Source organism: Paucibacter sp. M5-1 (assembly GCF_027498415.2).
Taxonomy (GTDB): Bacteria; Pseudomonadota; Gammaproteobacteria; order Burkholderiales; family Burkholderiaceae_C; genus Roseateles_E.
Map to the genome: position 1 here is coordinate 3,426,935 of NZ_JAPZLM020000001.1, position 55,015 is coordinate 3,481,949.

The 55,015-nt window shown below is 68.4% G+C and carries 51 protein-coding genes, 1 other RNA gene and 1 pseudogene (2 of these 53 cut by a window edge); 25 read left to right on the plus strand and 28 right to left on the minus strand.

The features are described from left to right. From dnaA to O5M90_RS16030, 6 genes and pseudogenes are all read left to right on the plus strand, one after another. Positions 1-660, plus strand: the final stretch of a protein-coding gene (gene dnaA, locus O5M90_RS16005; protein WP_269839524.1) for a chromosomal replication initiator protein DnaA. It extends 819 nt beyond the left edge of the window; 660 of the gene's 1,479 nt are visible here — the last part of the coding sequence; its start codon lies off the left edge, out of view; it ends in the stop codon at positions 658-660. A gap of 100 nt (positions 661-760) precedes the next feature. Then, on the plus strand, positions 761-1,885 hold the full coding sequence (gene dnaN / locus O5M90_RS16010) for a DNA polymerase III subunit beta (RefSeq protein WP_137944914.1): 1,125 nt from the start codon (positions 761-763) through the stop codon (positions 1,883-1,885). Between the two features lie 188 nt (positions 1,886-2,073). Next, positions 2,074-4,533 (plus strand): annotated as a pseudogene (gene gyrB, locus O5M90_RS16015) (DNA topoisomerase (ATP-hydrolyzing) subunit B); the annotation flags it as partial. A gap of 25 nt (positions 4,534-4,558) precedes the next feature. Next, complete coding sequence (locus O5M90_RS16020) at positions 4,559-5,719, plus strand: DUF3883 domain-containing protein (protein WP_269839525.1); 1,161 nt, start codon at positions 4,559-4,561, stop codon at positions 5,717-5,719. A 263-nt stretch (positions 5,720-5,982) separates the two neighbouring features. After that, positions 5,983-6,621, plus strand: coding sequence for a transcriptional regulator (locus tag O5M90_RS16025; protein WP_269839526.1), 639 nt, complete (start codon positions 5,983-5,985; stop codon positions 6,619-6,621). A 25-nt stretch (positions 6,622-6,646) separates the two neighbouring features. Further along, the gene (locus O5M90_RS16030; RefSeq protein WP_269839527.1) at positions 6,647-7,030 is read left to right on the plus strand and encodes a hypothetical protein; all 384 of its coding nucleotides are present in this window, start codon (positions 6,647-6,649) and stop codon (positions 7,028-7,030) included. Between the two features lie 48 nt (positions 7,031-7,078). Here the strand turns inward: O5M90_RS16030 and O5M90_RS16035 are convergent, their stop codons facing one another. Genes O5M90_RS16035 through O5M90_RS16045 form a run of 3 tightly spaced genes read right to left on the minus strand, consistent with a single transcriptional unit; the run spans position 7,079 to position 10,166 of the window. Further along, positions 7,079-8,245 (minus strand): M23 family metallopeptidase, encoded by a 1,167-nt coding sequence (locus tag O5M90_RS16035; protein ID WP_440402166.1) that lies wholly within the window; start codon positions 8,243-8,245, stop codon positions 7,079-7,081. Between the two features lie 5 nt (positions 8,246-8,250). Next, positions 8,251-9,435 carry a hypothetical protein gene (locus O5M90_RS16040; protein WP_269839529.1) on the minus strand — a complete coding sequence of 395 codons (1,185 nt, stop codon included), beginning with the start codon at positions 9,433-9,435 and terminating at the stop codon, positions 8,251-8,253. Further along, a complete protein-coding gene (locus tag O5M90_RS16045) occupies positions 9,432-10,166 on the minus strand; it encodes an AraC family transcriptional regulator (protein WP_269839530.1) in 735 nt (244 codons plus the stop codon). Before O5M90_RS16045 ends, O5M90_RS16040 begins: the two co-directional genes overlap by 4 nt. 239 nt (positions 10,167-10,405) lie before the next feature. On the opposite strand from O5M90_RS16045, the gene O5M90_RS16050 reads away from it, so the two are divergent. Then, complete coding sequence (locus O5M90_RS16050) at positions 10,406-11,416, plus strand: cyclase family protein (protein ID WP_269839531.1); 1,011 nt, start codon at positions 10,406-10,408, stop codon at positions 11,414-11,416. 42 nt (positions 11,417-11,458) lie between these two features. Further along, entirely contained in the window at positions 11,459-12,364 is a 906-nt protein-coding gene (locus O5M90_RS16055) for a LysR family transcriptional regulator (protein WP_269839532.1), read from the plus strand. Positions 12,365-12,416: 52 nt separating this feature from the next. Here O5M90_RS16055 and O5M90_RS16060 read toward each other — a convergent pair whose 3' ends face one another. Then, on the minus strand, positions 12,417-12,695 hold the full coding sequence (locus O5M90_RS16060) for a hypothetical protein (protein ID WP_262972287.1): 279 nt from the start codon (positions 12,693-12,695) through the stop codon (positions 12,417-12,419). A 251-nt stretch (positions 12,696-12,946) separates the two neighbouring features. Next, on the minus strand, positions 12,947-13,327 hold the full coding sequence (locus tag O5M90_RS16065) for a DUF4148 domain-containing protein (RefSeq protein ID WP_269839533.1): 381 nt from the start codon (positions 13,325-13,327) through the stop codon (positions 12,947-12,949). Positions 13,328-14,122: 795 nt separating this feature from the next. On the opposite strand from O5M90_RS16065, the gene O5M90_RS16070 reads away from it, so the two are divergent. Further along, the gene (locus tag O5M90_RS16070; RefSeq protein ID WP_269839534.1) at positions 14,123-14,503 is read left to right on the plus strand and encodes a hypothetical protein; all 381 of its coding nucleotides are present in this window, start codon (positions 14,123-14,125) and stop codon (positions 14,501-14,503) included. A gap of 71 nt (positions 14,504-14,574) precedes the next feature. On the opposite strand, the gene O5M90_RS16075 is transcribed toward O5M90_RS16070, so the two are convergent. The 3 genes from O5M90_RS16075 to O5M90_RS16085 form a co-directional block, all read right to left on the minus strand. Further along, positions 14,575-14,823 carry a hypothetical protein gene (locus tag O5M90_RS16075; protein ID WP_269839535.1) on the minus strand — a complete coding sequence of 83 codons (249 nt, stop codon included), beginning with the start codon at positions 14,821-14,823 and terminating at the stop codon, positions 14,575-14,577. A 298-nt stretch (positions 14,824-15,121) separates the two neighbouring features. Beyond that, positions 15,122-15,511, minus strand: a complete 390-nt coding sequence (locus O5M90_RS16080) for a DUF4148 domain-containing protein (protein WP_269839536.1) — start codon at positions 15,509-15,511, stop codon at positions 15,122-15,124. A gap of 136 nt (positions 15,512-15,647) precedes the next feature. Next, positions 15,648-16,493 (minus strand): LysR substrate-binding domain-containing protein, encoded by an 846-nt coding sequence (locus O5M90_RS16085; RefSeq protein ID WP_269839537.1) that lies wholly within the window; start codon positions 16,491-16,493, stop codon positions 15,648-15,650. Between the two features lie 104 nt (positions 16,494-16,597). Between O5M90_RS16085 and O5M90_RS16090 the strand changes: the two genes are divergently transcribed. Further along, entirely contained in the window at positions 16,598-17,302 is a 705-nt protein-coding gene (locus O5M90_RS16090; protein WP_269839538.1) for a haloacid dehalogenase type II, read from the plus strand. Positions 17,303-17,319: 17 nt separating this feature from the next. Next, on the plus strand, positions 17,320-18,105 hold the full coding sequence (locus O5M90_RS16095) for an aldolase (protein WP_269839539.1): 786 nt from the start codon (positions 17,320-17,322) through the stop codon (positions 18,103-18,105). A 53-nt stretch (positions 18,106-18,158) separates the two neighbouring features. On the opposite strand, the gene O5M90_RS16100 is transcribed toward O5M90_RS16095, so the two are convergent. Together O5M90_RS16100 and O5M90_RS16105 are read right to left on the minus strand one after the other, a co-directional pair. After that, positions 18,159-18,407, minus strand: a complete 249-nt coding sequence (locus O5M90_RS16100) for a hypothetical protein (protein WP_262972277.1) — start codon at positions 18,405-18,407, stop codon at positions 18,159-18,161. 154 nt (positions 18,408-18,561) lie between these two features. After that, positions 18,562-19,014 (minus strand): DUF4148 domain-containing protein, encoded by a 453-nt coding sequence (locus O5M90_RS16105; protein WP_171018414.1) that lies wholly within the window; start codon positions 19,012-19,014, stop codon positions 18,562-18,564. Between the two features lie 165 nt (positions 19,015-19,179). Here O5M90_RS16105 and O5M90_RS16110 point away from each other — a divergent pair, with 165 nt between their 5' ends. After that, a complete protein-coding gene (locus tag O5M90_RS16110; RefSeq protein ID WP_269839540.1) occupies positions 19,180-20,013 on the plus strand; it encodes a phosphatase PAP2 family protein in 834 nt (277 codons plus the stop codon). On the opposite strand, the gene O5M90_RS16115 is transcribed toward O5M90_RS16110, so the two are convergent. Continuing rightward, the gene (locus O5M90_RS16115) at positions 20,007-21,257 is read right to left on the minus strand and encodes a Gfo/Idh/MocA family protein (protein WP_269839541.1); all 1,251 of its coding nucleotides are present in this window, start codon (positions 21,255-21,257) and stop codon (positions 20,007-20,009) included. The two genes, O5M90_RS16110 and O5M90_RS16115, sit on opposite strands and share 7 nt — an antisense overlap. Before the next feature lie 159 nt (positions 21,258-21,416). Continuing rightward, positions 21,417-22,310, minus strand: a complete 894-nt coding sequence (locus tag O5M90_RS16120) for an NmrA family NAD(P)-binding protein (RefSeq protein WP_269839542.1) — start codon at positions 22,308-22,310, stop codon at positions 21,417-21,419. A 104-nt stretch (positions 22,311-22,414) separates the two neighbouring features. Here O5M90_RS16120 and O5M90_RS16125 point away from each other — a divergent pair, with 104 nt between their 5' ends. Further along, positions 22,415-23,455: an AraC family transcriptional regulator gene (locus O5M90_RS16125; RefSeq protein WP_269839543.1), complete on the plus strand. Its 1,041-nt coding sequence runs from the start codon at positions 22,415-22,417 to the stop codon at positions 23,453-23,455. Next, a complete protein-coding gene (locus tag O5M90_RS16130) occupies positions 23,400-24,350 on the plus strand; it encodes an NAD(P)-dependent oxidoreductase (protein ID WP_269839544.1) in 951 nt (316 codons plus the stop codon). The genes O5M90_RS16125 and O5M90_RS16130 overlap by 56 nt, the downstream gene beginning before the upstream one ends. A 15-nt stretch (positions 24,351-24,365) precedes the next feature. Here the strand turns inward: O5M90_RS16130 and O5M90_RS16135 are convergent. Then, positions 24,366-24,440, minus strand: a non-coding RNA gene (locus O5M90_RS16135) — sX9 sRNA. A gap of 62 nt (positions 24,441-24,502) precedes the next feature. Continuing rightward, positions 24,503-25,663 (minus strand): ABC transporter substrate-binding protein, encoded by a 1,161-nt coding sequence (locus O5M90_RS16140; RefSeq protein WP_440402167.1) that lies wholly within the window; start codon positions 25,661-25,663, stop codon positions 24,503-24,505. Positions 25,664-25,937: 274 nt separating this feature from the next. Here O5M90_RS16140 and gltS point away from each other — a divergent pair, with 274 nt between their 5' ends. Then, on the plus strand, positions 25,938-27,131 hold the full coding sequence (gene gltS, locus O5M90_RS16145) for a sodium/glutamate symporter (RefSeq protein WP_269839546.1): 1,194 nt from the start codon (positions 25,938-25,940) through the stop codon (positions 27,129-27,131). 113 nt (positions 27,132-27,244) lie between these two features. Continuing rightward, complete coding sequence (locus O5M90_RS16150; RefSeq protein WP_269839547.1) at positions 27,245-28,732, plus strand: TAXI family TRAP transporter solute-binding subunit; 1,488 nt, start codon at positions 27,245-27,247, stop codon at positions 28,730-28,732. Between the two features lie 21 nt (positions 28,733-28,753). Here O5M90_RS16150 and O5M90_RS16155 read toward each other — a convergent pair whose 3' ends face one another. Genes O5M90_RS16155 through O5M90_RS16170 form a run of 4 tightly spaced genes read right to left on the minus strand, consistent with a single transcriptional unit; the run spans position 28,754 to position 33,902 of the window. Next, positions 28,754-29,191, minus strand: a complete 438-nt coding sequence (locus O5M90_RS16155) for a VOC family protein (RefSeq protein ID WP_269839548.1) — start codon at positions 29,189-29,191, stop codon at positions 28,754-28,756. 30 nt (positions 29,192-29,221) lie between these two features. Continuing rightward, positions 29,222-30,274: a 2-oxoacid:ferredoxin oxidoreductase subunit beta gene (locus O5M90_RS16160; RefSeq protein WP_269839549.1), complete on the minus strand. Its 1,053-nt coding sequence runs from the start codon at positions 30,272-30,274 to the stop codon at positions 29,222-29,224. Continuing rightward, positions 30,271-32,121 carry a 2-oxoacid:acceptor oxidoreductase subunit alpha gene (locus O5M90_RS16165; protein ID WP_269839550.1) on the minus strand — a complete coding sequence of 617 codons (1,851 nt, stop codon included), beginning with the start codon at positions 32,119-32,121 and terminating at the stop codon, positions 30,271-30,273. Before O5M90_RS16165 ends, O5M90_RS16160 begins: the two co-directional genes overlap by 4 nt. Beyond that, on the minus strand, positions 32,118-33,902 hold the full coding sequence (locus O5M90_RS16170; protein ID WP_269840087.1) for an FAD-dependent oxidoreductase: 1,785 nt from the start codon (positions 33,900-33,902) through the stop codon (positions 32,118-32,120). The genes O5M90_RS16165 and O5M90_RS16170 overlap by 4 nt, the downstream gene beginning before the upstream one ends. Before the next feature lie 262 nt (positions 33,903-34,164). Between O5M90_RS16170 and O5M90_RS16175 the strand changes: the two genes are divergently transcribed. From O5M90_RS16175 to O5M90_RS16195, 5 genes are all read left to right on the plus strand, one after another. Then, positions 34,165-36,555, plus strand: a complete 2,391-nt coding sequence (locus O5M90_RS16175; RefSeq protein WP_269839551.1) for an excinuclease ABC subunit UvrA — start codon at positions 34,165-34,167, stop codon at positions 36,553-36,555. A gap of 120 nt (positions 36,556-36,675) precedes the next feature. After that, a complete protein-coding gene (locus tag O5M90_RS16180) occupies positions 36,676-38,181 on the plus strand; it encodes a hypothetical protein (protein WP_440402169.1) in 1,506 nt (501 codons plus the stop codon). Next, positions 38,178-39,581, plus strand: coding sequence for a cell wall hydrolase (locus tag O5M90_RS16185; RefSeq protein ID WP_440402170.1), 1,404 nt, complete (start codon positions 38,178-38,180; stop codon positions 39,579-39,581). The genes O5M90_RS16180 and O5M90_RS16185 overlap by 4 nt, the downstream gene beginning before the upstream one ends. A 17-nt stretch (positions 39,582-39,598) precedes the next feature. Then, a complete protein-coding gene (locus tag O5M90_RS16190; RefSeq protein WP_440402171.1) occupies positions 39,599-41,377 on the plus strand; it encodes a hypothetical protein in 1,779 nt (592 codons plus the stop codon). A gap of 24 nt (positions 41,378-41,401) precedes the next feature. Next, a complete protein-coding gene (locus O5M90_RS16195; RefSeq protein ID WP_269839557.1) occupies positions 41,402-42,214 on the plus strand; it encodes a M15 family metallopeptidase in 813 nt (270 codons plus the stop codon). A 30-nt stretch (positions 42,215-42,244) separates the two neighbouring features. Here the strand turns inward: O5M90_RS16195 and O5M90_RS16200 are convergent, their stop codons facing one another. Continuing rightward, positions 42,245-43,348 (minus strand): rhodanese-like domain-containing protein, encoded by a 1,104-nt coding sequence (locus tag O5M90_RS16200; RefSeq protein ID WP_269839558.1) that lies wholly within the window; start codon positions 43,346-43,348, stop codon positions 42,245-42,247. Between the two features lie 66 nt (positions 43,349-43,414). Then, a complete protein-coding gene (locus O5M90_RS16205) occupies positions 43,415-45,499 on the minus strand; it encodes an esterase-like activity of phytase family protein (protein WP_440402173.1) in 2,085 nt (694 codons plus the stop codon). A gap of 98 nt (positions 45,500-45,597) precedes the next feature. Between O5M90_RS16205 and O5M90_RS16210 the strand changes: the two genes are divergently transcribed. Then, the gene (locus O5M90_RS16210) at positions 45,598-46,206 is read left to right on the plus strand and encodes a DUF2242 domain-containing protein (RefSeq protein WP_269839560.1); all 609 of its coding nucleotides are present in this window, start codon (positions 45,598-45,600) and stop codon (positions 46,204-46,206) included. Here the strand turns inward: O5M90_RS16210 and O5M90_RS16215 are convergent. From O5M90_RS16215 to O5M90_RS16225, 3 genes are read right to left on the minus strand one after another with little or no spacing between them, the layout of a single operon-like run. Next, positions 46,181-48,724: a cation-translocating P-type ATPase gene (locus O5M90_RS16215; protein ID WP_440402175.1), complete on the minus strand. Its 2,544-nt coding sequence runs from the start codon at positions 48,722-48,724 to the stop codon at positions 46,181-46,183. The two genes, O5M90_RS16210 and O5M90_RS16215, sit on opposite strands and share 26 nt — an antisense overlap. Before the next feature lie 23 nt (positions 48,725-48,747). Next, positions 48,748-49,257 (minus strand): c-type cytochrome, encoded by a 510-nt coding sequence (locus tag O5M90_RS16220; protein WP_269839562.1) that lies wholly within the window; start codon positions 49,255-49,257, stop codon positions 48,748-48,750. A gap of 36 nt (positions 49,258-49,293) precedes the next feature. Further along, positions 49,294-49,461, minus strand: a complete 168-nt coding sequence (locus O5M90_RS16225) for a hypothetical protein (protein ID WP_171018410.1) — start codon at positions 49,459-49,461, stop codon at positions 49,294-49,296. A gap of 135 nt (positions 49,462-49,596) precedes the next feature. Between O5M90_RS16225 and O5M90_RS16230 the strand changes: the two genes are divergently transcribed. Continuing rightward, on the plus strand, positions 49,597-49,854 hold the full coding sequence (locus O5M90_RS16230) for a DUF3297 family protein (RefSeq protein WP_137944865.1): 258 nt from the start codon (positions 49,597-49,599) through the stop codon (positions 49,852-49,854). 130 nt (positions 49,855-49,984) lie between these two features. Here the strand turns inward: O5M90_RS16230 and O5M90_RS16235 are convergent, their stop codons facing one another. Continuing rightward, positions 49,985-51,334 carry an esterase-like activity of phytase family protein gene (locus tag O5M90_RS16235; protein WP_269839563.1) on the minus strand — a complete coding sequence of 450 codons (1,350 nt, stop codon included), beginning with the start codon at positions 51,332-51,334 and terminating at the stop codon, positions 49,985-49,987. 116 nt (positions 51,335-51,450) lie between these two features. On the opposite strand from O5M90_RS16235, the gene O5M90_RS16240 reads away from it, so the two are divergent. Further along, positions 51,451-52,848: a C13 family peptidase gene (locus O5M90_RS16240; RefSeq protein ID WP_269839564.1), complete on the plus strand. Its 1,398-nt coding sequence runs from the start codon at positions 51,451-51,453 to the stop codon at positions 52,846-52,848. On the opposite strand, the gene O5M90_RS16245 is transcribed toward O5M90_RS16240, so the two are convergent. From O5M90_RS16245 to O5M90_RS16255, 3 genes are read right to left on the minus strand one after another with little or no spacing between them, the layout of a single operon-like run. Beyond that, complete coding sequence (locus O5M90_RS16245; protein WP_269839565.1) at positions 52,849-53,349, minus strand: rod shape-determining protein; 501 nt, start codon at positions 53,347-53,349, stop codon at positions 52,849-52,851. Then, positions 53,346-53,870, minus strand: coding sequence for a GNAT family N-acetyltransferase (locus tag O5M90_RS16250; RefSeq protein WP_269839566.1), 525 nt, complete (start codon positions 53,868-53,870; stop codon positions 53,346-53,348). Before O5M90_RS16250 ends, O5M90_RS16245 begins: the two co-directional genes overlap by 4 nt. A gap of 8 nt (positions 53,871-53,878) precedes the next feature. After that, a complete protein-coding gene (locus O5M90_RS16255; RefSeq protein ID WP_269839567.1) occupies positions 53,879-54,184 on the minus strand; it encodes an NIPSNAP family protein in 306 nt (101 codons plus the stop codon). 82 nt (positions 54,185-54,266) lie between these two features. Here O5M90_RS16255 and O5M90_RS16260 point away from each other — a divergent pair, with 82 nt between their 5' ends. Beyond that, positions 54,267-54,890 (plus strand): ABC transporter ATP-binding protein, encoded by a 624-nt coding sequence (locus O5M90_RS16260; RefSeq protein WP_269839568.1) that lies wholly within the window; start codon positions 54,267-54,269, stop codon positions 54,888-54,890. Here the strand turns inward: O5M90_RS16260 and O5M90_RS16265 are convergent. Next, on the minus strand, positions 54,827-55,015 hold the final stretch of the coding sequence (locus tag O5M90_RS16265) for a GTPase/DUF3482 domain-containing protein (RefSeq protein ID WP_440402178.1). It continues 1,275 nt past the right edge of the window; the window shows 189 of its 1,464 coding nt (coding positions 1,276-1,464); its start codon lies beyond the right edge, outside the window; its stop codon occupies positions 54,827-54,829. The two genes, O5M90_RS16260 and O5M90_RS16265, sit on opposite strands and share 64 nt — an antisense overlap.

Below are 55,015 nucleotides of genomic sequence, written 5' to 3' on the forward strand. Positions count from 1 at the left end.
GAGTTCTTCAACGCCTTCGAGGCCCTCTTGGCCAAGCGCGCCCACATCATCATGACCTCGGACACCTATCCCAAGGGCCTGGTGGACATCGATGAGCGCCTGACCAGCCGCTTCGACGCCGGCCTGACGGTGGCCATCGAGCCGCCCGAGCTGGAGATGCGGGTGGCCATCCTGATCAAGAAGGCCGAGGCCGAGCAGACACCGATGCCCGAGGATGTGGCCTTCTTCATCGCGAAGAACGTCAGAGCGAACGTGCGCGAGCTCGAAGGCGCGCTGCGCAAGGTGCTGGCCTACAGCCGCTTCTCGCACAAGGACATCAATATCCAGCTGGCCCGCGAGGCGCTGAAGGACCTGCTGTCGATCCAGAACCGGCAGATCTCGGTCGAGAACATCCAGAAGACGGTGGCCGACTTCTACAAGATCAAGGTCGCCGATATGTACAGCAAGAAGCGCCCGGCCAGCATCGCCCGCCCGCGCCAGATCGCGATGTACCTGGCCAAGGAGCTGACACAGAAGAGCCTGCCCGAGATCGGCGAGCTGTTCGGCGGCCGCGACCACACGACGGTGCTGCACGCGGTGCGCAAGATCGGCGGCGAGCGGCAGAAGAACACCGAGCTGAACCAGCAGCTCCACGTGCTGGAGCAAACCTTGAAGGGCTAGCGCTTTCCTCAGCGGAATTTGCCCTATAAGTAGGTGAAAATACGCGCTGTTGCCCGACGGGCCCGGCGCCAAAGCCAAAACAGAGCGGAGAGAGGTTTCCATGATTGTGTTGAAAGCCACCCAGGACAAGGTCTTGAGCGCGCTGCAGGCCGTGGCCGGCATCGTCGAGCGGCGCCATACCCTGCCCATCCTGGCCAATGTGCTGATACGCAAGCAAGGCCCGCAGCTCGAGCTGACCACCTCCGACCTGGAAATCCAGGTCCGCACCACGGCCGAGCTGGACGGCGACGCCGGCAACTTCAGCACCACGGTGGGCGCGCGCAAGCTGATCGACATCCTGCGCTCGATGCCCGCCGACCAGACCGTCAGCCTGACCGCCAATGCCAGCAAGCTGACGCTGCAGGGCGGCAAGAGCCGCTTCACCTTGCAGACCCTGCCGGCCGATGACTTCCCGCTGGTGCAGGAGGCCGCCGACTTCGGCCCGGCCTTCGCTGTGCCGCAGAAAACGCTGAAGAGCCTGATCAACCAGGTGCACTTCGCGATGGCGGTGCACGACATCCGCTACTACCTGAACGGCATCCTCTTCGTTGCCGAAGGCAAGACCCTGACCCTGGTCGCCACCGACGGCCACCGCCTGGCGCTGGCCCAGGCCACCTTGGAGGCCGACATGCCTAAGCAGGAAGTCATCCTGCCGCGCAAGACGGTGCTGGAGCTGATGCGCCTGCTGAAGGACGGCGGCAAGGATGGCTCCGACGACCAGCCGATCGAGATGCGCTTCGCCGGCAACCAGGCCAAGTTCACCTTCAGCGGCATGGAGTTCGTCACCAAGCTGGTCGAGGGCAAGTTCCCCGACTACAACCGCGTGATCCCGAAGAACCACAAGTTCAATGTGACGCTGGGCCGCCAGCCGCTGCTGGCCAGCCTGCAGCGCGCCGCGATCCTGACCAGCGAGAAGTTCAAGGCCGTGCGCCTGAGTTTCGAGCCGGGCCTCTTGAGCATCGCCTCCAGCAATGCCGAGCAGGAAGAGGCCAAGGAAGAGATCGAGATCGACTACGGCGGCGACCTGATCGAGACCGGCTTCAACGTGACCTATCTGATGGACGCGCTGCAGAACATGAGCCAGGACATGGTGTCCATCGATCTGAACGACAGCGCCGCCAGCGCGCTGATCACGATCCCCGAGCAGACCGGCTTCAAGTACGTCGTGATGCCGATGCGGATCTGAGGCGAGAACTGACTTGACGACAGCGGGCCTCGGCCCGCTTCAGTGCTTTTAAAGGGGCGGCGAAGTGGCTGCCCGACAGTGAGAGAGAGTCCCCGATGAGTGATGTGCCGAGCAACGAACAGAACCCCGATGGCCTGACCGATAAGCAGAAGGACGCGGTCTCCGCAGAAGCGTCTTCGGGCGCGGTCTACGGCGCGGATTCGATCCAGATCCTCGAGGGCCTGGAAGCCGTGCGCAAGCGCCCCGGCATGTATATCGGCGACACCTCGGACGGCACCGGCCTGCACCACCTGGTGTTCGAGGTGGTGGACAACTCCATCGATGAGTCGCTGGCCGGCCATTGCGACGACATCATCGTCACCATCCACACCGACAACAGCATCTCCGTCATCGACAACGGCCGCGGCATCCCCACCGGCGTCAAGATGGACGACAAGCACGAGCCCAAGCGCAGCGCCGCCGAGATCGCGCTGACCGAGCTGCACGCCGGCGGCAAGTTCAACCAGAACTCCTACAAGGTCTCCGGCGGTCTGCACGGCGTGGGCGTGTCCTGCGTCAACGGCCTGTCCAAGACCCTGCGCCTGACCGTGCGCCGCGACGGCAAGATCCACCAGCTCGAGTTCAAGCAAGGCATCCCGCAGGACCGCCTGATCGAGATCGTCGACGGCGTCGAGACCAGCCCGATGCGCATCGTCGGCGAGACCGACAAGCGCGGCACCGAGGTCCATTTCCTGCCCGACACCGAGATCTTCCAGACCAATAACGATTTCCACTACGACATCCTCGCCAAGCGCCTGCGCGAGCTCTCGTTCCTGAACAACGGCGTCAAGATCCGCCTGGTCGACGAGCGCAACAACAAGGAAGACAACTTCGCCTACGCCGGCGGCGTGCAGGGCTTTGTCGAGTTCATCAACAAGGGCAAGAACACCCTGCACCCGAAGATCTTCCACGCCCAGGGCGACAAGATCAGCGAGCAGGGCACCAATGTCGGCGTCGAAGTGGCGATGCAGTGGAACGACGGCTTCAACGAGAACGTCCTCTGCTTCACCAACAACATCCCGCAGCGCGACGGCGGCACCCATCTGACCGGCCTGCGCGCCGCGATGACACGCGTGCTGAACAAATACATCGTCGACAACGAGCTGGCCAAGAAGGCCAAGGTCGAGGTGGCCGGCGACGATATGCGCGAAGGCCTGGCCTGCGTGGTGTCGGTGAAGGTGCCCGAGCCCAAATTCAGCTCGCAGACCAAGGACAAGCTGGTCAGCTCGGAAGTGCGCGCGCCGGTCGAGGACATCGTCAGCCGCCTGCTGACCGACTGGCTGCTCGAGAACCCGATCGACGCCAAGATCATCTGCGGCAAAATCCTCGACGCCGCCCGCGCCCGCGAGGCCGCGCGCAAGGCCCGCGAGATGACGCGCCGCAAGGGCGTGCTCGACGGCCTGGGCCTGCCCGGCAAGCTGGCCGATTGCCAGGAGAAGGATCCTTCGCTGTGCGAGATCTACATCGTCGAGGGTGACTCCGCCGGCGGCTCCGCCAAGCAGGGCCGCGACCGGAAGTTCCAGGCCATCCTGCCGCTGCGCGGCAAGATCCTGAACGTCGAGAAGGCGCGCTATGAGAAGCTGCTGACCAGCAACGAGATCATCACGCTGATCACCGCTTTAGGCACCGGCATCGGCCGCGGCGCCGGCAGCGACGACTTCAACCCCGACAAGCTGCGCTACCACCGCATCATCATCATGACCGACGCGGACGTGGACGGCGCCCACATCCGCACCTTGCTGCTGACCTTCTTCTACCGCCAGATGCCCGAGCTCTGCGAGCGCGGCCACATCTACATCGCCCAGCCGCCGCTCTACAAGGTCAAGGTCGGCAAGCACGAGCAATACCTGAAGGACGGCACCGAGCTCGACGCCTTCCTGCTGAAGGTGGCGCTGCAGGACGCCCATCTGCACACCGGCATCGGCGGCGCGGTGCTCTCCGGCGAAGCGCTGGAGCAGCTGGCGCGCAAGTACGTCCTGTCCGAAAGCGTGATCACCCGCCTGGCCAACTGGATGGACTTCGAGGCGCTGCGCGTGCTGTCCAGCGGCCTGGCCATCAACCTCGACACCAAGGAAGCCGCCGAGGAAGCCGCTGCCGCCATGCAGGCCGCGCTGCACCAGGCAGAAGTCAGCAGCGAGTACGACGCCCGTACCGACAAGCTGCTGCTGCGCATCAGCCGCCGCCAGCACGGCAATGTGCGCTCCAGCGTCATCAATGCCGACTTCATGCACGGCGCCGACTACGAAGTGCTGGCCGACGCCGGCCGCACCTTCAAGGGCCTGATCGGCGAGGAAGCCATCGTCCGCAAGGGCGAAGGCGAGAAGGCCAAGGAAAGCAAGGTCAGCGACTTCCGCGGTGCGATGGCCTGGCTGATGCAGCAAGCCGAAAACAGCGTCGGCCGCCAGCGCTACAAGGGCCTGGGCGAGATGAACCCCGAGCAGCTCTGGGAAACCACGATGGACCCCAACGTCCGCCGCCTGCTGCGCGTGCAGATCGACGACGCCATCGAGGCAGACCGGGTGTTCACGATGCTGATGGGCGACGAAGTCGAGCCGCGCCGCGATTTCATTGAGACGAATGCGCTGAGGGCGGCGAATATCGACGTGTGAGTTCGATACGACGGCCTTGGTATACGTGTCTCCCAAGCTGTCGCAACTGACCAGCGAGGCCGTGCATGCGGCCTTCACCGAGTTTCATCGGCTCGGCCGCGATGCCTTCCTGGCGAAATACGGCTTCAAGCCGGCGCGCGACTACTTCGTTCGCGACCCGCTGACCGGTGATCTCTGTGACTCGAAGGCAATCGTCGGTGCCGCATTTCAACATCTGCCCGCCGCCAAGCCACTGACTCCGGACCTGTTCTCCGGTGGTGCCAAGACCGTCGAGGCGCAGCTGCGAAAACTCGGCTTCGAGATCGTGCGTATGAGCGCCGAGGACGGCGATGTTGCCATGCCCGGCAGACCGCAGCCGTGGGCAGCGCAAGAGCTTCAGCTCGTTGTCGCCGACTATCTGGACATGCTGGTGCTCGATTTGAATGGCCAGCGATTCAACAAGGCGGAGCGCCGGCGGCGCCTGTTGCCGCTGTTGAACCAACGCACCGAAGCCTCGATCGAATTCAAACGCCGCAACATCAGCGCCGTGCTGCAGGGTCTCGGGGTGCCTCCTCTGCAAGGCTACCTGCCGGCCAGCAATATTCAGCGCGAACTGGTCGAGGAAATTGAACGACAGATGAGGGATCGGGCCGATGTCGATACCTCAGCGCTCTCGGCGGTGGAGCGCCCGACTCATGTGCCTGATGAGTTCGACTTCGAGAAGGTCATCGCATCCCCGCCGAAGCGCGAGCATCGCGTCATGGAGGCGGCTCCGGCCTACCTGCGCAACCCGATCAAGCGCGACTACTTTGAGCGGGAAGCGAACAACCGCCGAATCGGCCGCGCCGGCGAGGAGTTTGTCGTGCGCTTTGAACAATGGCGCCTGGCCAAGAATGGCCTCGGCCAACTGGCTGATCGCGTCGCGCATGTCTCGGTTACCGAGGGTGATGGGCTTGGCTATGACGTGCGGAGCTTCTGGCCCGACGGACGCGAGCGCCATCTTGAAGTGAAAACAACGGCCTTCGGTCAGACCACGCCGTTCTTCGTATCGAGCAATGAGGAGCGCTTTTCGCGCGACCACGCGGATACGTTTTCAATCTATCGAGTCTTCGATTTCCGCGCCGCGCCGAAGATTTTTGAACTGCCGGGCCACATCTCCAGCCACTGCAATTTAGATCCTGTGACCTACAGGGCGAGTTTCCAATAGCTCGTTCGACGGGCGCCCCGAGACATCGCCAGCCGCTGGGCTGGGCGACTTGAATTCGTACCTCCGCTGGTTATCACACGGCAATCCGGAAAAATTGGAAAAGTCCTTGCAGAGCAAGGACTTGCCATCACAACGATTGCGTCTCGCGGAGTCGACCTGGGGATTTCGACGCCAACTGTTTGTTGCCTTCATTAGTCGTTAACTCACGATCTCGCCTATCGGGTAGGCGCTACATACCCATTTTGGGTATTAAAATTCCCAAAATGGGTATCCAACCATCGCCGACACAGCCAGCCCAGCCCTTCGCAGGCCTGGCCGACGCGCTGTTCTCCACCACCCAGCAGCGCGTGCTGGGCCTCTTGTTCGGTCAGCCGGAGCGCAGCTTTTATGCCACCGAGCTGATCGCACTGGCCGGCGCGGGATCGGGTGCGGTGCAGCGGGAGTTGGCCAGGCTGGCGGCCAGTGGTCTGGTGACCTTGCGCGCTGTCGGCAACCAGAAGCACTACCAGGCCAACCCCGCCGCGCCGATTTACGCCGAGCTGTGCGGCATCTTTCAGAAGACCGTCGGCCTGGCCGAGCCGCTGCGCGCGGCGCTGGCGCCGCTGGCGGGCCGCATCCGGGCGGCCTTCGTCTATGGCTCGGTGGCCAAGCGGCAGGACACGGCGGCCAGCGATATCGACCTGATGCTGATCAGCGATGAGCTGAGCTACGCGGAGTTGTTCGGCGCACTGGAGGCGCTCAACAAGAGCCTGGGCCGCACCGTGAACCCGACCCTCTATACCGCTGATGAGCTTGCGCAGCGCCAGCAACGCGGCGATGCTTTCGTCTCGCGCGTGCTGGCCCAGCCCAAGATCTGGCTGATCGGAGGTGAGGATGAAATCGCCCTCAACAACAGCGTTTGAGAATCTCAGCGGACCCGGCAAGCCGTTGAAAGCCGAAGCGCCCGATGCGAACGAGTTCGCCGGTCTGCGCAGGTCTGGTTTGGCCCGCTTGGCCGATGCCCGCACCGACAGTCTGTCGCTGGAGGGCCGCTTCGATCTGGCCTACAACGCGGCCCATGCCTTATGCCTGGCGGCGCTGCGCTGGCATGGCTGGCGATCCAGCAACCGCTACATCGTCTTCCAGCTACTGCCGCACACCTTGGGCCTGGGGCCGGAGGTATGGCGGGTGCTGGACAAATGCCATCAGGTGCGCAATCTCGGTGAGTACGAGGGCGATCTGAATGTCGACGATCGTCTCGTCAATGATCTGATCGCCGCTGCGGCAGCTGTGGCCGCCAAGCTCGATGCCTTGGGACCGCCCTCGACCTAGCATCCAGCGAGGGCGAGCGGCGTCGCGGCTGCTGAAGCACAAAGTCTCCTAGCCCTCAAACCGCAACACCGCATTCGGCGCCGGCAGCTCGCCGCTGACCAGTTGCCCGGCCGGTGCCGCCGGGTCGGCGATCCAGAGCCGGCCGGACTCGGCCTGGTCCATCTTGGCGTAGGTTCCGAGCTGGCGGAAGGCGCTCAGCACAAAGGGCCGGCCCTGGGCATGGAGCAGGGCCGGACGGTCGGCCATATGGAGATGCAGATGCGGGCCCGAGGAGTTGATGCCGGAGCGGCCCACGCGGGCGAGCGGCTGCCCGGCCCGGACCCGCTGGCCGAGCTGGGGCGTGATGCTGCCCTGGCGCAGATGCTCATAGAACACATAGCGATGGTCGGCGAGCTGCAGGCACAGATAGTTGCCGGCCACATCGTCGTGGCTCCAGGGGCGGGCGGGGCGCTGGGCGTTCAGCAGGTCCTCGCGGCCGTCGCGCAGCGCGACGATCTCGCCGTCGGCCACGGCCAGCACCTCGCTGTCCAGGCCATGCCATTGCGCGTAGCCGGCCGGGCCCGCCGGCCCGGGGCGGCCATCGGCATCGAGCCGTATCCAGTCGATGGCAAATCGCGCGGGAATGAAGCGCTGACCCTCGTGCACAAAGGCCGAGCGGCGATGCCCCTGCGCCAACCAGGGGTCGAACACCGCCGCCCAGGGGCCACCGCGCAGCGGCGGACCCAGCTGCAGCGGCGGCTCGGCGGCGGGGATGGCCAGTGCGGCCATGCCTGTCGAATCGTCGCCCCGCGAGGCTTCCAGCCGCAGCGCCAGGCCGGCATCGTCGCCAGCCGGCAGGGCTTGCCAGAGATGCAGCAGCACCTGCTCGCCGGCCCCCAGCAGCAAGGAGCGCGCCGAGCGACCATCGGGCCCGTTCGCCAAGGCCTGCAGCGCCTCGCCGACCAGCGTCACCAGCGGCCGGGCCTGGCTATCCGCATCCGGCCCCAGCAGCAACAAGCGGCGCAATACCAACGCTTCGGCGCTGCTGTTGCGCACTGACAGCTCGCCGACCAGAAAGTCCTGCCGGCTCATGCGCACCCGGGCGAAGCGGTCGAGCGCGGCGATCTCCAGCCCGCTGCTGGCGGCGGCAGCGGCATGCGGCGACAGGAGGCCGCTCAGGGCCGAGGGCAGCAGGGTGGTGGTGGCGCTGTGCAGCAGCAGTTGGCGACGGTTCATGGGGCTCATGGTTGGGGTCTATCTGAAGTGGCGGCTACCGCGGCGCCGCCGGTCCACAGCCGGTCGACAGCGCGCCCCAGCACCGCCGCAGCGGCGGCATGCAGGGCGGCCGGCGCCAGCTGGCCTCGGGCCTGGGCGCGGTCCAGCCAGGCTTCGATATTGCCGCCGCGCTGATCGAAGCGATCAGCCTTCAACATCCCGTAGAGGGCCGCGGCGAACACATGCATGCCCTCATCGCTGTCGGCCCAGCGCTGGGCCGGCGGCTGGCCGTAGCCGAGGCGCTCCTGGATGATCTGGTCCAGCGCCTGCACGGTGTCTTCCTCGAAGATGCCCTCGATGCTGTTGTAGCCGCTGTCGCGGCTCTTCTCGGCCAGGATGCGCTGCAGCAGCGGGTCGGCCGCGAGCTGGGCGATGCAGCGCCGGGCCACCGCGCCGCGCATATCGAAGGGCGGGTGCAGCACCTCGTGCGCGGCGGTCAGCGCGATCGTGGCATCGGAGGCCTGCACAGCGGCGATGAAGCGCTGGCCCTGCAGCTTCACGCCGTGCGGCCGGCAGAACCACAGCAGATTCATCTCGATCTCGCGCTCGAGGGTCCGGCCGACCAGGCGCTCCTGCTCGCTGATGATGTCGACCGGCGCGAAGCTGCGCAGCAGCTCCTCGGCCCGGGCCTCGGCCGGCCCGATCAGGCCCCGACGGTAGGCCGCAAACCCGGCGGCCTTGAGCCCCTGCAGCAGCAGGCGCAGGCGCTCGACCATGGGCTCGAACTGGCCCCATAGCGACGGGCTCCAGTAGACGCTGGCCTCCAGCCTGGGCCGCAGCCTGCGGCCCACATCGTCGAGGCTGGCCAGCAGATCGTCGATCGTGTCGCTGCGGCCGCCGGACAGGATCAGGCTCAGGCGCGGCCACAGCAGATAGCCATCGGCATCGGCCGCCTCGACCAGGCTGGTCAGCGCGTCCAGCGCGGCGGGCGCGATCCGTGGCTTGAAGTCCTGCAGCTCCTGGGCGTAGTAGCGCGCGTAGAAGGCCTTGCCGGACAAAGGCCCGAGAAAGGCGATCGCATCCAGGCCCTCCGAGGTGCGGAAGGACCAGGCGGTGCGTGGCGGCGCGGCAGCGGCGGCAAGTGCATCCGCAGGCAGGCTCGCGAAGAGCGGGAGGGTCATCAAGGCGGTGGTGGCGGAGCGTCTGTTCATGCGGCCACTATTGCAGCGCCCCGGCCGGCGGTCTTGTCAGCACTTGACCGCCGGCGCAGAGCCTGCGGCGAGGCGCCGGTCAGCGCGCGAATGGCGTGGTTCATGCTGGCCTGGTCCGCAAAGCCGGCCTCCAGCGCCAGCTCGACCAGGGGCGTGCCCGCCCCGCCCAGCAGCGCGACCAAGGCCCGGCGGGTGCGCTGCTCGAAACGCACCCGCTTGGGCGTCGCGCCATAGAGGCGGCGGAATCCGCGCGACACCGTCTCGGGCGCCAGGCCCTGCCGCAGCGCCCAGTCGCCCAGGCACAGCTGCGGGTCGGCGGCCATATCGAGGGCCAGCTGATCCGGCCAGTCGCTGATCAGGGGCGGCAGCGGCCGCAGCAGGGTCAGGGCCAGCGCGCCGGCCTCGGGGCCCTGCCGTGCAGCGGTGCGGACCAGGCTGTCGACATCGTCGATGCGGCCATAGGCATCCGCCAGCGGCCCCTGGACGGCCAAGTTCAGCACCACGGCGCCCGCGCCGCCGACCTGGTTGCAATGCGCGCCATAGGGGCCGTGGACCGCCACATCACCTGCGCGCAGCTGCCGGCGCCCGGCGCCATTGGCCTCCCAGTAGCTGCCTTCGACGACCAGCGCGAGATAGGCCGGGCCATGCAGATGCCGGGCCAGGGTCGACCCGGGGGTCAGGTGTTGCTGAGCTTGCGGCGTCGACTCGGCGCCGGGCGCGGCGGTGTTCATGCGGTGGGTCCTCGTGCGGCGGTTGGCTGTGTCGGTGCCAGCAGTGTCGGCATCGCGGCCCAGCATCGCCACGCCGCAGCGACGGATTGGCGCCTGGCAGTGACGAAGTGCGCGGGCCGGCGACGAGCCCGCCGATTGTTCACGCGGCGTGAACTCTGAACCCGCGCCCGGCGCCTAGGCGGCAAGGCCCAGGCGGCCGACCATAGGCCCATGTTCAACCCATCCCCACTCAAGCGCATATGAAAGCCCATCTCTCTCCGGTCGCCGCTGCGCTGGCCGCCGCCGTCTTCGTCACCCTGCTGGCCAGCCAGGCCTGCGCCGCCGGTGCGCCGCCCGAGGCCGCCGAGCGGGTCGGCATCAGCCCCTATGGCCCGCAGGACGAGATCGGCATGCTCAACAAGATCACGCCCGAATCGACGCTCAAGGTGCTGCGCCGCATTGCCAGCGGCAAGACCTATGACCTCAGCGTCGAGTTCTATGTGGGCATGCCCAGCTACTACTTCCTGGGCCAGCCGCGCTTCCAGATCTGGAACGTCCACACGCCGCAGGGCACCATCGTCGACGACCCCAACGGCCTGGGCAAGGAGAAGAACAGCCTGGTGACCTACTCGGGCGCGGCCTTCTCGATGTATGCCCATACCGGCACCCATATCGACGCGCTGTCGCACTTCGGCCTCAACGGCCAGATCTACAACGGCTTCAAGACCGACGAGCAGCTCGGCGACCGCGGCTGGCGCAAGGCCGGCATCGAGAAGTTCCCGCCCATCATCGCGCGCGGCCTGCTGCTGGATGTGGCGCGCTACAAGGGCCTGGAGATGCTGCCCGAGTCCTATGGCATCACGGTGGCGGACCTGCAGGGCACGGCGCGCGCCCAGGGCGTGGACTTCGAGGACGGCGATGTGATCATGGTGCGCACCGGCCGCATGCAGCTCTTCAAGGACGCCGACAAATACATGCACAACACCCCGGGCCTGACACGCGAGTCGGCCAACTTCCTGGCCGACCGGGGCGCCATCGTGATCGGTGTCGACAATATCAGCACCGATGCCTGGCCCTCGCAGGAGAGCCGCAACTGGATCCCGGTGCACAGCTCCATGCTGTCGCAGCGCGGCGTGCCCATCATGCAGAACGTCTTCCTGGAGCAGCTGGCCGCCGACCGTGTCTACCAATTCGCCTGGTTCGGCGCCCCGCTGAAGCTGCGCGGCGCCGACGGGGCGCCGATGCGTCCGCTGGCGATCCCGATCCGCTGAGCGCAGCGCCGCCGGCTACGATGCGGCCCGGAGGACGCAGCGATGGATAGGCATCTCGCGATGCAGTGTTTTTGCAGGGTGGTCGAGACCGGCAGCCTGGCGGCGGCCGCGCGCGACCTCGATTGTTCGCGCGCGGTGGTCAGCAAATATGTCCAGCAGCTGGAGGACTGGGCCGGCAGCCGGCTGCTGGCGCGCACCACGCGCAGCATGCAGCTGACCGAGGCCGGCACGCGCTTTTACGCCTACTGCCGCCGCGTGATGGACGACACCGAGCAGACCCTAAGCCAGCTGCGCGAGCAGAGCGCCGGCCTGTCCGGACGGGTGGTGATCTCGGCGCCGGTCTCGCTGACGCTGGCCTTTCTGGGCGAGCATCTGCATGCCTTCCAGCGCCTGCATCCGCAGATCGAGCTCGATGTGCGGCTGAATGACCGGCCGGTGGATCTGGTGCGCGAGGGGGTGGACCTGGCGCTGCGCGGCCAGGCCAGGCTGGGCGACTCCAGCTTGGTCGCGGTACAGCTGATGCAGCTGCCGCGGGTCCTGTGCGCCGCCCCGTCGTTCTGGGCCGCCCATGGCCTGCCCGAGCACCCGGAGCAGCTGCGCGGGCTCAACTGCCTGCCCTACCGGCTCGGCGAGGATGCCGGGCGCTGGCTGTTCGAGGGCCCCGGCGGCGAGCCGCACAGCATCGAGGTCGATGGCAGCTTCCGCGCCGACAACAGCCTGCTGCTGATCGACGCGATGCGGCGTGGGGTCGGTATCGGCCTGGTGCCCGAGCCGATGGTGCGCGAGGCGCTGGCGCGTGGCGAGCTGGTGGCTGCGCTGGGCGAGTACCGGGTCGAGCCGCGCCGCCTGTTCGCGCTCTATCCCAGCCGCAGTCATCTGAGCGGCCGGGTGCGCGCCCTGGTGGACTTTCTGAAGCAAAGCCTGGCGGCCCGAGTGCCGCTGCCATGAAAAAGCCCGCACGCAGCGGGCTGTCCTGCTGACCGCAGCAAAAGCTCGGGGCTTAGAGCGCCTTGGCCTTCAGCAAACCGGCCGAGGCCAGCTGCGGCTCGGCGGCGGCCGGGGTGCTGCGGCCGGTGATCACGACACGCGGCAGCTGGGCGATCTGCACCGGCGCCTCGACGCTGCGCTTGCCGACGATCACCACCCGCTCCAGCTTGACGATCTCGGTGGCCGGCGGCCGGCCGCCGCTGCCCAGCAGCGCGGCGCCAATCACCGCCAGCATGGCCAGCACGGTGACGGTGAAGAGAGCTAGGGTCTTGGCGCTGTAGCTGGTGTTCATGGTGGGCTCCTGCGGGGTGTTGGCTGTGTCAGTGATTGCAGTTTCGTCCGCAGCGGCGGCCATCGCCAGGCCCGCGCGACGGATCGCCGCACGCCGACGACCAAGTGCAAAAAGGCGCGACAGGCCGTCGGCCCATAAAAGAAGGCCCGATGGCTGGGCAGCGCATCGGGCCTGAGGAGGCCGGCCGGCGGGGGTGCCGGACCGGTGGGCGGGTGCCCCAGGAGATTCGAGAGTGGATGCGGCGTCGGCAATCAGCCGCCGTAGTTGATCTGCTGGCTTTGCAGCTGGCCGCGGGCACGGGCCTGCTGCAGCTCGGCGATGACCTCGGCGCGGCTCTTGCTCGAGCCGGCGATGCTGGGCAGGCTGTACGACTCGGCATCGCGGCCTTGCAGCTCGCCGGCGCTGCGAGCGCGCTGCAGCTCGGCCAGCACGGTGGCGCGGCTGGTGCTGGCGCCGGTGGTGATCACGGCGCGGCCGATGGCATCGGGGTTCTCGCCTTGCTGGGCGACCAGCTCGCCAGCGGCGCGGGCACGCTGCAGCTCGGCGACGACTTGCTCACGGCTCAGGCCATCGGCCAGGGCAGCACCGGTGGACAGCAGGGAGAACAGGGCAATGACAGTCAGCTTCTTCATGATGATTTCCTTTACGGTTGGGTGAAGGACTTCGCCTGTGGTCTGCTTGCTTCGCTTCGCATCACCGTCGCCGTGTCCATGGACTCCAATGTAGGAAATCAGGCCCTGTAGAAAAACGGGGCGCAGGCGAATGCACTGTTGCTGATTTCGGTATGACGGTGCCCTGCCGGGCCATGGTGAGTGCCGGTCACGGGTTCCGGCGCCGCCCAATCCTTGCGGCCGATTCCGCCCCCGAGGCGTGAGCTCGACGGAGGCTTCTTGATGAGGAGGAGGTTCGACGACCTCCGACTTCGGCTGTGCCCAAGCGCGAGCGTCCCGTCGGACGTGGTGTCTCGCTGCACGAGGGGCTGGCCCATTGCGATCGGTCCCGCGCACATCCCGCGCTGCCAACACCATCAAGATGCAGCGACGGAGTGCAAGGACACAGCCGAAGTCGGACGTTCAAACCACTGACCCAAAGCAAAAGGCCCGGACTCTTTGCAGAATCCGGGCCTCTGGGGTCAGAGGAAAGAGTGCGTGCGCCTCAGGCGCTGCCTTCTCCCGGATGCATGCAAGCAACAAAGCGCTTCGGCTCACCAAGTCCACGCACGATCGCACCTCGGGCCGCGAGGGCGCTGAGCTTGGCGATGAGGTGGCGGGTGTTCACGATGCTGCCTTTCTTGCTGGGTGATTGTTGGGTCGGTACTGCGAGGGCTGATGGCTCCCACAGCGCTGGCCGCACTGTAAATAGTCTTTACTATCGCGTCAAGCCACAGCGACAATCGCTGTTGTTCCTGTTGTACGAAGCGCACAGCCTTGCTGACCAACCCCACTCTCATACGCCGCCAGAACGCGCTGGCGCTGTTCCAGCTCTATGCCGAGCAGGCGCTGGCTGCGGGCACCTCGCCCAAGGGACTGGAGCAGGCCTTTGCCGCCAGCGTCGAGATCTCACCCAGCATGTGGAGCCAGATCAAGTCTTCGCGCCCGATCGGCGACAAGCTGGCCCGCCAGATCGAGAGCCATTGCGGCAAGCCACCGGGCTGGCTGGACGAGACCCGGCTGGACGCCGCGCCGACCGACAAGGAGAAGGCCTTCATGGCGCTGGCGCTGGCCGCCTGGCGGGCCAGCAATAGCGCGGGCCGCAAGCAGCTGCGCGAGCAGCTGGCGCGCATCGCCGCGCCGACCGAGCACGCCTAGGCGCAGAAAAGACAAAGCCCGCATGCAGCGGGCTTGTACCGGACACGGCAGGGCCGCGTGGGAGCGCTCGATCAGATGGCCGGGGTCGTACCGGCAGCGGCCAGCTGGGTGGGGCCTGCCGCCGTGCTGCGACCGGTGATCACCACGCGGGGCAGCTGCGCGATCACCGCGGCCTCGGCGCGCTTGCCCACGATCACCACGCGCTCCAGCTGCACGATCTCGCTGGCGGCCGGCTTGGCCGGGCTCTGCAACATCGCGGCGCCCACGACGGCGACGGCTGCGATGGCGAAGAGTGCGAAAGACTTGGTGGTGGTGTTCATGGTGTGTTCCTTGTGCGTGTTGCTGTGTCAGTGATTGCAGTGTCTGACTTGGTGGCCGGCGCCGCCACAGCCTGGCGACGAGTCGGCGGTCCGGCCGGACGAGATGCAAATGCCGGCGACGAAACGCAGACGCTGCGGACGTAAAAAAGCCCGATGGCCTGTGCAGGCCACCGGGCGAAGCCTGGCAGGCGGTAACTACAACAACGCACCACCAGACGAAGCTGACCCTTGGCAGACCGGGGTCAACGGTCCTCGTCTTGTATTGAATTCGTGGGCGCCCGCCAGGGGCGCCCGGTCGTCAGCGGGCCGTGGCGGGCTGGCCGGCCAGAAGCTCGCCGCCAGCGCTCTTGCCACCACGCAGTGCGGCCAGCTGCGCATAGCTGGGGTTGTTGCTGTTCAGCACCGCAAGCTCGCCCGAGGCGCGGGCCGCCAGCAGCTCGGCCAGCACGGCGGCGCGGGTGGTGGTCGAAGCGGTCGAGGCCGGGCGCAGATCGACTTCGCGGTACAGCCCATTCAGCTCGCCGGCCTGGCGGGCACGCTGCAGCTCGGCGATCACGGCGCTGCGGGTGGTTGTGCTCTGTGCAGCGGTCTGGCTCTGGCGCAGCAACTCGCGGGTGGTGGCGCTATCGGCCATGGCGGCGCCGGTAGCCAGCAGGGAAGTCAGGGCGATGGCAGTGATCTTGTTCATGATGGAGTCCTTTCAGTTCAGCTTCGTTGGGTTCTTGGACCCGGCTTGTTCGCGTGCCGTGTCCATGGGCTCTACTGTGAAGCTTGGGCTCCAAGAGAAAAACCACCGGCACTTCAACGCACTGTTGCTGATTCCTTCATGATCGAAGCGCGTCGCACAGGGTGTCCAGCAGCTGGCGCTGCACGGCACTGGGCGAGCTGCTCGCGCTGAGCAGGGCCAGCTCGGTGGGCGGCAGCGCGGGCAGGCCCTCGCAGAGGCGGTGCTCGGGCAGCAGCGCCGTAGTGGGCAGCACCGAGATGCCCAGGCCCGAGGACAGCGCCGCCTGGATGCCGCTGAGGCTGTGGCTGCCAAAGGCGATGCGCCAGCGCCGCCGCGCCTGGTCCAGGCCCGCCAGCGCGCGCTGACGGTAGACACAGCCCTGCGGAAACAGCGCCAGCGGGATCGGCTCGTCGGCCAGCAAGACCTGGCCGGCACCGGCCCAGACCAGGGTCTCGGGCCAGGCCGCCACGCAGGGCCCGCCCTCGCCCGGCACCCGCTTGACCAGCGCGATGTCCAGCTCGCCGCCGGCCAGCCGGCGCTGCAGCTCGCTGCTCATGCCACTGATGGTTTCCAGCCGCAAGCCCGGCTGCCGCGCGACAAAGCCCGACAGCAGGCTGGAGATGCGCCGCGCATCGAAATCCTCCGGCACGCCGATGCGCAGGCTCAGCAGCGCGCTGCCAGCGCTGCCCAGCGCCTCCTCGGCCTCCTGGGCCAGCGCCAGCAGGCGCCGCGCATAGGTGGCCAGCAGCTCGCCCTGCTCGGTCGGCGTCACCCGGCTGCCGCTGCGGTCGCGCAGCAGCAGCGCATGGCCCAGCCGTTCCTCCAGCTTGCGAATCTGCTGGCTGACGGTGGACTGGGTACGGTGCACCCGCTCGCCAGCGCGCGTGAAGCTGCGCTCGTCGACGACGCAAACCAGGGTGTGAAGCAGTTCCAGATCGAGCATGAAGACATTAGATATTCAAATTCGTATCCACTACAAATCCAATTTCCAAATATCTTCAGTGCTGGATAGGCTTCGCTCCATTCTTCAACGACCCAGGACTCCCGATGTCTTTGCACGCCACTTCGCGGCCGCGCTGGCTGACCTTCGATTGCTACGGCACGCTGATCCAGTGGGATGAAGGCTTGCAAGCCGCCGTGCGCGAGCTGCTGGCGCGCAAGCAGGCCGGCCATATCGAGCCGGCTACCTTGATCGAGGTCTATGACCGCCACGAACATGCGCTGGAGCAGACGCCGCCGCACCGCAGCTTCCGCGAGGTGGCCGGCCAGGGCTTGCGCCTGGCGCTGCAGGAGCTGGGTCTGCCGGTCGATGACGGCGACATCCGCGTGCTGACCGAGCGCATCTCGCGCATGCCGCCCTTTCCCGAGGTGGTGGACACGCTGGCCCGGCTCAAGCAGGCCGGCTACCGGCTGTGCATCGTCTCGAACACCGACGATGACATCATTGCCGGCAATGTGGCCCAGCTGGGCGGCCATATCGACCGCGTGATCACGGCCCAGCAGGCGGGTGCCTACAAGCCCGCGCCCCGGCTGTTCGAGCACGCGCACGCCGCGCTGGGCGTCGGCAAGGACGAGGTGGTCCACATCTGCGCCAGCCCGCATCTGGACCACGCGGCGGCGCGCGATATCGGCTTTCGCTGTGTCTGGATCGATCGCGGCACCGGCCGCCGTCCGCTGCCCGACTACCGCCCCGACGCGACCCTGACGCGGCTGGACGAAGTGCCGCCGCTGTTCGCCTCGCTAGACTGGTGAGCGGGAGGCATCAAGCCATGGCTCATACGATCACGATCAGCGGCGCGCCCGCCGTGCACCTCGCGCTGGAAGAAACCGACGCGATCCGCCAGGCCCGCATCGAGCTGGCCGCCTGCTTCCAGCTGGCCGCCCGGCACGGACTGGAGGAAGGCATCTGCAACCATTTCTCGGCCCTGCTGCCCGGCCACGACGAGCTCTTCCTGGTCAACCCCTACGGCTACGCCTTCGCCGAGATCAGCGCCTCGCGGCTGCTGGTCTGCCATGTCGACGGCCATGTGGTCGCCGGCCAGGGCCAGCCCGAGGCCACGGCCTTCTACATCCACGCGCGGCTGCACCGCGCCCAGCCGCGCCTGCGCGCCGCCTTCCACACACACATGCCCAACGCCACCGCGCTGGCCATGCTGGAGGGCCCGCCGCTGCTCTGGGCCGGCCAGACCGCGCTGAAGTTCTACGGCCGCACGGCGGTGGACGAACACTACAACGGCCTGGCGCTCGACGCCTCCGAGGGCGACCGCATCGCCGCAGCCATGGGCGGGGCCGACATCCTGTTCCTGAAGAACCATGGCGTGATGGTGGGCGGCCCCAGCATCGCCGAAGCCTGGGACGATCTCTACTATCTGGAGCGCGCGGCCGAGGTCCAGCTCAAGGCCATGAGCAGCGGGCGGGCACTGAAGCCGGTGCCGCCGGCGATCGCGCAGCGCACGTATGAACAGATGCGCGAGGGCGATGCGCAGAGCGCACGCGCCCATCTGGACAGCGGCATGCGCCGGCTGCGGGCCGAGGGTCATCCCTTCGAGACCTAGCAATGAAAAAGGCCCGCACAAGGCGGGCCCGGTGACAGCAGCGAAGCCAGCGCTCAGACCATCTTCGCCTTCAGCACACTGGCCTCGGCCAGCTGTGCGGCCGCCGTGCTGCGGCCGGTGATCACGACGCGCGGCAGTTGCGCGACGACGGGCGCCTCGGCGCGCTTGCCGACGATCACCACGCGCTCCAGCTGCACGATCTCGGTCCTGGGCGCGTGGGTGGCCAGCATCGCGGCGCCGAGAACGGCGACGGCTGCGGTTGCGAGGACGGCGAGAGACTGAAGGTGGCGGCGGGTGTTCATGGTGGGCTCCTGGGGTGGCTGTGTCAGTGATTGCAGTGTCGGCAATGCCGGCCTGGCTTGCCACCGCCTCGCGATGGGCTGCCGGGCGCTGCGGATGAGCTGCAAATTCCCGCGACGAGCGGGCCGGCGGCCCTGGGGTCGCCGGCCCTGCCCCTCAGCGCGCAGTGGCGGGCTGGCCGGCCATCAGCTCGGTGGCAGTCGTGCGCTTGCCCAGCTGCAACAGCTCGGTGTAGCCCGGGTTGTTGCTGTTCAGCAGGGCCAGCTCGCCGCTGTCGCGGGCGACCTGCAGCTCGGCCAGCACCTGGGCACGCGTCTTGGTCGAGGCAATCGGCGCGACCGAGGGGCCATAGCGCTCGGCCTCCTGGCGGGCCAGCTCGCCGGATTGCTGGGCGCGCCGCAGCTCGGCGGTCACCGCCTCGCGGCTGAGGCTGCTCGCCGCGACCTTCAGGCCGTAGCCGCCATAGCTCTCGCTTTGAAGCGCCGTCAGTTCGCCGGCATTGCGGGCACGCACCAGCTCAGCCACCACCTCATCGCGGCTCAGGCCGTCGGCCATCGCGGCGCCGGCGCTCAGCAGGGTGGACAGGGCAATCAGGGTCAGCTTGTTCATGATGGGGTCCTTGAGTTTCAGCTTCGGGGTTTTGCTTGGACCCGGCACCCGCCGTGTCCATGGGCTCTACTGTGAAACTTCGGGCGCTCCGGAAAAACCAGGCTGGCTTCAATGCACTGTTGCTGATTCCGGCATGATGCGGCGCTTCCCTCACCATCCGCACCGATGACCGCCACGCCGCTGGACCACCCCCTCGTCACCCTGGCCACCCAGACGGGCGCCCAGGCCCTGCCGGTCTTTCTGGCCCTGCTGATGCTGCTGCTGCTCGCCACGGCGGCGCTGTGGTGGTCGCTGGACCGCCATCTGCTGCCGCGCGCCCGCAGCGCGCTGCCGCCCAGCGGCTTCGTGCTGCTGAACGCGCTGGCCGGCTTCGGCCTGCTGCTGGGCGGCGCCGGGCTGTTCGCCGAGATTGCCGAACACCTGGGCCGTGGCGGCACGCTGGCGCTGGCCGACGAGGCGCTGACGGCCTCGATACGCCAGCATGTCGACGCCGCGACGCTGCGCGTCTTCGCCGGCTTCACCCGTTTCGGCGATGTACTGAACCTGAGCCTGCTGGGCGTGGTCGTCACGCTGCTGCTGCTCTTCAAGCGCCGCCATGCGCTGGCGCTGGGCTGGGTGCTCGCGCTGGGCGGCAACGGGCTGCTGAACCCGCTGCTCAAGCGCATCTTCGAGCGCGCCCGCCCGGTGCACGACCACGGCCTGGTCAGCGAGCTGGGCTGGAGCTTCCCCAGCGGCCACAGCTCGGGCGCCGTGGTCGCCTACGGCATGCTGGCCTATCTGGCGCTGCGCAGCCTGCCGGCCGTCTGGCATCTGCCGGCCGTGCTGGCGGCGGCCGCCCTGGCCTTCACGGTCGGCTGCAGCCGCGTCTTTCTGCAGGTGCATTTCGCCACCGATGTGGCCGCCGGCTTCGCCTCCGGCCTGGCCTGGCTCAGCGTCTGCATCGTCAGCGTTGAGCTGGGGCGCTATTACCGGCGTGGCGGCACTCAGCGCCTTCAGTAGCGCTCGTCGAAGCCAAAGATAGGCTTGCGCGTCTTCCACAGCCCGCCGCTGAAGTCGGGGAAGTCCAGGGTCTGGAAGTTCTGCGCGATCGACTGCTCGGACAGCGGCGTGATCGCGCTCCAGGCCACCGCGTCATAGATGTCGATGGGCATCGGTGCGTCGGCCTTCAACGCCTCGACAAAGGCGTGGATCACGAAGAAGTCCATGCCGCCATGGCCGGCACCGGCGGCCGCGCCCTCGTACTTCTTCCACAGCGGATGGTCGTAGCGGTCCTGGTAGCTTTTGAAAGCCTCCCATTCATGCGGCTTGCTGCGGCCCTCGATATGGATGGACTGGTTCAGATCCATCCACAGGCCCTTCGTGCCCTGCACCCGGAAGCCCAGCGAGTAAGGGCGCGGCAGCGAAGTGTCGTGCTGCAGCACCATGGTCTCGCCGTTCTCGCAGGCCAGCGTGGTCGTGACGATATCGCCCAGCTTGAACCTGACGGCCGCGTTCGGGTGCCTGGCGCCGCCCTGGGCTTGCACATAGTCCTGCAGGCCCCGGGCCTTGCTGGCGAAGGCATTGATGCGGGTGAAGCGGTTGCCGCGATGGATATTGGCATACATGGCCAGCGGCCCGATGCCATGGCTGGGATAGAGCTCGCCATTGCGCTGCACCGAGTGCTCGGTGCGCCAGCGCGCCTCGCTCCAGCCCTTGGCACCGAACTCGACGCCGCCGCCATAGGGCTTGGCCGGGTCGCCGCTGTTGAACTTGACCGCGCGCAGATCATGCTGGTAGCCGCCCTGCAGATGCACCAGCTCGCCGAACAGGCCGGCGCGCACCATCTGCAGCGCCGCCATCACATCGCGCCGGTAGCAGACGTTCTCCAGCAGCATATAGGGCGTGCCGGTCTTCAGCTGGGTGTTCAGCACATCCCAGTGGTCCTGCAGCGTGACGCCGGCCACCACCTCGCAGCCCACCGCCACCTTGGCCTGCATCGCGGCGATGGCCATCTCCGCATGCCATTCCCAGGGTGTGGCGATGATCACCCCGTCCAGGCCCGGCAGCTCCAGCAGCCAGCGCCAGGCCTGGGTGTCCCCGCTCTCGCCATAGGTCCTGGGTGCGGGCTTGCCGGCGCCCTCGACCATGGCCAGCGCGCGCTTGAGCATGATGGGTTCGATATCGCACAGCGCCACCAGGTCCACATCCTCGCGGCGCAGCAGCTCGCGCAGCAAGACCTGACCCCGCATGCCCGTGCCTATCATCGCCAGGCGCAGGCGCGGACGTGCGGCGGCGCGATGGGCGCAGGCTCAGCGTGGCGGCAGCGGCGAGCAGGATGTGGCGGCGTTGCAGCATGGCGTGTCTCTCCCTCTGATGACGATGCCGCGCACTCTGCCAGAAACCGGTCCCGGCCGGCTATGGGCCTAGCCCGCCAGCTGCTCACGCAGAAACTGCGCGAACCCGGTCGGCGTGCTGTTGCCATCGTTGCGGCCCTGCAGCGAGCGGATGCGGCCTTCGTTGAGCGCGCGGGCCATGTCCATCATCAGCGCTGCGGCGTCGGCCGCCAGCCCGGCCTCGTGCAGCTCGGCCGCCATCACCTCGTAGGGCAGCTGCTGGTAGACCAGTGCCGGGCGGCCCAGCTGCAGGGCCAGCTGGCGCGCCAGCTGCTCGCCGCTGAGGTCGCAAGGGCCCAGCAGCTCCTGCACCGACAAGCCCTGCCAGTCTCTCGTCAGCAGGGCCGCGGCGGCCGCGTCGCCGATGTCCCGGGTGGCCAGCATGGGCACGGCCAGATCGGGCCGCAGCGCATCGACCAGCGGGGCGCCGGCGCTCAGGCCCGGCAGCTGTTCCAGCAGGTTCTCGAAGAAGGCGCCGGGACGCAGCAGGCGCACATGCTGACCGTGCAGCGCGCCCAGGCTGCGCTCCAGCGCATGCAGGCCCAGGATCACGCCGGTGCCCTCGGTCTGCTCGGCGCCCAGGCTGCTCAGCGCCACCACATGGGGCACGCCGGCGCTGCGCAGCGCCGCTGCGATCGCCTCGGCATCCTCGCGCTGGCGCTGCAGGAAGCCGGGCCGGTCCAGCTCATGCGGCAGCATCACATAGGCGGCATCGGCGCCCTCGAAGGCCGCGCGCAGATAGGCCGCATCCTGCAGCCGGCCGATCCGCGGCTCGGCGCCGGCCGCAGCCAGCGCCGCCAGGCCCGCAGCGCTGCGGCCCAGCACGCGCAGCTTCAGCCCGGGCCGGCCTAGCAACCGGGCGGCGACGCGCGCGCCGGTGCGGCCGCTGGCACCCAGGATGGTGATGGTGGTGGTCTGGCTCATGAAGGCTCCGCTGATGGATTGATTACGATGACCGCAGTCTCGCGGCGCTGCCCTGCGGCCGCCATCACCACCCGTCCGGCCTTCTTGATCGAGCATCCAGACCCATGCACAGCGACACTCCGCCCGCCGCCGGCTGGCAGCGCGACGACCCGGTCGGCGAGGCCCTGCAGTTCCTGCGCATGAGCGCGGTGGTCTATTGCCACTCCGAGCCGGCCGCGCCCTGGGGGATCCAGCTGCCGGCGATGCCCGGCTGCCTGATGTTCCATATCGTCTTACAGGGAGCAGCCCGGCTGGAGCTGGACGGCGAGCCGGCGCTGCAGCTGCAGGCCGGCGACTTCGCGCTGCTGACCGAGAGCGTCGAGCACCGGCTGCTCAGCGCCGCCGGCGTCGAATGCCCGGATCTGTTTTCGCTGCAGCGCCGTGTCCGCTCCGAATGGTTCGAGGAGCTGGTGCTGGGGGACGGTCCGGGGCCGCGCAGCGAGCTGCTGTGCGGCGCGCTGCGGGTCGACGATCCGGCCAGCCTGCATCTGCTGGCCCTGCTGCCGCCGCTGCTCTCGGTCGGCGCCCAGGAACAGCAGCAGGGCTGGTTCCACAGCACGCTGCAGCTGCTGCTGGCCGAGGCCCGCGCGCGCCGGCCCGGCCATGAGACCGTGACGACCCGGCTGGCCGACATCCTGGTGGTGCAGGCTCTGCGCGGCTGGCTGGAGCAAATGCCGGCGGCCCAGCGCGGCTGGCTGCGCGGCCTGCAGGACCGCCAGATCGCCCGCGCGCTGGCCGCGCTGCACCGCCGCCCCGGCCAGGCCTGGAGCCTGGAGACCCTGGCCGCCGAGGCGGGGCTGTCGCGCTCGGCCTTTGCCGAGCGTTTCAGCCGCCTGGTGGACCTGCCGGCGATGGAGTATCTGACCCGCTGGCGCATCCATCTGGCGGCCACCCGGCTGCGGCGCCGGCCGGTGCCGCTGGCGCGCCTGGCCGACGAACTGGGCTATGCCTCCGAGGCGGCTTTCCACCGCGCCTTCAAACGGGTGATGGGGGTGACGCCCGGTTCGCTGCGCGCACCGGCGCAGGCCGAGAGCGGCGATGATGGCGGGCATGATGACGCAAATAGCGAAAACCCCCTGCCTCTTGCTGGTGGCCCTGGCCGATGAGTACAAGGACCTGCTGCGCGAGCGCTTCGAGCTGATCGATGCGCCGACAGCGGCGGAACGCGCCGCCGCGATTGCGGCGCGCGGCGCCGAGATCGAGCTGGTGCTGAGCAATGGCGCGACCGGCCTGCGCGCCGACGAGATCGCCGCGATGCCCCGGCTGCGGCTGGCCGCCGCCCAGGGCGCCGGCTACGAGAACCTCGATGTGGCGGCCGCCAAGGCGCGCGGCATTGCGGTGTGCAACGGCGCCGGCACCAATGACAGCTGCGTGGCCGACCACACGCTGGCCCTGCTGCTGGCCAGCGTGCGCGCGCTGCCCCAGCAGGAGAAGGCCCTGCGGGCCGGCCTGTGGCGCGACGCGCTGCCGATCCGGCCCAGCGTCAACGGCCGCAAGCTGGGCATCTTCGGCATGGGCACGATAGGCCGCAAGATCGCGCACCGCGCCCAGGCCTTCGAGATGCAGATCGGCTATCACAACCGCAGCCCGCGCGCCGATGCCGGCGAGGCCGTCTATTTCGACAGCCTGCTGGCCTTGGCGGGCTGGGCCGATTTCCTGGTGGTGGCCGCGCCCGGTGGCGCCGCGACCCGGCATGCGGTCAATGCCGAGGTGCTGGCCGCGCTGGGCCCGCAGGGCCATCTGGTCAATATCGCGCGCGGCAGCCTGGTCGATACCGTGGCCCTGGCCGCCGCGCTGGCCGCCGGTCAGCTGGGCGGCGCGGCGCTCGATGTCTACGAGAGCGAACCGCTGCCGCCGACGGCGCTGCTGGGCTTCCCGAACGTGATACTCACGCCGCATATCGCCGGCTGGTCGCCCGAGGCGATCCGCGCGACGGTGGAGTTGTTCATCGCCAATGTCGAGGCGCTGAAGGCGGGCCGGCCGCTGCTGACGCCGCTCTGAGCGAGACGGCTCAGAGGCTGAGAGTTCGTAGCGAGCCGCAGTCAGGCTAGGCGGACGGCGCGCAGGAACCGGAACGTACTTCCTGTACGTGAGGATTCCGAGCACCGGCCAACGACGCATGGCGGCGGCGCAGTAGAAAAACTCTCAGCCTCTCAGTCGATCAGGCGGCGCAGGGCCACATAGGACGAGCCGCGCCGGTCGTCCTCGCGGTAGTGCACCGCAAAGCCACCCAGGTCCAGATCGCCCAGGGTCTGCAGGCTGCGCAACAGGCTGGCCCGCGTCAGCGGCGGCCTGGCCTTGCGCAGGCCTTCGCTCATCACGCGGGCGGCCAGATAGCCCTCCAGGCTGATGCTGTCGAACTGGCGCTCGCCGGCCTCGCGCATCGCGCGCTGATAGGCAGCCACCACCGGCACGCTGCGGTCCTCGGCGTCGGGCACCACCTGGGCGAGGGTCAGGCGGCCGCTGAGCTCGGGCTCATCCTGCAGCGCGGTGCGCAAAGGCTCGAGCCCGGCAAAGGACAGGGTGTAGAAACGCCCGCGAAAGCCCTGGGCATGGGCCTGGCGCATGAAGGCGGCGCAGGTCTCATAGGTGCTGACCATGAAGATGGCGTCGGCGCTGTGCTGCCGCACCAGGGTGTGGACGGCCTCGGCCACCTCGGTGCTGTTGCGCTTCACGGTGGCCGTGGCCACCATCTCGAGTCCGGCGGCCCCGGTGGCCTCGCGCATCGCCTCCAGCCCGGCGCGGCCGAAGGGATCGGCCTGCACCATGATATTGATGCGGCGCGCGCCGCTGGCCTTGATGGCACGGACCAGGGCGTGGCTTTCCTGCTGATAGCTGGCGCGCACATTGAAGACGTTCGGGTGGCTGCGCTCATCCCACAGCAGGCTGGCGCCGGTGAAGGGCCCGAGAAACGCGATATTGCCGGCGCGCCGCAGATGCGGCAGGGCGACCCGGCTGGTGGGGGTGCCGATATAGCCGAACAGGGCCAGCACCCGCGCATCCTGCAGCAGGGCCACGGTATTGGCTTCCGCGCGGTCGGGCTCGTAGCCATCGTCCTGCAGATCGACCGCGACACGCCGGCCCTGGATGCCGCCCTGCTTGTTGAGCTGCTCGAAGGCCGCCCGGGCGCCCAGGTGATAGCGCTGGCCCAGCGCCGAGGCCGGCCCGCTGAGCGCCGCCGAGCTGCCGAGCACGATCTCGGCGCCCTCCTCGCTGGCCGCTGCCGGGCCGCCCGACAGCAGGGCGGCGGCACACAGCAGGCGGCAACCCTGCAGAAGTCCGGCAAGAGCAGGCAGTTTGAAAGACAAGGACATCGGAGCGAAACAGGCCGGCGAAGCAGAAACAAGGAAGCAAGGAAGGCGGATCGATGATGCGCCCTGAAAACGCGTCGCCTGGAAATCGGAGTGTCCGCAAGTGCCGCGTGCCCGAGGATACCGTGCGCTCGGGCGCCGCCGCGCACGGCGCCGCTCGGCCGCGCGAAACATCGCACAACGCGGCGGGGAAGCCGCGGAACTCTTGATGCGCATCAGGATTGGACAATCGGGGCCATGCTCGCGGCCGACCCCGGCCACCACCTTAGGAAGTTCAATGAGTCTGGATCCCCTCGCCTCGCTGCTGGCGGCCACCGTCGTGCTGCTGATCGGCAGCCTGCTGAATCGCCGCATCGGCCTGCTGTCGCGCTACAACATCCCCGACCCGATCACCGGCGGCCTGCTGTTCGCGGCGCTGGCCTCGCTGGTTTTTGCCGCCACCGACTTCAGGCTGGAGATCGACCAGACGCTCAAGCCGGTGCTGCTGCTGATGTTCTTTGCCGGCGTCGGCATGTGCGCCGATCTGCGCATGCTGGGGCGCGGCGGGCGGGCGCTGCTGATCTTTCTGCTGGTGCTGTTCCCCTACATCCTGGTGCAGAACGGGGTCGGCATCGCGGTCGCGCTGGCGCTGGACCAGCACCCGATCTTCGGTCTGGTCGGCGGCTCGATCACGCTGGTCGGCGGCCATGGCACAGGCGCGGCCTATGCCGAGCGCTTTGCCGAGGTCAACAATCTGCAGTCGGTGATGGAGCTGTCGATGACGGTGGCGACGCTGGGCCTGATCGTCGGCGGCATCATCGCCGGCCCGGTGGCCCAGTACCTGATCAGGCGCCACGGCCTGCGCGCCGTGGCGACCGCCGCTGCGGGCAGCACCGATGCACAGCCACGGCATGAGCCCGAAGCCACGCTGAACAGCCTGGGCATGATGGGCGCGCTGGCCGGCATCCTGGCCGCCGTGGTGGCCGGCCAATGGCTGGCCGGGCGCTTTGGCGGCGGCGCGGTGACGATACCGAGCTTTCTGTGGTGCATGGTGGTCGGGGTCGCGATACGCAATCTGCTGCCCTTCGCTCGCATGCGCCTGGACGACCGGGCCTCGGACCTGATCTCGACGGTCTGCCTGTCGCTGTTCCTGGTGACGACGATGATGGCGCTGAACCTGGTCGAGGTGGCGCTGTCGGCCGGGCCTTTTGTGCTGATGATCGCGGCCCAGGTGGTCTTCATCGTGCTCTACACGGTGTTCGTCTGCTTCCGCTTCATGGGTCGCGACTACGAGGCCGCGGTCTCGTCGGCGGCGCTGATCGGCTTCAGCATGGGCTCGACCGCCACCGCGATGGCCAATATGCAGACCATCACGGCCCGCTACGGGCCGGCGCCGCAGAGCTATTTGATCGTGCCGCTGGCCGGCGCCTTCTTCATCGATCTGATGAACGCGGTCGTGCTGACCCTGACCCTGCCGCTGATCGGAGGCTGAAGTGAGACCAACCCCTCGTCCAAGGACTACCTTGGCCGGTCCCCCCCAAGGGGACGGCGCTCGGCCCGGAACACAAATTCTTATGCGTCACGGGCGCGGAATGGACAACTGAGATGACGTTACGAACCCTGTTCATCGGCCTCGTGCTGCTGCCGCTGCTGATCGCCTGCGGCCGCGTCGCCGACACCGACACCTTGCAGCGCGATCTGCAGATCCGCCTGGCCCAGGCCCTGCCCGAGGGCACGGTCAGCCTGCACGAGCTGCAGCGCCGCGGCTCGCAGTCCGACAGCAAGGCGCCGGACGGCCAGACGCGCCGCATCGTCTACTACGACATCGCGCTGCGCCTGAACCGCGACTTCGACTTCGGCGGCTGGGACTCGCCCGGCGTGGCCGGCCTGGTGTCGGCGCTGGGCGCCGGGCCCAAAGGCCTGGTGGGCATCACGGCCGGCGGCAACAAGGCCGGCGACCTCGTGCGCGTCCATGGCACGGCGCTCTACCAGCGCGACGGCGATCAATGGCAGGCCGTGGCGCCCGGCGGCTACCAGCCCGCCGCCGCGCCCAGCTATGCCAGCAATGCCCCGGCCGGCCGCGCCGCGACCTTGCTGGATGCGATGCGCAAGGTGGTGGAGGCGGTGTCGCGAGACTCGGCGCCGACGCAGGCCGCGATGATCGAGGAGGAGCTCGCCGCCGCCCATGCGGCGATACGCGCACGCCTGGCCCGCGCGGCCGACGGCTATGCGATCGCCGCCGGCCCGGAGCGCGGCCAGTATCTGCGCTTTGTGCAGGCCCTGTCCTCGCAGCAGGGCGCGCGCACCGTGCCGCTGGTGACGCGCGGTGGCGACGAGAACCTGCGCCTGCTGCGCGCCGGCAAGGTCGCGCTGGCGCTGGCCCAGGGCGACGCGGCGCTGGCGGCCTACCAGGGCAGCGACGAGTTCGCCGCCGACGGCCCCGACGCCGCGCTGCGAGCGATCGGCAGCCTCTATCCGGAGCCGGTCCATGTGCTGGTCGCGGCCGACTCCAAGGCCAGGACGGTGGCCGATCTGCGCGGCCAGCGCATCGCGATCGGCGTGCCGGGTTCGGCCTCGCGGCTGACCGCGCTGCGCGTGCTGCGTGCCCATGAGCTGGCCGATGCGGACATCCGGGCCGTCGAGCTGCCGCTGGGCGAAGCCCTGGTGGCGCTGCGCCAGGGCCGGGTCGATGCGCTGATCCAGGTCATCGGCGTGCCGGCCGACAGCATCCGCGAGGCGCTGTCCGAGCTGCCGCTGCGCCTGCTGCCGCTGTCGGAGCGCGCCATCGCCCGGCTGAGCACCGCGCCCTCGGGTCTGTTCGCGCACCGCATCGCGCGCGGCAGCTATGCAAGCCAGAGTGCCGAGATCAGCACGGTCGCGACCGCCGCGCTGCTGCTGGCCGCGCCGGAGCTGTCGGACTCCGAGGTCGGCGCGCTGACCCGTTTCGTGTTCGGCCAGGGCGGCGACCTGACCGCTCGCGGCAGCACCCAGGGCGCCCAGATCGCCGCCACCAACGCCCGCCAGGGCCTGGCGGTGCCACAGCATCAGGCGGCACTGAAGGCTCTGGAGGCGATGGCGGCAGCGGGCCAGTAACACCCGCCACGAGAAAATCGATCAGGCCTCGGGCTCGGCCGCCACCCCCACCATCCAGCCAACGCCAAACCTGTCGCTGACCATGCCGAACAGCGGGGCCCAGAAGGTCGGACCCAGCGGCATCGTGATCTGCCCGCCCTGGCCGGCCAGCGCGTCGAAGACGCGCCGTGCCTCCGCCTCGTCGGCGCAGTCCAGCGAGAGCGAGAAGCCCTTGAAGGCGGCGGTCGGATCGGCGCCGCTGCAGTCGCCGTCGGACAACATCAGCAGCGCGCCGCCGATCAGCAGCGAGGCATGCATGATCTTGTGCTCGCTGCCCGGCGCCACCATGCCCGGTGGTGGCGGCTCAGGGCTGTCCGAGTAGCGCATCATCATCTGCAGCTCGGCGCCCAGCTCGCTGACGTAGAACTTGATGGCCTCTTCGCAGCGGCCGGGGAAGAAGAGATAGGGATCGATGCGCATGGTTGTCTCGCTCCTGGCTTGAGGGCCGCCTCAGCGCAGCCCCGCGTTGATCTTGGCCAGAACCGCTGCACCGGGGCAGAGCTCCCGCTCGCCCAGCCGGTTCAGCGGCGTGGTCACGGTGTTCAGGCCCTGGTGCATATCGCGCGCGAGCGGGTCGACGAAGAGCAGGCCGGTGGCGATCTCGCCGGCGGCCTGCAGCGCCGCCACCTGATTCATTGCGGCGATGCGGTCGGTGGGGTTGTAGTCTGCCTTCACACGGCGCAATCGCATCTGGCTGCCATCGGGCTGCGGCAGCAGGATCACCGCCTCGTCGCCAGCCGCCTGTTGCGCGGGTGCCAGATCAATGAAGTCGATGCGGTTGAGCGCCTCGTTGTGCTCGCGCACATGGTCGTAGCTGCGGGTGCTGCCGGCATGGTTGTTGAACGCGACGCAGGGGCTGATCACATCGATGAAGGCCGCGCCGCGATGCTTGATCGCCCCTTCGATCAGCGGCACCAGCTGGCTCTTGTCGCCGCTGAAGCCCCGCGCGATATAGGTAGCGCCCAGCTGCAGGGCCAGGCTGACCAGGTCGATCGCGGCATCCTGATTGGTCGCGCCCTTCTTGGCCGTCGAGCCGCGGTCGGCGGTGGCGCTGAACTGACCCTTGGTCAGGCCGTAGACGCCGTTGTTCTCGACGATATAGACCATGGCCACGCCCCGGCGCATCGCGTGGGCAAACTGGCCCAGGCCTATCGAGGCCGAGTCGCCGTCGCCGCTGATGCCCAGATACAGCAGCTCGCGGTTGGCCAGGTTGGCGCCGGTCACCACACTGGGCATGCGCCCGTGCACGGTGTTGAAGCCATGGCTGGCGCCGAGGAAGTAGTCCGGGGTCTTGGAGCTGCAGCCTATGCCCGAGAGCTTGGCGACGCGGTGCGGCGCGATGTCCAGCTGCCAGCAGGCCTGGACGATGGCGGCCGAGACGGAATCGTGGCCGCAGCCGGCGCACAGGGTTGAGACCTTGCCCTCGTAGTCACGCCGGGTGTAGCCGACCGCATTCTTCTGCAGCGAGGGGTGATGGAGCCTGGGTTTGGCGAGGTAGGTCATGCCGGCTCCTGTCGGGGCGTGGTGGCGAGGGCATGCACATGGCGGGTGATCGCCTGCGTGATGAAGCGGGCGGTGATCGGCGTGCCGTCGAAGTGCAGCACGCGGGTCAGCCGCGCCGGGTTGAGCTCCAGCTCGGTGATGAGCAGCGTGCGCATCTGCGCGTCGCGGTTTTGCTCGACGACGAAGACCTGCTCATGCGCGCGCACGAACTCGCCGACCAGGGCCGGGAAGGGGAAGGCGCGCAGCCGCAGCCCGTCCAGATGGATGCCGGCCTCGGCCAGGGCCTGCAGGGCCTCGTCCATGGCCGGCGCGGTGGAGCCGAAATAGATCACGCCCAGCACCGTCTTGGCCGCCGCCGGCTTCAGCACCGGCTGCGGCACCAGGGTTGCGGCGGTGGTGAATTTCTTCTGCAGGCGCTCGACGTTGTAGAGGTAGTCGGCGCCGGCCTCGGAGTACTGCGCCCGGGCATTGCGGGTGGTGCCGCGCGTGAAGTAGGCCCCCTTGCTGGCATGGGTGCCGGGCAGGGTGCGCCAGGGAATGCCGTCGCCGTCGACATCCTCGTAGCGACCTTGATGGGCGCCGGCGTCCAGCTGTTCGGCGCTCATCACCTTGCCCCTGTCATAGCTGCGCGTCTCGTCCCATGCCAGCGGCTCGCACAGGCGCTGGTTCATGCCGATGTCCAGATCGCTCATCACGAAGACCGGGGTCTGAAGTCGGTCCGCCAGGTCCAGCGCGGCCGCTGCATGCTCGAAGCACTCCTTCGGATCCTCGGGCAGCAGCAGCACATGCTTGGTGTCGCCATGCGAGGCATAGGCGCTGCTGAGCAAATCGGCCTGCTGGGTGCGGGTGGGCATGCCGGTCGAGGGGCCGCCACGCTGCACATCGATGATGGTGATCGGGATCTCGGCGAAATAGGCCAGGCCCAGGAACTCGGTCATCAGCGAGACGCCGGGGCCGGAGGTCGCGGTGAAGGCGCGCGCGCCGTTCCATCCGGCGCCGGTGATCATGCCGATCGAGGCGATCTCGTCCTCGGCCTGCACGATGGCGTAGCGGTGCTGCCCAGTCTGCGGGTCGACCCGGTAGCTGGCGCAGTATTTCTGGAAGGCCTCGGCCACCGAGGAGGAGGGCGTGATCGGGTACCAGGCGCAGACCGTCGCGCCGCCATACACGCAGCCCAGCGCGGTGGCGGCATTGCCCTCGATGAAGATGCGCTCGCCGATGCGGTCGGCACGCCGGACCTTCAGCCGCAGCCCTCCTTCCAAGGATTGGCCCAGGTGATCGCGCGCGAACTCGCGGCCGGCGTGCAGGGCCCGCACATTCGAGTCCAGCAGCTTCTCCTTGCCGCGGTATTGCTCGGCAAAGAGCGTCTCGATCTCGGCCGGGTCTATCTCCATCAGCTGGCTGAGCGCCCCCAGCACCATGATGTTCTTGAAGAGCTGGCGCTGGCGCGAGTCCTCGTAGGTGGCGTTGCAGATGGCGGTGACCGGCATGCCCAGCACATGGATGTCGCTGCGCGGCACCGCCTCGGGGCCTAGCGGCCGGGTCGAGTCGTAGAACAGATAGCCACCCGGCTCCACCTCGGCCACGTCCTGGGCCCAGGTCTGCGGGTTCATCGCCACCATCAGGTCGACGCCGCCGCGCCGGCCCAGCCAGCCGGCCTCGCTGACCCGCACCTCGTACCAGGTCGGCAGGCCCTGGATATTGCTGGGGAAGATATTGCGCGGGCTGACCGGCACGCCCATGCGCAGGATCGCTTTCGCGAACAGCTCGTTGGCCGAGGCCGAGCCCGAGCCGTTGACATTGGCGAACTTGACGACGAAATCGTTGACCGCCTCGATACGGCTCATGCGCCTCTCCTGATCGCGTGATCCCGGCAGCCCGGTCCCGCCTTGGTCGTCAGCAGCAGGAACTTCTGCATATCCCAGGCCCCGGTCGGGCAGCGCTCGGCGCACAGGCCGCAATGCAGGCAGACGTCTTCGTCCTTGACCATCACGCGATCGGTCTTCAAGGCGCCGCTGACATACAGGTCCTGGCTCAGGTTCAGCGCCGGTGCCTTGAGTCGCTGGCGCAACTCGGTCTCCTCGCCGTTCTCGGTAAACGTGATGCAGTCCGTCGGGCAGATGTCCACGCAGGCATCGCACTCGATGCAGAGCTTGTCGCTGAACACCGTCTGCACATCGCAGTTCAGGCAGCGCTGCGCCTCCTTGAAGGCGGTGGCGGCATCGAAGCCCAGCTCCACCTCCACCCGGATGCTGGCCAGCGCCTTGTCGGCCGCGGTCCAGGGCACCTTGTTGCGCAGATCGTTGGAGGGGTTGTTGTCGTAGCTCCACTCATGGATGCCCATCTTCTGCGACAGCAGATTGACATGCGGCGCCGGCCGCCTGCTCACCGGCTCGGCATGCAGAAAACGGTCGATAGACACCGCCGCCTCATGGCCATGGGCCACGGCCCAGATGATGTTCTTGGGCCCGAAGGCGGCATCGCCGCCGAAGAAGACATCGGGCCGGCTGGACTGGTGGCTGATCGCATCCAGCACCGGCAGCCCCTGCTCGTTGAAGTCTATGCCCGCATCGCGCTCTATCCAGGGGAAGGCGTTCTCCTGGCCCACGGCCAACAGCACCTCGTCGCAGGGGATCACGATCTCGTCGCCCTGCTGCACCCGCTTGAAGCGCATGCCGGTCAGCCGGCCCGCGCCGTCGTGCTCGAAGGCCAGCGGCTGATGGAAGTCCAGTATCGGGATGCCCTCGTGCTGCGCATCCTCCTTCTCCCAGGGCGAGGCCTTCATCTGCGCATAGCCGCTGCGTACCGCCACCGTGACGGACTCGGCCCCGAGCCGGCGGGCCGAGCGGCAGCAGTCCATCGCGGTATTGCCGCCGCCCAGCACGATGACGCGCGGCTTGACCGCCGTGACATGCCCGAAGGACACGGAGGCCAGCCAGTCGATGCCGATATGGATGTCAGCGGCGGCCTCCTGCCGGCCCGGCAGGCTCAGGTCTCGCCCACGCGGCGCACCGCTGCCGACAAACACCGCGTCATAGCCCTCGGCCAGCAGCGCCTTCATCGACGCAATGCGCTGGCCGGCGCGCAGCTCGACGCCCAGGCCAAGGACGAACCCGCACTCCTCGTCGATCACGCTCTCGGGCAGACGAAAGCGCGGGATCTGTGTCCGGATGAAACCGCCCGCCTTCGCCTCGCCGTCAAACACCGTCACCGCATAGCCCTGGGTCGCCAGATCTCGCGCCACCGTCAGCGAGGCTGGGCCGGCACCGACGCAGGCGACCTTCTTGCCATTGCGAGCGGCCGGCACTGGCAGCATCGCACGCAGCTCCTCACTCTTGTTGTCGGCTGCCACGCGCTTGAGCCGGCAGATCGCCACGGCCTCCGGCGTCTGTGCGTTCGCCTCTTCCACCCGCCCGCGCCGGCAAGCCGGCTCGCAGGGCCGGTCGCAGGTGCGCCCCAGCACGCCCGGGAAGACGTTGGACACCCAGTTGACCAGATAGGCCTCGTCATAGCGGCCCTGGGCAATCAGGCGGATGTACTCGGGTACGGGGGTATGGGCCGGACAGGCCCACTGGCAGTCGACGACCTTGTGGAAATAGGCCGTATCGGCAATGTCGCTGGGCTGCACCTGGCTGACCTCCTGCATGGCTGGGCGAGCAGGGCTCACCGTCCAGAACAGGGCGAACTCGCGCCAGATCGGTGCCTCACTCCTCGAGCCAGTCTACGCCCGGCGCACCAGCTTGGGATGCAGGGGCAAACCCGGGCGGCTCGGCAGGACTTTTCCGATTTCCTTACTTTCGGCATGCCAGGATTTCTGCATTCCTGGATTTACGATGATCCGACAACACCTCGCCAGGCCCCGGCCTGCGAACCCAGGGAGACAAGCAGACATGACGGCCACGAAGAAAACCGCCAGGCCGGCCAAAACCATCGAGCCGCACGGCAGCCACGACCGCATCCGTGTGCAGGGCGCGCGAGTCAACAATCTGAAGGACATCAGCGTCGAGCTGCCCAAACGTCGGCTGACGGTATTCACCGGGGTCTCGGGCTCGGGCAAGAGCTCGCTGGTGTTCGGCACCATCGCGGCGGAATCGCAGCGCCTGATCAACGAGACCTACAGCGCATTTGTGCAGGGCTTCATGCCGACACTGGCGCGGCCCGAGGTCGATGTGCTGGAAGGGCTGACGACGGCCATCATCGTGGACCAGGAACGCCTGGGCGCCAACGCCCGCTCGACCGTGGGCACGGTCACCGACGCCAACGCGATGCTGCGCATCCTGTTCAGCCGGCTCGGCCAGCCGCAGATCGGCCCGCCCAGTGCCTTTGCCTTCAACGTGCCCTCGGTGCGGGCCGTGGGGGTGATCGAGGTCGAGCGCGGCGCCGGCAGCAAGGCCGTCAAGCAGAGCTTCACCCGCCTGGGCGGCATGTGCCCGCGCTGCGAGGGCATGGGCTCGGTCAGCGATATGGACCTGGACCAGCTCTATGACGACAGCAAGTCGCTCAACCAAGGGGCGCTGACGATACCCGGCTACAGCATGGACGGCTGGTTCGGCCGCATCTTCAATGGCTGCGGCTTCTTCGACCCCGACAAGCCGATCCGCAAATTCAGCAAACGGGAGCTGCACGACCTGCTGTACAAGGAGCCGACCAAGATCAAGGTCGACGGCATCAACCTGACCTACGAAGGCCTGATCCCCAAGATCCAGAAGTCGATGCTGTCCAAGGATGTAGACACGCTGCAGCCCCATGTGCGCGCCTTCGTGGAGAGGGCCGTGAGCTTCACGACCTGCCCCGAATGCGCCGGCACCCGGCTCGGCGAGGCGGCCCGCTCCTCGCGGATCGGCAAGCTCAATATCGCCGAGGCCTGCGCGCTGCAGATCAGCGAGCTGGCCGACTGGGTGCGCGGTCTGAAGGCGCCAACGGTGGCACCGTTACTGGCCACGCTGACCCACACGCTGGACTCCTTCGTCGAGATCGGCCTGGGCTATCTGTCGCTGCAGCGGCCCTCGGGCACGCTGTCGGGCGGCGAGGCCCAGCGGGTCAAGATGATCCGCCACCTCGGCTCGGCGCTGACCGATGTCAGCTATGTGTTCGACGAGCCCACGATAGGCCTGCACCCACACGACATCCAGCGCATGAACGAGCTGCTGCTGCGCCTGCGCGACAAGGGCAACACGGTGCTGGTGGTCGAGCACAAGCCCGAGACCATCCAGATCGCCGACCATGTGGTTGACCTCGGCCCCGGCGCCGGCAGCGCCGGCGGCAGGGTCTGCTTCGAAGGCAGCGTCGCGGGCCTGCGCGCCTGCGACACGCTGACCGGCCGCCATTTCGACGACCGGGCTGCACTGAAGCCGCAGCTGCGCCAGCGCAGCGGCGCGCTCTCGATACGGGGCGCCAACACCAACAATCTGCGCGATGTCGATGTCGACATCCCGCTGGGCCTGCTGGTGGTGGTCACCGGCGTGGCCGGCTCGGGCAAGAGCTCGCTGCTGCACGGCGCGATGCCGGCCGGCGCCGGCGTGGTCTTCGTGGACCAGAGTGGGGTGCGCGGCTCGCGGCGCAGCAACCCAGCCACCTACACCGGCCTGCTGGACCCGATTCGCAGCGCCTTCGCCAAGGCCAATGGGGTCAAGCCCGCGCTGTTCAGCGCCAACTCCGAGGGCGCCTGCCCCGGCTGCAACGGCGCCGGCGTCGTCTACACCGAGCTCGGGCCGATGGCCAGCGTCGCCAGCCCCTGCGAGGACTGCGAGGGCAAGTGCTTTCAGGCCGCCGTGCTGCAGCACCGCCTGGGCGGCCGCGATATCAGCGAAGTGCTGGCGATGTCGGTGGCCGAGGCCCGTGACTTCTTCGACGCCGGCGCGGCGCGCCTGCCGGCCGCGCTGGCTATCCTCGAGCGCCTGGCCGATGTGGGCCTGGGCTACCTGCGCCTGGGCCAGCCGCTGACCACGCTGTCCGGCGGCGAGCGCCAGCGCCTCAAGCTGGCCGGCCATATGTCAGAGAAGGGCGGCATCTATGTGCTGGACGAGCCCACCGCCGGCCTGCACCTGGCCGATGTGCAGCAGCTGCTGGGCCTGCTGGACCGCTTGGTCGACGCCGGCAAATCGGTCATCGTGATCGAGCACCACCAGGCCGTGATGGCCCATGCCGACTGGATCATCGACCTCGGCCCCGGCGCCGGCCACGACGGCGGCCGCATCGTCTTCGAGGGCACACCCGCCGCGCTGGTCAAGGCGCGATCGACGCTGACGGGGCGGCATTTGGCGGGGTATGTGAGGGGGTGACCGCCGTCGCCGCGGCCCGGTTGGGCCGTTCTGGAGGGCTGACCGGCCCCACCCACCAGCGGAGAACCTGATCCCCATGGCAGAGGATGCCAGCGTCTGCCGGTCAAGCAACGATGCGGCATGCAAAACGTTCGCTGGCCCCATCAACTTGCCGCCATGCTGCTGCTCACAGGCAGTCTGTGTGCCTGCTCCAGTTTGAAGCCGCAGCTGTACCCGGCCCAGATGCTGCCGGTTCCCGAGGGCGGCCCAACGCAATCAAAGAAGCGCCCGGTAACGCCCAGCGTCGCGGAGGCCATCGAGTACGCGCAGCAGCAGCAAGCCGGCTATGCCCAGGCCGACCAGCATCTGGGTAGCATCAAGCCCACGAGCGCGCTAGGCCTGATAGGCATGGGAGCCGCTGGTCTGGCCGCCGGGCTGGGCGGCGGCCATGCCCGAGGTGTCGCCAACCTGGGGGTCGCCAGCACCGCCACCTACATCTTTGCCGACACGCTGAGTTCACCGCCGCGCCAGCAGGCCTACCGCGCCGGCATTCGCGCCCTGAGTTGCGCGATCGCTGCCACCCGCCCCTGGTATATCGAGGACACGGTGCTGGGCGCGGCGTCTGGCGCCGGCGGTGGCATCCGTGGCGACCTCAAGTCTGCCGATACCGCCGCCGCTACGCTCAGGGACACTCTGCACAGCCTTCAATCCCTGGAGCAAGAGCAGCGGATCCAGTTGCACACACCGGCCGCTACAGCGGCGCCATACTGCGCGCACAAACGTCTCTCCTGCGAGCCCCGTGCTGGCAATGTGGCAGAAGCGAAGGCTTGGATGGAGCAGTGCGAGCGCGTCAAGGCTGGCCTCGTCGCCGGCTGTCAGATACGCCCCGCCAGCGACAAAACCATCACGCTGGCACCCGCCGTGCAAACCCTGGCCGCCTTCCAGCGGGCCCGCGAGCTCCTGAAGCTTGCGGAGGAACGCACAGGCCGCGTACGCGCGGGTCTGAGGCAGACCGTGCTCGCCGGCGGCGCGCTGTGGGACAAGACCACCGAGATTGTCACGCTGGTGAATGACGAGGTGCAGAAGACCGAGCCCCGTCTGGGCGGTTTGCTGACGGCTTTGAGCAGCATGCAAGGACTGGCTGGGAAACTGACCCAGCCCATCAAGACCTCCGGAACTGGCACCCAGCAGGCTGGCCTTTCATCCATCCCGCCGGTGCCGACACAAGAACCTGTCGACACGCGAAAAATCGATGAGGCGCGAGCCGCACTCGAGAAAGCCCTGGCGCCATTGGCCTATTGGTCTGAGCACTTCGCTGACCTTGCCAAGAACACGCAAACCAGTCTGAGCATCTGCAGCGTTCCTCCGCTGCCCGGCAGCACGCCGGAGGTCGCCACCACGCCCCCGGCCGAAGCAGCCACGTCGGCAACCGATGCCAGCGAGGCCGTCTGGCTGGGTCTAGGTTTCAGCAGCCAGGACTACGCAGCTCGCCAGGACCTCGCCAAGCAAACCCTGTTTGGCCAGCGGGTGCTCCAATGCAAGCGCCAGAAGATGGGCCAGCAAAAGGCCACCGGGGTGCTGGACGAAGCCACCGAGAACTTCATCCGTCAGGCGGACAAGCCCTGCGCCAAGCTGGAAGTGGCATGAGTAGCGCGATGTTGCAGCACGCTTTGCAAGACCTGCTCACGCTGGCCGCCAGCCATGACCCGGCCGATGCAGGGCTGCAATGCAGGGCACGGTCTCTTGGTCTGCGTGCCGAGGCGGCGTCCGCCCTGCGTTGGTTCAAGCTCGGCAGGCAACCCTGCCTGGGGTTCCACGATTCCTTGGCTGCGCGAGACCTGCCGCGCCGGCTGCGACTGCGTGGCGCCGAACTGCCTGTGCAAGCCTTGCGCGCCAGCAGCAACGCCTCCCTGCAGTCGGCTCGCCTGAGCCTGTGCAACCAGAGCTGCAAGGGGGGGCCAGGCACGGTGACCGCCCTGCTGCATTCCAAAGAGCATGCTCTGCGAAGCTACGCGCTGACGGCCGGCCACGTGCTCGGTGCAGGAGGTGCCGGCGCGCTGAATGACAGCATTGCGATGATCGGCATTGGCAGCCCGTTGCTGGGTCGCAATTCGGACTTCCTACCGAGCTTCCATAGCCCCGGCGAAGCCAGCGCGATTGATGCGGGCCTGGTCAGGCTGGAGACGGAACAGCTGCAGACCCTGTTGCGCGGAGGTTTCGAACTGCCGCAGGGGCAAGCCGGCCTCTACACCGGGGGCCAGGTCCTGAGCCTGCGTGCCCAGCCCGCCCCCCGCCCTGCCGCCTCGGTGGAGGAAATCACCTGCCTAATGGAACCCGGCACAGGGGGCGCGGCCGGCAGCTACCAGATCGTCCGCGGCATGCTGTACCAGTGCGCGGGCGGCACCGAGGGCGGCCACAGCGGCGCAGCGCTATGGAACGAAAGACAAGAACTGGTCGGCATGCACCTGGGCTCGGCGCCGACTGGTTCGGGCGGTAATGCCGTCGCCATGCCCATCGGTCGAGTTTTCAGTGCCTGGCCCAGCCTGTCCCTGATCGATGAGCTGAACGCCGACCGCATGGGAGCACCGGATCTGGTCCCACATGCGGCATCGAGTCCTGTGTCGACCCCCGTCACCCAACCTGCTTTCAGGGAGGTCGAGGTGCTGGCCCGCACCCTCTGGGGCGAGGCCCGCGGCGAACCGCAGGCCGGCATCGAGGCGGTGGCCTGCGTCGTGCTCAACCGCGTCCGGCGCCAGAGTTACTGGGGTCGAAGCATTGCCGAAGTCTGCCTCAAGCCCTATCAGTTCAGTTGCTGGAACCAGGACGACCCGAATCGTCGGCAGCTGCTGAGCCTGAGCAGCAGCGATCCTCAGTACCGGCGCGCGCTTGAGGTGGCCAAGGCAGCGGTCGCCGGCGATCTGATCGATGCCACGCAAGGCGCCACCCACTACTACTCAAAGCGCCTGCGTCGACCACCTGTCTGGGCGCTCGGACACAGTGCCTGCGCCGACATCGGCTTGCACCTCTTCTTCAACAAAATCCGGTGACCGCCATGGACAACCGCATGCTAGACGTCGCCATCGGCCTGGTACTGATGTTTGCCATCAGTGCCTTGATGGTGACCTCGATTCAGGAGCTCTGGAACTCCTGGAGAAACACCCGCGGCAACAATCTCTTCAAGGCCATCAGTTCGATGCTCGGCGATGACAGTGGGCTGGCGCAGACGCTGCTGGATCAGCCGCTGCTCAAGAGTCTCTACCAGACCCAGGACATCCGCGGTGCGGCGCGCAAGCCCTCCTATGTGTCGTCGGACGCCTTTGTCGGCGCCCTGCTGGACTATCTGTCGCGCCAGCATGCGGGGGGGCTTCGTCCAGGCACACCGCTGGACCTGGTCACGCGCATGCAGCAGGCCGGTACGCACCGCCAGCTGACCGAGGGCATGAGCACGCTGCTGCAGGGCGCCGAGCAGGACTGGGACAGCTACCAAGCGCGTCTTCGCGCCTGGTTTGATGCGGTCAATGAGCGTTCCATCGGTTGGTTCAAACGCGACAACCAGATTCACCTGCTCGCCTTCGGCCTGTTGCTGGCGGTCGGGCTCAACATCAATCCCATCGTGATCGGCCAAGCCTTGTGGGAAGACGCCGAACTGCGCGGGCGGGTCGTCAAGCAGGCCGAGCTGGCATTGCAGATCTACCAGGCCGAGAGCGGCCAAGCGACAAGCACCAAGCCGGCCACCCCACAGGCCGTGCCGATAGCACCGGCGGCCAGCAGCGTCGAGCAGACGCTGGCCGAGTTGATCAGCCGGCTAGGGCCTGCTGCCAATCAACTGGAGGAGGCCAAGAAGCTGGCGCTAGCCGAGGCCGCCCTCGCCGCCCAGCAAGGCGCTCGCGAGCTTCGTGTCGCCCTGGGAATGGAGCGGCAAACAGCGCTGCTGAAACCTCGGCCGCAGGAGGCCTACGACAACGTCGAAGCCAGCAAGCGCCGGTTTGAGGAATTGCAGGCGCAACTGCTCAAGCTGGAGCGTGGCAACGGCGTTCCAGCAGGGGACAAGATCCATGAGGCCGGCAAACAGCTCTCCGGGGCCATCGACAAAGAGCGCCGCGACCGCGAGGCTCCAGTACTCACGGGCACGGCAGCGCCTCAAGACTGCGGTAAGCAAGCCGATGAGCAGCAGCGCCGGCTTTGCAAGGAGTTGCAGCGACTCGACCCGATGCGCCGCATCGGCGTGCCGCTGGGCTGGCCCGGCGGATTGCCCAAGGCGCTGCGCCAAGTCGGGTCGGACTGTGAGATTGACAAGCCGGCGAGCCACGGATCCGCCGCCGCATCAAGCCCCAAGCCCGCCTGCGAACCCGCCGCCGAAACATCGGCCACCGCACATTGGTCTGCGCTGGGCATCATGCTGGCAGGCTGGCTGATCACCGCCTTCGCCGCCACGCTGGGGGCGCCGTTCTGGTTCGACATGCTCAGCAAGCTGATGAAGCTGCGCGGCAGCGGCAGCAACCCCGACGCAACGACGGCGACCGCCGCCAGCAAACCCGCATCGATGCTGACGACCACCACCACCGCACAGTCGAGCGGCGATGTACCGGTACCCCCGGCATCCAGCGATGCCTTGAACGAGGCGGAGCACGCGCTGACCGACACCGAGATAGAGACCATCCAGCGCCGCGTTCTCCTGAGCGGCGCGCAGCTGAGCCGACGCCTGGACATTCCCACCCGCGACGCGATCAAGGTCTGGCAGATCAAGACCTATGGCCAGGGCGATGGTGTCCTGTCGCGCCAGCAGATCCAGGTCCTGCTGAGCCAGGATTTTGATTCAGATGCCGATGGCTACGTCGGCTGACAAGCCCGTTGAAGGAAGCAAACCATGGCCGATTTCCCTTTGCTGGCCGACTACGGGCAAGCCCCACGCCAGGCCCGTGTGCTGGCCAAGCTCAATGTCCGCGAGCAGCCTTCCCGTCAAAGTGCGCTGAAAAGCCGGCTTGACCCCGCCGTGCCCGGACAAGCTGCAGTCATGGTGGACCAGTTGCTGGCCGGCGAGCCCTATCTGGGCGAGCCGCGCTGGTACCGTCTGAACGCCACAGGCCATTACGCCTGGAGCGGTGCGCTGGAGCTGCAAGAAGTCGCACCGCCGCTACCGACATCAGGCATGCGCGTCAACGCTCGCAACAACGTGATACTGCCGCTCAGCACGGAGCAGATCGAGCAGGTGTTCGGTCGATTCAGCTATGTTGATGCCGTCGGCGGCGCGGTGCGCATCACAGAGCCCGCCAACTGGGAATCTACCGAACTGGTGCCGCTACAACACCCGGTGCTGGCGGCGATCGCGCCGCGTCTGCGTGTGCATCGAAAGGCATTGGGCAGTTTCACCCGTGCCCTGGACGCTATCCAGCAAGCAGGATTGAGTGCCAAGGTACTGAGCTGCTCGGGCACCTGGGTCAGTCGCTATATCGGCTGGAATCCCGCCAGCGGCCGGCTCAGCTCGCACAGCTGGGGCATCGCCATCGACCTCAACGCAGCCTGGAACGGCTATGGACGGGAACCCGCTCCCCCGGGATCCATAGGCAGCGTCTACGAGCTGCTGCCGTTCTTTGTGGCCGAGGGTTTCGCCTGGGGCGGCCACTTCAGTCCACGTTACCGCGACGGCATGCACTTCGAGCTGGCTCGCCAGGATCTCTGATGTCTCCTCGCGCTCTCCAGGCTCTCGCGCTCAATCCTGCGCCCCCGCCTCCACCCCCATGCCCTCGGCCCGCCAGCGCAGCATGCCGCCGGCCAGGTTGGCGACCTGGGTGAAGCCGGATTTCTGCAGCAGCACGGTCGCCTGGGCCGAGCGGGCGCCGGAGCGGCAGATGGTGACAACGGGCTTGTCCTTGGCGATCTCGGCGCCGGCGCGGGCGGCGAGTTCGGCCAGCGGCAGCAGGCGGGCGCCGGGGATGTGGCCCAGCGCGCTGTCGCTGAATTCGGCAGGCTCGCGCACATCGATCAGCTGGATGGCCTGGTCATTGGCCGCCAGGCATTCGTCCAGCGCCGCCGGCTGGATTTCCCAGATGCCGCCAAAGCTGCAGCTCAGGGGCGCCCAGGTCGGTTCCTGCTGCGCCGCCGCGCTGTCCGGCTCCGGCCGGCCGCAGCGCAGATTGGCGGGCACGGCGATGTCCATCAGCTTGGGGTGGGGCAGGCCGAGGTTGTTCATATAGCCGGCGAAGTCGGCCTCGTTGACATCGCCGCCCAGGCGCGGGTTGTAGCGCCGCTCCTCGGCCACGCTGGTGACCGTCAGACCCCGGTAGTCATGCGCCGGGTAGAGCAGGCAGGCCTGCGGCAGCGAGAGGATCTGCTGCTGCACCGAGCGGTAGAGCTGGGCCGGGCTGCCCTGCTGGAAATCGGTGCGGCCGCAGCCGCGTATCAAGAGGCTGTCGCCGGTGAAAGCCATGCTGTGATCGTCCAGCACAAAGCTCAGGCAACCATCGGTATGGCCCGGCGTGGCACGCACCTCGACGTAGCGGGCGCCGAAATGCACCCGCTCGCCGTGGCGCAGCAGCCGGTCGGCATTCGTCGCCCCGGCCGCCGCCGACAGCATGATCTGGCTGCCGCTGCCGGCCTTGATCAGCCAGGCGCCGGTGACATGGTCGGCATGCACATGGGTGTCCAGCGTCGCGATGGCGCGCAGGCCCAGCTCGCGCAGCAGCGCGGTGTCGCGCCGCACCTGCTCGAACACCGGGTCAATCAGCAAGGCCTCGCCCGAGGCGGCATCGCCGAGCAGATAGGTGTAGGTGGAGGACTGGGGATCGAACAGTTGGCGGAAGACGAGCTGGGACATGAAGAACTTTCGGGAAACAAGGCCCCGTCATCTTCCACCCATTCCGGGTCGGCCGCCAACGGTCGTTCAAGGCATCGCGTAGCTGCTCAGCGCCTTCGGGAACTTCAGCAGCCACAGCCGCGTGCCGCGGTCGATCTCGTTGCCGCGGGCCACGCGCACGCCCACCGCGCCGGCGGCGCAGGCGCCGTCGTTGACGATGACGCCGTTGGCATCGACGGTGCAGGCGGTCGGGTCGCCGTCCAGCGCGCGGCCGGCGGCGTCGACCAGGGTGGTGCGCAGGCCGAAGTCGTTGTCATTGATCAGGGCCAGGGTCTGGGCATCGACCACGGCCAGGCCCTCGGCCTTCTCGGCCTTCCAGCCGGCGGCGTTCAGGTCCAGCAGCACGGTCTTCTTCAGCTTGACCACCTGGCTCCAGCTCAGCGCGCTGGGCGTGCTGGCGTCGATGCTGTTCTTCTCCAGCTCGATGCCGACGGCCGCGATATCGCTGGCACCGGCCGGCAGCTCGACCAGCATCAGGAAGTTGCGCACCACGCCGCTGGCGTCGGTGCCCTGCTCGATGACGATGAAGCGGCCGTTGCCCAGCGCGACCAGATCGCCCAGCTTGGCGCTGCCTGTGCGGTTGCGGTCCCATTTGTCGCCGGCCAGCGCATAGCTCAGCGGGTAGGCATAGAGCTTGGAGGTCTCGGTCTTGGGGTCGAACTCGATCCAGCGGGCGAACTGCGCGAAGTCGCGCACTTTCACCTTGTCATTGCGCTTGCCGTCCTGGTCGAGATCGGCGCTGTCGGTGGTCTCGACGGACTTGCCGGCCGCGTCCAGCGGATCGATCGGGCTTTGCAGGAAGCCATGCAGCTTGCCGCTGGCGGCGTCCATCGCCAGGCCTTCCATGCCGCGGTTGGCGCGGCGGTGCTTCAGCACCTCGGGCAGGCTGCCGGCGCCGGTGCCGGGGGCGTAGCGCTTCAGGATCTGGCCGCTGGCGGCATCGATCTTGGCGATGAAGGGGCCGTACTCGTCCGAGGTCCAGAAGACCTTGGCGGCGGCGTCGTAGACCAGGCTTTCGCTGTCCAGGCCCTGCGGGTCGAGCCCGCCCTTGGCGGCGTCGTAACGCAGCGCGTCATTGAGCGGCACCTCCAGGCTGGCGCCGATGCTGGTGAAGGGCAGCGGGCGGCCGGAGATGCGGGTACCGGCGTCGGATTTCAGCGGCAGCAGGCTGCTCAGCTGCGCCCCCTTGGCGCCGACGCTGATCGTGCCGATGGACGGCGTGAAGCCGGGCGCCAGAAACATCTTGCTGAGGCTGGCGGCGCTGTTGTCGGGGCGCGGCGCATTCGGGCTGTCGCCATTCGGGCCGCGGTCGGTGATGCCCCAGAACTCCAGGCTGCCGTCGGCGGCCTTGCCCTTGAACACCAGGCCCGAGCCGACGGCCGGGTAAAAGCCCTTGGGGAAGTCCTTCCTGGCGGCCGCGTTGGTGCCCTCGTAGGGCACGTAGAGGGAAGCCTCGGCGCGCAGCTCATGCTTGGTGATCCTGACCTCGCCGCCGGCGATGGCCTGGCTGCTGGCGGTGGTCTCGGTCTTGCCCAGCTCGGCGGCCAGCATGGCCTCGTAGTGATCGGTGGCGGCCAGGCGGCGCAGCGCGCCCAGCGTGCGGGCGCTGTAGGGCTGGCCGTAGCCGTCCTGCAGCGCGGCCGGCAGCAGGGCCTTCAGCGCGGCATCGAAGGCGGCGGCCGGGGCCGCGAAGTCCAGGCTCTTGCCGGCCAGCGCGGCGGCCACGGCCTCGCTGATGCGGATGCCGTTGGCGGCCTCGTCGTCCTCGTCCAGCGCCTGCAGGAACAGCAGGCGGTTCTGCAGCCGCGCCTCGCCGAGCGCCTGGGTGCCGGCCAGATCGCCGACCGTGATGTCGGCCGCGCAGGCGGCCTGGCCCAGCGCCACGCCGCCGAGGCTGAAGCTGAGCTGGTCGCCCGGCTTGCAGCTCAGAGCGCCATTCGCACCGGTGCGGCCGGTCAGGCCCGAGGGGCTGGCGCTGTACTGCACGCCCTCGACCGCGCCGTCCAGCAGGCGCGCGTTGATGGCCGCAGGCCCGTCGTCATCGCTGCCGCAGGCGGACAGCAGGGCCAGGCTCAGCAGGGCCAGCAGGGGTTTGGCGCGCGGGGGCATCATCGAGGGCATGGTGGGGTTCGCTAGGGCGGTCAAAGGCCCGCACCATAGCCAGCGGCGGTGACCGGGCCATGACAGCGCGGCACGGGATAATGCAGCCCGTGATCCCGATACAGCCGCCCTCACCGTCTGCCGGCTTGCTGCGCCGCAGCGCCCGCCACACCGTTCTCGGACTCGTCTGCCTGGCCGGCCTGGCTGGCTGCGGCGGCCTGGGCACGGGGCTCGGCAAGTCGACACGGCCGGCCCAGGTCTATCAGAAGGAGCGCTTCCAGTCGGACGAGACCTTCTCGCGCCTGTTCGATGCCGATGTCGACACCACCTGCGAGGCCGCTCGCCGCGCGCTCTTGAGCCAGGGCTATGTGATCAGCAATGCGCAATCCGGCCTGATCAACGGCGCCAAGCGCTTCCAGCCCGAAGGCGAGGTGCATGTGGAGATCGGCTTCACGGTGGTCTGCGTGCCCGACGGCAAGACCGGCAGCCAGCTGTCCACCGCCTATGTCTCGGCCCAGCAGGACCGCTACACGCTGAAGAAAAGTCCCAACTCCACCAGCATCGGCGTCAGCGCGATCGGCTCGATCTCGGTGCCGCTGTCCTCGACCCAGGACTCGCTGGTCAAGGTGGCCTCCGAGACGATTCCCGCCGGCGAGTTCTATGACCGCTTCTTCGCGCTGATGCAGCGCCTGGTCAAGGAGCAGGCAGCGGACCGCTGACGCGCGGCTCGGCCGCGCTGCGGCCCAGCCGCTGCTTGGCCAGCTGAAAGGCCGCAATCATCGCCAGGCCGGCGGCCACCGCGGCCCCCCAGAGGGCGGGCGGCAGTGCCGCAAAGCCGAAGGCCCGGCTCAGCGGCGGCAGCGTCGTGATCAGGGTCAGCGCCAGCAGGGTGCCGCCCAGCACCCAGGCAGCGGCCGGGGTCAGGCCTTGCCAGAGGTGGCGCCAGCCGCTGCGGGCCGAGCGGCTGGGCAGTATCAGCGCGGCATTGGCCGTCACCAGCGCGATGAAGGCCGCCGTGTTGGCCGAGCCCTGCGCCAGACCCAGGCTCAGTACCCAGATATAGAGGCCCACACTCAGCGCCGTCACCAGGCCGCCCTGCAGCAGGCTCAGCAGCACATGGCGGCGCGCGAGCAGGGCGGCGCCGCTGCGGCGCGGCGGCTGCGTCATCAGATCGGCGGCGCCGGGCTCGGCCTCGAACACCAGCGAGCAGGTCGGCGCGATCACCAGCTCCAGGAAGGCGATGTGCAGCGGCGCCAGCAGCAGGGGCAGCCCGAACAGCGCCGGCAGCAGCGCCAGGCCGACGATGAGCACATGGACGGCCAGCGTGTAGACCATGGCCTGGCGCAGATTGGCGAAGGTGCGGCGGCCGTCGGCGATGGCGCCGACGATGGAGGCGAAGTCGTCCTGCAGCAGCACCAGGGACGCCGCCTCGCGGGCCACATCGGTGCCGCGCTGGCCCATCGCGATGCCGATATGGGCGGCCTTCAGCGCCGGCGCGTCGTTGACGCCGTCGCCGGTCATCGCCACCACCTCGCCCTGCGCTTTCAGTGCTTCGACCAGGGCCAGCTTCTGCTGCGGCTTGACGCGCGCATAGACGCTGACCTCGCGCAGCGTGGCTGCCAGCGCGACGGCGTCCAGGCCCTGCATCTCGTCACCGCTCAGCACCCGGGCGCTGGCGATGCCGGCCTGCTCGGCGATGGCCCGGGCGGTGCGCGGATGGTCGCCGGTGATCATCACGACGCGGATGCCCGCCTGCTGGCATTGCGCCACCGCCGCTGGCACTTCAGGCCGCAAGGGATCGGCCAGGCCGACCAGGCCCAGCCACTCGAAATCGAAGTCCTGCTGCAGCGCCGGCCACGCCGTGTCGCGCGCATGCCGGCCGCGCGCCACGGCCAGCACCCGCAAGCCGCGATCGGCCAGGCGCGCCGCCTGGGCTGCCAGCTGCTCCCGCCGGGCCTCGCTCAGATGGCACAGCGCCATCACCGCCTCAGGCGCCCCCTTGCTGGCCACCACATCGTGCGGGGCCGCCGGCGCCGCGCTGCGCCACAGATGGCTCATCGCCAGCAGCTCGGGCGAGAGCTCGTACTCGCGCGCCAGCGTCCATTGCGGATGCAAGAAGTGCTCGGTAGAGCCAAGCTGCTGGCCGGCCAACCGGTGGAAGGCCAGCTCCATCGGGTCGTGCGGCGCGATCTCGCTGGCCAGCACCGCATACTCCAGCAGCGCGTGAAAGGGCTCGGGCAGTGCACCGTCCGGCAGCGCGGAGACGTCCAGCTCGGCGTCGCCGGCCACCAGCGTGGCCACGGCCATGCGGTTGTGTGTCAAGGTGCCGGTCTTGTCCACGCACAGCACCGTGGTCTGGCCCAGGGTCTCGATGGCGTTGAGGCGGCGCGTCAGCACCTGCTGCACCGCCAGCCGGCGCGCCGCCAGCGCCAGGAACACGATCATGATGACCGGCAGCTCCTGCGGCAACACCCCCATCGCCAAGGTGATGCCGGCCAGCAGGGCTTGCAGCGCATCACCGCGCAGCGCCCACAGCAGGCCCACCAGCAGCAGGCACAGGGCCATGCCGATCCAGAGCAGGCGGCGCGTCAGCCGGCTCATCTCGTCGCGCAGCGGCGAACCCTGCAGGCCGATCTGCTGCAGCGACTGGCCGATGCGGCCCAGCTCGGTTTGCCGGCCCACGGCCGTCACCCGCACCAGGCCCTGGCCGCCGACCACCAGAGTGCCGGCGAACACCGCATCGCCGTCTGAGCGCTTGGCCACCGGCTCCGATTCGCCGCTGAGCATCGATTCATCGGTGGCCAGCTCATGGGCTTCGAGCACTTGTCCATCGGCCGGCACTCGGTCACCCTCGGCCAGCATCAGCACATCCTCGCGCACCACCTCGCGGCCCGCGATGCGCTGCGCCACACCGTCGCGCAGCACCCGCGCGCGCGGGCTGGACAGGTCGCGCAGTGCCGTCAGTGCCTGATCGCTGCGGCGTTCCTGCAGCACCGTCAGGGCCATGATGATGATGACGAAGCCCAGCAGTATCAACGCCTCCTGCGCGTCGCCCATCGCCAGATAGATTGCGCCGGCTCCCAGCAGCAGCAGGAACATCGGTTCGGTCACCACGTCCCAGGCCATATCGCGCAGCCCGCGGCGCTGGCTGACACCCAGCTCGTTGGGGCCTTCGTCCAGCAGGCGGCGCGCGGCGGTGGTGGCATCCAGGCCGCTGGCGGCTTGTGCTTCACTCATGGCGCGGCCTCATCGCAGTGCCGCTACGGCGCCGGCCGCCCCGGCCCCTGCGTGCCGGCGGCGCGCGCCGACAGATAGGCATAGAGGTCGGCGATATGCACATTGACGCTGGGCTCGCCCTGCCAGGCCGGCATCGTCAGCGCGCCCTGCTGGCGCTGCAGGATGGCCTCCAGCGCGGCCTCGCGGGCCACGTCAGCGGCCGGCAGCGCCGGGAGGTTCCAGTCATAACGCGTCAGTACCAGGCTGACGAAGCGATGCGGCCCGATCTCACGCACACGCTGCAGCAGATCGGGTGCGCCCTTGCCGCCGGTGGCGGCGCTGCCGTGGCAGGCGGCGCACTTGTCCTGGAAGATGCGCCAACCGGTGTAGACCGAGCCCGAAGGCCCGGCCAGCTGGGCCCGCTCACGCGCCACCATCTCGGTGTTCTGCAGCTCCACGGCGCAGCCGGCCACCAGCAGCGGCAGAGCCAGTATCAGCAACCTCGTCAGCTTGGCCATGATGCGCATCTCCGCTTCGGACTGGGATGCGGCCATTGTGGGTGGCGGGCCAGGCCCGGCGCTTGTTCTACATCAAGCCGGATGCGCGGCCCGGTAGGCGGCACGCGCCGCCTGGTGCGCGATCACGCGCTCGTCGGCGCCGGGAATGCCGCGCAGCTGGTCGCGCAGCGCCCGCTTGACCTTGTCGCGCAGGATATGCAGACGGGCACGATGCTTGTGGGCGGCGATGGCATTGGACATGGGAAGACCTTTACGACTGTGTCAAAGCACCAGTCTGCACCCCGGCAGAGGAGGGGTCTGTGCGCTGCCACACATCGACGCTGCGGCGAGCAGCGAAAATAGCGCCTTCTTGAACCCCCTGACACCCACCCAGCCATGAGCGAAGACCAGCAACCCTCCACCCCCGCGGCCATGCCCGACCGCCTCTCGATCGACCCGCGCAGCCCCTTCCACGACGCCGCCGTGTTCGAGCGCGACGTCGGCATCCGCCTGAACGGCAAGGAACGCTTCGACGTGTCCGAGTACTGCATCAGCGAGGGCTGGATCAAGGTGCCCGTGGGCCGCAAGGTCGACCGCAAGGGCCAGCCGTTGCTGATCAAGCTCACCGGCACCGTCGAGGCCTTCTACAAATAAGCGCCGCAATCAAAACCCTTCTGGCGTCGTTGGCCCGGCTTGCCGTACTGCCCGTACTGTCTGCGCCGGTCCGCCTAGCCAGAACCGCTTCGCTGGCTTTTGCTAGCGGCTCCAAGGCCGGGCCAGGCGCTCAGCGCGCCGACAGCAGCCCCGGCACATGCAGCAGGATGAACTCGTTGTCATCGTTGCGGCCCAGCCGGCGGCCCGAGGAGTAGGGCAGGTTGTTGTCGTTGGCGACCACGATGTGCTCGGCGTCGACCACGTCGACATCCTCGATCGTCACAAAGGGGAAGCTGAAGCGGCCGTCCTTGCCGCCGACCCGGGCCAGGCCCTTGGGGTCCTGGATGTCCAGCAGATCGACATAGCCGATCTTGCGCACGAAGCCATCGGCATCCTTCAGGCTGATCTTGTAGACGCGCTTGAAGCGGGCCGGCACATTCTGGCAGTCGGGTCGGGGTACGCCCTCGCAGGCGGTGTCGGCCAGGCCTTCGCCGTTGTCGCGCTCGATGATGAGGCCGGTGTCGGCATCGATCATATTGAAGTCGCCGATATTGTTGCCATTGGCCTCCAGCGCGTATTTCCATGAGCGGCCGGTCCATTCGCCCTTGGCGACATCGAACTCCAGCACACGCAGATACTCGCGGCCGTCCTTGTGCTCCCACTGCTTGGCGGCCTCGTTCCACAGCGGGCCTTCCAGCAGCGGGTAGAGGAACTGGCCGTCCTTGGACGCGGCCATGCCCTCGTAGCCGCGCGAGCGCCGCACCGGGGTCGTGAAGGCGCCGGGCGTGGCCGGCGTGGTGACGGCGAAATGGTCGGGCGAGCGCACCGGCTTGCCGTCCACCAGGGTCTCATACACCGCCAGCACCCGGCCCTTGCGGTCGGTCTTCAGCAGATAGGGGCCCAGCTCGTCGCCGAACCAGACATGCTCGCCGATGAACTGCATCGATTCGATGTCGAGGTCGGCACCGGTCAGGTAGCGCTGCGGCGTGGCCTCGTTGACGATCAGGAATGGCAGCTTCTTGTCCGGGTCGTGCAGGAACACGGTCTGCTGGCGCTGCACGGCGCCGCTTTTCCAGTCGAGCCTGAGCTGGTGGAACATCAGCATCGCATCGGCCGAGTTGGCCTTGCTGCCATAGCCGTTGTCGGACAGCACCCAGTAGCTGCCATCCGCCATCGCCTTGATGCCCGAGAAGCCCTGCACCGGCTGGCCGCGGAAGGGCAGGCTGATGCCGGTGGGCTTGGGCACACCCTTGGCCGACAGATAGGAACTGCCGGCGATCACCTCCAGCCGGTCCTCGCGGCGGCCATCGGGGGCGGTGTACTTGCCCGAGGTGCGCAGACTGGCGGGCGCGTTCTTGGGCGCGCTGACGAAGCTCAGCGCCGGCAGCACACTGTGGCCGGCCAGGGTGGCGGGGAAGGCTTGCTGGGCCTGGGCCGCAAACGCGCTGAGCAGGGCAAGCAGGAGCGGAATGGTGCGCATGGTGGCAATGTCGGGTGAGCGGAGAAGCGCGCGATGCTAGGCCGCGCAGATGAAAAGCCTGTGACCGGGCCCGGCCCCGTTGATCCCGCTACAGTTCCCGCCCAAAGGAGCTTGTGATGAGCGAGGGAGATGAGCAGCAAACAGCGGCGGCAGTGCCCGGCTCGCTGGGTCTGTGGTGGCGGCAGGGGCTGCGCAGCGCGCTGTTCCGGCGCCCGGACTGGCGCGGGCTGCGGGCGACACCGACCCGGACTGCCCTGCTGCTGCTGAGCCTGCTCGCGGTCCAGCTGCTGGCGGAACGGCTCTATATCGCCGGCCCGGCCAGTTTCTACTGGCCCGCGCTGTGGGAGGGCTGGATAGGCACCCTGGTGCTGGCCTGGGCCTGCTGGTGGCTGAGGCCGCGCAGCGAGGAGGGTAGCAGCGCTGCGCTGTTCAGTCTGCTGATCGCTCTGGCCCTGCCCATCACCCTCGTTGCCAGTCTGGTGCTGGTGCCGGCCGTGCGCCTGGACTGGCACCAGCAACTGGGGCCCTGGGGCTGGTGGGGGCTGTGGGGCGCCGCGACGCTGTGGCTGGTCGCTGCCCAGTGGCTGCTGCTGTGGCGCAGCGACACGACGGCGTGGCGGCGCTGGCCGGCGGGCCTGCTGGTCGCGGCGGCGGCGGCCCTGCCGGTCTGGGTTCAGCCCTCCGCGCACTGGTATGCCGAAGCCACCGAGGATGGGCAACCCGCAAGGCTGCGCCTGACCCAGGAACTGCTGGAGCTGCAGCCGGCCCTGCTGGAGCGCCGGCTGCAGGCGCTGCAGGCCGGCCGCAGCGGCGAGGTGGAGCTGTACTCGATCACCTTCGCCCCTTATGCGCCGGAAGACGTGTTCCGCAACGAGAGTGCGCTGGTCGATGGGCTGATGCAAGATCGCTTCGGCGCCCAGGGCCGCAGCCTGCAGCTGGTCAACCATGCCGGCACGGCGCTCGAACACCCCTGGGCCACGGCGCTGAACCTGCAACGCGCGATCCGGCAGATGGCCGCACTGATGAATCGCGACGAAGACATCCTGTTCATCCACCTGACCTCACATGGCGCGCAGGACGGCAAGCTGGCGGCCTCGCTCGATCCGTTGGCGCTGGACGAGGTGACGCCCCAAATGCTCAAGACCTGGTTGGACGAGGCCGGCATCCGCTGGCGCGTGCTCTCGGTCTCGGCCTGCTACTCGGGCAGCTGGATCGCGCCGCTGGCCGGGCCGGGCAGCCTGGTGATGAGCGCGGCCGACGCCGAACACACCTCCTACGGCTGCGGCAAGGGCTCGGAGCTGACCTTTTTCGGCCGCGCCATGTATGCCGAGCAGCTGCGCCTGCACACCCTGTCCTTCGAGGCCGCGCACGCGGCGGCACGACCCATCATCGACGCCCGCGAGCAGGAGGCCGGCAAGACCGACGGCTACTCCAACCCGCAGATCAGCGTCGGCGAGGGCGCGCGCCGGCAGCTGGCTTTGCTGGTAGAGCGCTTGGGGCGGCGCGGGGACTGATCATTCCCATTCACCCTCGCCGGCCGGAAAGCGCCGGGTCAGTATTTCTTCGTCGGTGAGGACGCGGCCCATCCACACAATGGCCTCGGCAGCCCCGGCGCCCAAGGCCAGTTCCCGGAACGCCCGGCGTTCGACCTGGGTGAAGCCGCCGGCGGGCTGGCCCAGCGGATGGAGCACGATGCGCGGCGCGATGCTCAGCCAAGCCTGGCCACGGATGCGGTGCACGTAGTAGCGGAGCAGCTGCTCGGCGAGCGTGAAATCGGACACCAGGCTGCGTGGGTGGGCAAACGGGTTGCGCAGCTGCGCCGCCTGCGCGGCGCAGGCCAGGCGCGCCTGCGGCCCGACCGCCAGAATCGTCGGCTTTGGTGCGGCGGTGATTGCCATCTCAGGCACCTCGGCGATCAGCTCGCCGGTTTTCAGGTTCTTCAGCGTGATGCGCTCGGGCGAGATCTGGATGTAGAGGACAGGCTTGAGGGTGGAAAAAAACATGGGCAGGCTCAACGGGGTTTGGCATGCGCCTCGAAGTGCAGCAGGTCGAACCAGGCCTCGCCGAGCTGGAAGCAGCGCCGGGCATGACCGAACTGCACAAAGCCATTGGCCGTCAGCACCTGGATCGAGGCCGGATTCTCGACACGCGATGTCGCTTCCAGCCGCCACAGCGCCAGCTCGACAAAGGCCTGCTGCATGGCCAGACGCACCGCCGCCTTGGCCAGGCCTCGGCCCTGGTGCTGCTCGCCGACCCGGTAGCCCAGCGAGGCGCTGTGGAAGTGCGCGCGCCGCACCTGGCTCAGATTGACCCGGGCGGCCAGCACCCCGTCCTCACGCAGCAGGAACTGGTAGCCCCGGTCCTGCTCGGCATCACAGCGCGCCGCTTCGATGGCCTGGGCCACACCGTCGAGCGAGTAGTAGTCCTTGGGCCGGGCATTGATCCATGCCTCGAAGAAGGCGCGGTTGCGCTGCTCGAATTCGTGCAGCTCGTCGAGGTCGGCGAGGGAAACGGGGGAGAGCGCGAGGGCAGGCATGTCCCGCATCACTCGAACACCGGGCGGAAGAAGGTGCGCTCGTAGCTGAGAAAGCAGCGCGTCTGCTCGGCGTACTGGAAAGCGGCCTGGCACTCGGGGTCGTCGAAGGACTGGATCCGGTACTGCTCGTAGGCCGCCAGCGAGGGGAAGGAGAACGAGGCCAGCGCGATATTGCTGGCTCCTTCCGAGGGCAGCAGATAGCCATGGTGGATGCCGCCGAACTTGCGCACCAGCGGAATCCAGAGCTTGCCGTAATGCTCGAACTCCTTGAGCTTGGCCGGGTCGAGCACATAGCGGAGATGGCAGGTGATCATATGAAGGGCTCCTTGCTTGGCCCCGATGGTAAGGGCGGGCCTGACCGGCGCGAACATAAACTGGGCGCTTTCGCCACGCCCCATGCCCAGCCCGAACGCTCTTGTGCAAGCCCATCGTCTGGCCTACACCCCTCCCGGCCAGGCCGCCCCGCTGTTCACCGATCTGAGCTTCGCGCTCACGCCCGGCCTGAGCCTGATATGCGGCGGCGACGGGCGCGGCAAGACCAGCCTGCTGCGCCTGATCGCCGGCGAGCTGGCGCCCAGCGCCGGGCAAATCCTGCGCAGCGCCGACACGGCCAACTGCAGCTTCGAGCAGCCGGCCGATCTGGCGCACGACCCGGTGATCGCCCGCGCCTGGCTGGCCGAGCGGCGCGCGGGACGCTTCGCAGCAAGCTGGCTGCCGGGGCTGGAGGCCGCGCTGATCGAGGCGCTGGACCTGGCATCGCATCTGGACAAGCCGATGTTCATGCTGTCCACCGGCAGCCGGCGCAAGCTGGGCCTGCTGGCGGCCGCGGCCAGCGGCGCCGCGCTGACCTTGCTGGACACACCCTATGCCGCGCTGGACGCGCGCTCCGGCCGCGTGCTCAGCGAGCTGCTGGCCGAGGCGGCCGACGGCGCGCAGCGCGCCTGGGTGATCGCGGACTATGCGCTGCCGGCCGGCCTGGACGGCGTGGCGCTGGCGGCGCTGATCGAGCTCGGCGACTGAGCATCATCCGGCTGCGCCGCCAGCGCCGAGGCCAGCGCGGCCAGCACCCGCGTCTCGTCGGCCCCGCCGGGCCGTGCGCCGACACCGGCCCACTCCGGGTGGCCGCGCGCCGGACGCAGCGCACG

What these genes read in the sequence shown, in the direction of transcription:
- dnaN (WP_137944914.1), top strand. Translation starts at nt 761, where the DNA reads ATGATTGTGTTGAAAGCCACCCAGGACAAGGTCTTGAGCGCGCTGCAG.
- O5M90_RS16025 (WP_269839526.1), top strand. Translation starts at nt 5,983, where the DNA reads ATGGGTATCCAACCATCGCCGACACAGCCAGCCCAGCCCTTCGCAGGC.
- O5M90_RS16035 (WP_440402166.1), bottom strand. Translation starts at nt 8,245, where the DNA reads ATGAACCGTCGCCAACTGCTGCTGCACAGCGCCACCACCACCCTGCTG.
- O5M90_RS16040 (WP_269839529.1), bottom strand. Translation starts at nt 9,435, where the DNA reads ATGAACAGACGCTCCGCCACCACCGCCTTGATGACCCTCCCGCTCTTC.
- O5M90_RS16045 (WP_269839530.1), bottom strand. Translation starts at nt 10,166, where the DNA reads ATGAACACCGCCGCGCCCGGCGCCGAGTCGACGCCGCAAGCTCAGCAA.
- O5M90_RS16050 (WP_269839531.1), top strand. Translation starts at nt 10,406, where the DNA reads ATGAAAGCCCATCTCTCTCCGGTCGCCGCTGCGCTGGCCGCCGCCGTC.
- O5M90_RS16055 (WP_269839532.1), top strand. Translation starts at nt 11,459, where the DNA reads ATGGATAGGCATCTCGCGATGCAGTGTTTTTGCAGGGTGGTCGAGACC.
- O5M90_RS16060 (WP_262972287.1), bottom strand. Translation starts at nt 12,695, where the DNA reads ATGAACACCAGCTACAGCGCCAAGACCCTAGCTCTCTTCACCGTCACC.
- O5M90_RS16065 (WP_269839533.1), bottom strand. Translation starts at nt 13,327, where the DNA reads ATGAAGAAGCTGACTGTCATTGCCCTGTTCTCCCTGCTGTCCACCGGT.
- O5M90_RS16075 (WP_269839535.1), bottom strand. Translation starts at nt 14,823, where the DNA reads ATGAACACCACCACCAAGTCTTTCGCACTCTTCGCCATCGCAGCCGTC.
- O5M90_RS16080 (WP_269839536.1), bottom strand. Translation starts at nt 15,511, where the DNA reads ATGAACAAGATCACTGCCATCGCCCTGACTTCCCTGCTGGCTACCGGC.
- O5M90_RS16085 (WP_269839537.1), bottom strand. Translation starts at nt 16,493, where the DNA reads ATGCTCGATCTGGAACTGCTTCACACCCTGGTTTGCGTCGTCGACGAG.
- O5M90_RS16090 (WP_269839538.1), top strand. Translation starts at nt 16,598, where the DNA reads ATGTCTTTGCACGCCACTTCGCGGCCGCGCTGGCTGACCTTCGATTGC.
- O5M90_RS16095 (WP_269839539.1), top strand. Translation starts at nt 17,320, where the DNA reads ATGGCTCATACGATCACGATCAGCGGCGCGCCCGCCGTGCACCTCGCG.
- O5M90_RS16100 (WP_262972277.1), bottom strand. Translation starts at nt 18,407, where the DNA reads ATGAACACCCGCCGCCACCTTCAGTCTCTCGCCGTCCTCGCAACCGCA.
- O5M90_RS16105 (WP_171018414.1), bottom strand. Translation starts at nt 19,014, where the DNA reads ATGAACAAGCTGACCCTGATTGCCCTGTCCACCCTGCTGAGCGCCGGC.
- O5M90_RS16110 (WP_269839540.1), top strand. Translation starts at nt 19,180, where the DNA reads ATGACCGCCACGCCGCTGGACCACCCCCTCGTCACCCTGGCCACCCAG.
- O5M90_RS16115 (WP_269839541.1), bottom strand. Translation starts at nt 21,257, where the DNA reads ATGATAGGCACGGGCATGCGGGGTCAGGTCTTGCTGCGCGAGCTGCTG.
- O5M90_RS16120 (WP_269839542.1), bottom strand. Translation starts at nt 22,310, where the DNA reads ATGAGCCAGACCACCACCATCACCATCCTGGGTGCCAGCGGCCGCACC.
- O5M90_RS16125 (WP_269839543.1), top strand. Translation starts at nt 22,415, where the DNA reads ATGCACAGCGACACTCCGCCCGCCGCCGGCTGGCAGCGCGACGACCCG.
- O5M90_RS16130 (WP_269839544.1), top strand. Translation starts at nt 23,400, where the DNA reads ATGATGACGCAAATAGCGAAAACCCCCTGCCTCTTGCTGGTGGCCCTG.
- O5M90_RS16140 (WP_440402167.1), bottom strand. Translation starts at nt 25,663, where the DNA reads ATGTCCTTGTCTTTCAAACTGCCTGCTCTTGCCGGACTTCTGCAGGGT.
- gltS (WP_269839546.1), top strand. Translation starts at nt 25,938, where the DNA reads ATGAGTCTGGATCCCCTCGCCTCGCTGCTGGCGGCCACCGTCGTGCTG.
- O5M90_RS16150 (WP_269839547.1), top strand. Translation starts at nt 27,245, where the DNA reads ATGACGTTACGAACCCTGTTCATCGGCCTCGTGCTGCTGCCGCTGCTG.
- O5M90_RS16155 (WP_269839548.1), bottom strand. Translation starts at nt 29,191, where the DNA reads ATGCGCATCGATCCCTATCTCTTCTTCCCCGGCCGCTGCGAAGAGGCC.
- O5M90_RS16160 (WP_269839549.1), bottom strand. Translation starts at nt 30,274, where the DNA reads ATGACCTACCTCGCCAAACCCAGGCTCCATCACCCCTCGCTGCAGAAG.
- O5M90_RS16165 (WP_269839550.1), bottom strand. Translation starts at nt 32,121, where the DNA reads ATGAGCCGTATCGAGGCGGTCAACGATTTCGTCGTCAAGTTCGCCAAT.
- O5M90_RS16175 (WP_269839551.1), top strand. Translation starts at nt 34,165, where the DNA reads ATGACGGCCACGAAGAAAACCGCCAGGCCGGCCAAAACCATCGAGCCG.
- O5M90_RS16180 (WP_440402169.1), top strand. Translation starts at nt 36,676, where the DNA reads ATGCAAAACGTTCGCTGGCCCCATCAACTTGCCGCCATGCTGCTGCTC.
- O5M90_RS16185 (WP_440402170.1), top strand. Translation starts at nt 38,178, where the DNA reads ATGAGTAGCGCGATGTTGCAGCACGCTTTGCAAGACCTGCTCACGCTG.
- O5M90_RS16190 (WP_440402171.1), top strand. Translation starts at nt 39,599, where the DNA reads ATGCTAGACGTCGCCATCGGCCTGGTACTGATGTTTGCCATCAGTGCC.
- O5M90_RS16195 (WP_269839557.1), top strand. Translation starts at nt 41,402, where the DNA reads ATGGCCGATTTCCCTTTGCTGGCCGACTACGGGCAAGCCCCACGCCAG.
- O5M90_RS16200 (WP_269839558.1), bottom strand. Translation starts at nt 43,348, where the DNA reads ATGTCCCAGCTCGTCTTCCGCCAACTGTTCGATCCCCAGTCCTCCACC.
- O5M90_RS16205 (WP_440402173.1), bottom strand. Translation starts at nt 45,499, where the DNA reads ATGATGCCCCCGCGCGCCAAACCCCTGCTGGCCCTGCTGAGCCTGGCC.
- O5M90_RS16215 (WP_440402175.1), bottom strand. Translation starts at nt 48,724, where the DNA reads ATGAGTGAAGCACAAGCCGCCAGCGGCCTGGATGCCACCACCGCCGCG.
- O5M90_RS16220 (WP_269839562.1), bottom strand. Translation starts at nt 49,257, where the DNA reads ATGGCCGCATCCCAGTCCGAAGCGGAGATGCGCATCATGGCCAAGCTG.
- O5M90_RS16225 (WP_171018410.1), bottom strand. Translation starts at nt 49,461, where the DNA reads ATGTCCAATGCCATCGCCGCCCACAAGCATCGTGCCCGTCTGCATATC.
- O5M90_RS16230 (WP_137944865.1), top strand. Translation starts at nt 49,597, where the DNA reads ATGAGCGAAGACCAGCAACCCTCCACCCCCGCGGCCATGCCCGACCGC.
- O5M90_RS16235 (WP_269839563.1), bottom strand. Translation starts at nt 51,334, where the DNA reads ATGCGCACCATTCCGCTCCTGCTTGCCCTGCTCAGCGCGTTTGCGGCC.
- O5M90_RS16240 (WP_269839564.1), top strand. Translation starts at nt 51,451, where the DNA reads ATGAGCGAGGGAGATGAGCAGCAAACAGCGGCGGCAGTGCCCGGCTCG.
- O5M90_RS16250 (WP_269839566.1), bottom strand. Translation starts at nt 53,870, where the DNA reads ATGCCTGCCCTCGCGCTCTCCCCCGTTTCCCTCGCCGACCTCGACGAG.
- O5M90_RS16255 (WP_269839567.1), bottom strand. Translation starts at nt 54,184, where the DNA reads ATGATCACCTGCCATCTCCGCTATGTGCTCGACCCGGCCAAGCTCAAG.
- O5M90_RS16260 (WP_269839568.1), top strand. Translation starts at nt 54,267, where the DNA reads ATGCCCAGCCCGAACGCTCTTGTGCAAGCCCATCGTCTGGCCTACACC.